The organism is Mycobacterium sp. NGS11, assembly GCF_059813315.1.
Genome location: NZ_JCALEJ010000015.1, coordinates 56802 through 108641, shown reverse-complemented (window position 1 = coordinate 108641; position 51840 = coordinate 56802). Strand labels below are relative to the sequence as shown.

Here is a 51840-nt window from a genome sequence, read left to right as displayed (position 1 = left end):
CTGCATTCCAGACGGTCGCGACGAACGCTATGATTATCGGCCATGAGATTAGAATCTATTCGCCGTTCGGGCGTTGTAGTGCTTGTCTTGGGCACGGCGTCGGTAGCAATGATCGTCGAGGCGTTGGGGTGGCGCCGTTACCTTGTCCTGGGCACGGCCACACTAGCGCTTGTCGTCAAGGCGGCGGGGGGGCGGCGTCGCCTCGGCGTCCGATGCAGTCTGGGAAGAAATGGCAAACGCACTAGCGAACCTCAGTCGCTAGAACGTTGAGAGTTGTCTTGAGTTTTCCGGCGGCGTTCGGCAGGAGGCATGCTTGGGCGATGGTTTCGTTGATGTGAATGTCGATGGTATGCAACGCTTTTCGTAACGGTGGTGGAGCGGGGGGCCTGGTCGGCTGCAAGAAGGGGCGCAACAGGCGGTCGTGGACCCTGGTGTAGGACTACGAATCACTACGAATCACTACCCCTCGCTGGTGCCGTGCGCGTTGACGTGGTCGATGTCGTGACGCGGTAGCGATTCTTACCGGTGATGCTGGTGATGAGCCCGTTTGACGCGCAGTCGGGTCAGGTGGTAACTGGCCTGGTTGGTGGTGTAGTTGACACCGCCGAGCAGTCTAGTCATCAAGGCGCGCAGGCTCTTGTTGGTGATGCCGGTTGTGGCGAGCACGCTGGTGGCTAGGGCGCCCGCCAGGGCTTGGACCTGAGGGTACCGTAAGGTCGGGGCCATGCAGCGCTGCTCGGTGAGAGTGGGCCGGGCGACCCGCTCAAAGGCTGGACTGGCTAGGACGCAGCCCTGGCTGGCACGTTCAGTATCGAGCAGGGGTGGTGTGGACCGCGCGCGGGTCTGCAGCTCGTCGAGATGCATCGGGCGGCGCAGCCAACTCAGGTCGCCGGGGTCGTTGATCACGGTTTCGATCCGCAGTGCGCACCCACCTTTCAAGTACTGCTTGGTGGGGAGTGCCGGTAGAAATCGTGACATTGACCTCGGTGCCGTAGGTAAAAACCTTGGTCTTGAATTGACCGGCCGCCGGGCGTCCTCGACGTTGCCCGCGGCGAAAGATCAGCTCGATTAACTCCGAGCGGCCGATGTCGAGGTTGTCGGCCACCAGCGCTTCAAGAAGCGGCGGGCGTGTCGCGGTGCGTCGAAGACCAGAGTGCGCGACGTCTCCGCGCATCGACAACTCCCACCAGTAACTGCCCTCCCGATCGTGTCCAGACAGGTGCAGTGACAGAACCGACCACCAACGCTCGGCGACCACCATGACCGTCCCGGGCCCCAGCCGATCGCAGATCGCTTGCAATGCAGCAGGATAGGTAGGCCGGGTGGCGAAACCGCTCAACAGCTCGGTGAACCCGATACCAGCCTTGGTGGCTTGGCGTTTGGCTTACTCGTGTTCCGTTGGCCCAGATTTTCATCGGATACGGGAATAGGCACATACCTTGACAAACGGATGTGGTTCCTTCACCAAAGCCCAGCGGCAGGCCACCTGCTACTACTTTTACCCCTGGGACGATGATTTCGGGCCGACCCCGTTGTGTCCCCGGTGCGCTTGGTCGCCAGAAACACCGGCGCGAATTCTTGAGCCACTCCAATCGCTGTCGGCGACGCATGAAAACTGACCCCGTGTCGACGGGTGAGAGCCGTGGGTGCAGCGACGACATTGAGCACCTGCACACTGGTGTCACAGCCATGACTGGGTGCTGAAGCTGCGCCGTGAAGACTGGTCCGAAACGCGGAAAGCTTGCGCCGCGGCCGCGAAGCGAATGCTCGTGCGGGTGGCCGCCACTCCCCACGGACCCACGCATCTTGCGACGCCGCAAACGAATCCCCCAGTACTTTTAGTGTCGCTACGCTACTGTTCGTACCATAGGTCATGATGCAGTTGGAATGTCACTTGACGAAGGTGATGGCATGCCGTCAGCAAACGTCCGCTCATTACGGGACCGACGCCGCGCCGAGTTGATCTCGCAGATCCAGAACACCGCACACCAGCTTTTCGCCGAACGCGGATTCGCTGCCGTGACAACCGAGGACATCGCAGTCGCGGCCGGAATCTCCATCAGTACCTATTTCCGTTACGCACCCACCAAGGAAGACCTGCTTGTCGCACCGGTCCGGCAAACGGTCGCCCAACTCGTTAGTGCCTACGCCGCCCAGCCGTCGGACCAATCAGCAGTCCAGGCTCTGATTGAGTTGTTTGTCGAAACCGCTTGGAACAAAACAAATCAGGACCTGCACTACTGGCGACAAGCCATCCGCACCGCCCCCCACCTACTGCGCGAATCGGCGCTGATCAGCGAGAACGATAACCACCGGTTCATCGAACTGGTGGCTGCACGTATGGACGTCGACGCGGGAACCGACATCCGCCCCTCGCTGCTGGTCCACACAGGTTTGGCCACTGCACAATTCATACTCCGGCGCTGGCTTAGCACGGACACCAAAACGAGTCCATCACTTCACATTCAACTGGAACAAGCCTTGACAATCACACTAGCCGGATTCGACTGATCGCGGACCGCGATGAATCACGTCAACGTGGACGTACTCACCTCGAAAAAAATGTGCCGCAAGCCGACTGATCCTCGAGCGACCAAACGCCAAGGCCCTGCCGGCCGCGGTGCGCGACGTATTCTGCGACAAGGCCCTGAGCCAGCGCTGCACCTGCGCAGGCATTGCATACCGCCAAGCACACCCGTCACCCGGCCGAGTTGCGCTATACGGCAGCGAACGCGGCCGCGGTCACTACTCTCCGGCTCGCCTTCCAAGGGTCCTACTACCGCGATGCCCTGAATGCCTATCGTCGGCGTTCAAGTCGCGGCCGCGTCGAATGACTTGGAGGCAGACGACCCGCTGGCGACGCACCGGCCCTGGAGGTTGCGTTGGGGCACCGTTCACCGCGCGCCGTCCACACCGTGCGCCGCACGGTCGGCAGCGCCTAGCATCCGGCCGCGCCACCGACAGCGCGGATGCCACCCTCAACACCGCATGTAACGCGCTGACTTTGGCGCGCCGGCAGTTCAGCGACCGTCGTAGCGTTTCACTCCGGCTCTGCATCTGAGCTGGCGCCGCGACAGTTTGTTGGTGTTCGTGACGACGCTGCTCGGCCAGGTGAGAGATCTCGAAGAATACCGTTCTGCTCCCGCCCGTCGATAGCTGGCCCGCCGCCCAAGTCGGACTGACCGGACCCCGTGAAATGATCCATGGATCAACAGATCGGAGTCAGGCCGAGACCACAACGGACGCTGGGGCATCCACAATTTTGAAAGTTCACGCTCAACACTGCACCTTGTCGCCTTTGGTGCTGTGTCTCGCGAATGTACGTGCCAGATTCAGCTTTCGGGTTGATGTTCACTATCACCGAACTATACGAGGCAACTGACGATTTCCTCTACCACTTTGTCCAACACCACCCCGCGTCTACATTTGTCGTCACCGCCGGCTTCCCAGTTCTCCTGATCGACAACGTAATTCGTCATACCCACCCGCGCCATTGACCATGTCCGCCAGCACCAACACTTCTCAACCACGCCACGCACCACACACCTCTTGCATTAAGGTCACAGTTTCCTAAGAACCGCCCGATCTTTGTAGGACAAATCGGCGGTGTCGTCTCTAACGTGCGCCTCGAAAGGGATTGCACTGCAGTGACGATGACCACCCACAAGCTTACCGCCGGCGACGGTTACCAGTACCTGATCCGGCAAGTCGCTGCTGTCGACACCACCGCGCGTGGCCGGGCCCCGCTGATCGACTACTACTCGGCCAAAGGCGAATCTCCGGGCCGATGGGTGGGATCGGGTCTGGCATCGCTGTCTTCGACACGGGCTCGCTCGGTGCCCCCCGAAGACTTGGCGAAAGTGTGGGCCGTACCGGTTGATTCGCCGGTCACCGAGGCCCAAATGAAGGCTCTGTTCGGGGAAGGTTTGCACCCCAACGCCGATGAGATCACCAAGTATGTCGCCGAACGTGGCGTGCACGGCCTCGCGGCCGCCGAAGCCGCCAAACTGGGCCGCAAGTTCCATATCCGCGACGGCGAAACCACCTTCGCCCGCGCCCTGGCAGTGGCCTACCGCGACCACAACGAAGAAGCCGGCCTGCACCGGAACGCGCCCATCGACGCGCCGACGCGCGCCGCGATCCGCACCGCGCTCGCGCGCAGAATGTTCGCCGAGCAGTACGGCCGCGCGCCCGCCGACGACCGCGAACTCAGCGGATTCATCGCGCGCGAAACCCGCGCACGCACCACCGCGGTCGCCGGCTACGACTTGACGTTCTCGCCCGTGAAATCGGTGTCGACGCTGTGGGCGATCGCACCGCTCGCCGTCGCAAAAGTGGTGGAGGAATGTCACGACGCAGCGGTCGGTGATGCGCTCGCGTGGCTAGAAACTCACGCCGCGTTCACCCGTTCAGGTAAGGATGGTGTCGCCCAGGTCGACACCACCGGTCTACTCGGGGCGGCGTTCACCCACCGTGATTCACGCGCCGGCGATCCTGATCTGCACACCCATGTCGCGATCTCCAACAAGGTCGCCACTGTAGGAGCCGACGGTGTGCTGCGTTGGCTGGCCGTTGACGGGCAGCCTGTGCACCAGTTCACCGTGGCCGCCTCCGAGCTCTACAACACACGCCTGGAAGCCCACCTTGGACAGCGACTGCAGCTGCGGTTCGCTGATGTTGTCGGCGAGGGCCGCGGCAAGAGGCCAGTGCGCGAAATCGTGGGAATCTCAGTCGAGCTGATGTCCGCGTGGTCGTCGCGGCGGCTGGCGATCGAAGCCCGCACCGCCGATCTGGCCAAGCAGTTTCAAGCCACCCACGGCCGCGAACCGACCCACGTGGAAACCATCGCGTTGGCTCAACAAGCGACCCTGGAGACCCGCGAAGCCAAACACGAACCCCGATCATTAGCCGAGCAGCGCCAGACCTGGCGCGGCCAAGCGATCGAGGTGCTCGGCGGTGTGCGGGAGCTGACCGCGATGCTGGGCACGGTCTTATCCGCGTCCGCGCCGGCGCCCCAGATCGATGCCGTTGATGACGACTGGATCGCCTCACACGCTGCCCAAGCCATCACCACGGTGGCTCACTCGCGGGCAACTTGGCAACGCCACCACGTGTTAGCCCAAGCGCAGCGCCTCGTTCGTGGCAGCGGGCATGCCGCCGACGAGACGCTGGCCGACAAGATCACCGAGGCTGCCTTAGCCGAGCCGCTGTCGGTGGCCCACATCGACATCGACGACGGCGAAATGGGAGAACCTGCACAGCTGCGCCGCCGCGATGGAACCAGCGTCCACAGCCGCCACGGCAGCGCAACCTATACCTCTCACGAGCTGCTGGCCGCTGAGCGACGCATCCTTGCTGCTGCCCTCCAACGCGGCGGGCGCACGGTCGAGGACATCGATATCGAGCTGGCGCTGGCCGACTCGGCCGCACGCGGTAAACAACTCAACGAGGGCCAGGTCGCCCTGGTCCGCGAAATGGCAAGCGGTGGGCGCCGAGTGGCGTTAGCGCTGGCCCCTGCCGGCACCGGCAAGACAACGGCGATGGCCGCGCTGTCGCATGCATGGCGCTCCTCGGGAGGGACCATCATCGGTTTAGCCCCCACCGCGGCGGCAGCCATCGAACTGGGCGAGGATCTGTCGGCCCCGACCGACACCGTCGCCAAATACGTGTGGTCGGCCGACCCGGCAAGCGCGTCGAGTCGCTCTGCCCCACCGCCATGGTTCACCACGGTCGGACCCGACACGCTGATCATCATCGACGAGGCAGGCAAAGCCGGAACGCTCGAACTTGATGCGGTGATCACCCACGCCCTAGCCCGCGGCGCCAGCATCCGGCTGGTCGGCGATGACTGCCAACTCGCGTCGATCTCCGCCGGCGGTGTGCTACGCGACATCGCCCACGAGACCGATTCCCTGACGCTGTCTCAGCTGGTTCGCTTTGGCTCCACCGCCGAAAGCGCAGCCACCCTGGCAATCCGCAGAGGAGACCCCTCTGGACTCGGGTTCTACATCGACCACCAGCGTGTGCACGTCGGTGCCGATCAGACCGCAGCCGACATGGCCTACACCGCATGGGCCGCCGACCTCGACGCCGGCCGCGATGCCATCCTGTTAGCCCCCACCAACGACATCGTCGATACCCTCAACGCCCGCGCCCGCCTCGATCGCCTCGCCGCGGCCGACCCGAAAACCCTCCGCGGCCACGAAATCACCCTTTCCGACCGGCTCACCGCCTCCCCCGGCGACCTTATTCGTACCCGCCGCAATGCGCGCTGGCTCCGCCTAAGCCCCACCGATTACGTGCGAAACGGCTACCGCTTCCAAATCCTGGAAACGCACCAAAACGGCAGCATCAAAGCCCGCCACCTTGGCAGCGGTCAAACAATGCGCCTACCCACCCACTACGTCAAAAAACACGTCACCCTCGGCTATGCAGCCACCATTGACTCCGCACAAGGACTCACCGCCGGACACGCCTGCCACATCGTGGGCGCCGGCAATCTCACCCGCCAACTGCTGTACGTCGCATTAACTCGCGGCCGGATCGAAAACCACATCTATCTATCCACCGCGGAATCCGACCCGCACCGGGTGTTGTCCCCCAAAGCAACTCACCCCGAAACGGCCGTCGATGTCCTGACCAAAACACTGGCCCGCGACGGCGCACAAGTCTCGGCCACCAGCGCCGCACGCCAAGCCCGCGACCCCTTCCTGCGGTTGGGCGCGGCCGCGGCGATGTACTACAACGCGTTGGGCGAGGCAGCCCAAGCCCTGGCTTCCCCGGCCCTGCTGGCCCAACTGCACATCACCGCCGATCAGCTCTACCCAGGTTTGACCCGCGCCGAAGCATGGCCAGTGCTCTGCAAACACTTGGCCCTCATCGCGGCCGACGGGCGCGACCCGATCGCCACACTGACCGAGGCCGCCAACATAGGCGAGCTTTTCAGCGCCCACGATCCCGCCGCCGTGATCGACTGGCGCATCGACCCCACCGGCGGACACTCAGCCGGTATCGGGCCGCTGCGCTGGCTGCCCGCCACCCCCACATTGCTGGCCAACGACCCGGCATGGGAGAACTGCCTGACCGGCCGCGCCGCGCTGGTTGTCGAGCTTGCCGAGCAGATCCGCGAAACCGTCACCCACCAATGGACACCGGCCACGGCACCGGCCTGGGCCAAACCCGTGCTGGCCGCTAACCCCGAACTCGCCGCCGAAATCGCGGTCTTCCGCGCCGCCCACAACGTGGTTCCCGAAGACACCACCCTGCTCGGCCCACCCCAATACGCCGTGCGCGCCCGCACCATCCAAAAACTGCTCGAAAACCGTGCCCAAGCGGTGGTGCGCACCCAGAACCCCCGCAGCCGCCGCTTTGAGCAGCTGATCGACTCCATCGATCCCCGCATCCGCGCCGACGGCTACTGGCCACAACTAGCCGCCCAGCTCGCCCAAGCCGCCACCAGCCGACCCGACCTGCCTGCCCTCGTTCGCGCGGCCGCCACCGAACGTCCGCTACCCGACGAGCTGCCCGCCGCCGCGCTGTGGTGGCGTCTTGCCGCCGAACTCACCCCCACGGCCACCGTCGACACCCCCCATACCGGCCTGCGCCCGGCCTGGATCACTGACTTGCACAACGTCTTTGGGTCAGCAGCCGCTGAATCCATCGTCGCCGATCCCGCCTGGCCCGGCCTCGTCTCGGCAGTCAACGCCACCGACCCCACCCGCTGGACCCCGGCCGACCTGCTTCACGTCGCCGCCGAACACCTTGCCGACCTCGACCCCGATCACACCATCCCCGCCTACCAATACGCCCGCGCCATCACCTACACCGTCGACCTGATCGGCGGCCACCACGACCACGCCGACCACCCACTACCCGAACAACCCCCACTGCACCCCGAGGAAGAAGAACAGCTTCCACCCGACCCCCACACGCCCAGGATCGACATGCCCGCCACCGAAACATCCACGCAACCGTGGCACCCCGAACTCGTTGAGCCCGACCCGATCAACACCCCGCTCGAGACCGCCGACGAACTCGCCGGCCTCGAATTCGCCGACCTCCCCCGGCGCCGCGCAGCACCCCCGCCACTGCCAGCCGCCCTCCTCGACCTCACCACCTTGCGCACCCAATACCAGCAGGCGCTGGCCGACCATCAGGCCCTGCATGCCCGCGCCGCAATTGGTGATGGACCCGCAATGCGCCAAGCCACCCCGCACATCCGCGAACTACGCCAGCGCGCTGACGCCGACCGCCCCTACTTGATCGCCGTCCACGACGTCACCGCCGAATGGGCCTACGCCGAAGCCGAATACGAGGCAGCGCTCAGCGATGTCGACTGGGCACGTGACCAGCTCAACGAGCTGCAGTCACAAGCCGACGTCGACCCACTCGACATCGCCTCAGCCAAACTCGATGTCCAACTGCGTCTCATGGCACTACCCGACACCGCGCCCGCTGAGCGCTATCAGGCCGCGCTTCACGAAGCACTCGCGGCGCGTGCACAAGCCGCCGGCGGTGCAGACCGCATCATCAGCGGTGACGACGTCGACAACATCATCGCCGAAGCACGATCCGAAGACGATCGCGCCGACCTCGTGGCCCGCCGCCACTGCAGCCAGCTCCGCCGAGACCTCGACCGCGCAGAACTAGCCGCCGCCGCCGCGTTCGCGGCCGCCGAAACCCGTTCAGCCGAGCACATCACCGCCCAACTCGACCAACTGGCCACCGAGCTACGCGTGCTCGAAGCCGCCAGCCGCTTCCAACCGCACCGCCCCTTCAGCCTTGCCACCAGCGCCGCCGCCGACCTCTCCCCCGCCGCAGCCGCCGCCATCACCAGCACCGCAAGGCTGCCCTTTGCCGTCACGGTCGTGCACGCCCAACCCTCCGCCGAGCGCCGGGCCGCCCTACACACTCTGCACAGCGCGGCCGCAGCCTCCGAACGAAAGATCCTGTGGTGCAGCCCCACCCGCGAACAATCCGAGAGCGCCGTCGCCGACGAGCTCGCCGACACCGCTGCCACCATCACCGAAGCCCACGCCACCATCACCAGCAAGCAGTCGCAATCGCAGTTACCCCCTGGCGGCCTCATCATCATCGACGACGCCGCCAACGCAGACCCCGCAATAATCGCCGACCTCGCCGAACACGCCGCGGGCAGCCAGTCCGGCCTCATCCTGCTCGACACCACCGGCCAAACGTGGCCACCCAAGCCTGCCCAGCGGCTCCTGCAGATCCTCGGCACCGAATTACCCTGGACCACAACCATCAACGCACCCCCAACATCGGCTGTCATCAATCGCGTAACCCCCGACCTCGACCCGGCGCTCACCCAGGCGCGGCGCCTGCACCCAGCCGTGCTCGGTGAACAGCTGCGCGACAGCCTCAAACGCGCAGACCAGCTCCAGACCACCATCCATGCCGCTTACCAACGCCACCTCGAGGCCACCTGGCTCCGCGAGCGCGGCCACCGCGCAGAGCAACGAACCCCAGAAGTCGGGCTCACGGATCCCGACTAGAACTAACGACGACTTGTCGGTATGGGAACGTATGTTCGATCAGTGCCATCTTCACTCCTGGACGGTCCTCGGGCGAGGCTCTCAAAGATGTCCAGGAGTGAGGCTATGATGATCAGCGATCAGCGAGAGGAGCGCCACATGCGAGCCGAATGGCGCGCGGGGAATTGCGTCTACCTCGACTACAACGCGACGGCCCCCTTGCGTCCGGCGGCGCTTGAAGCGATGCTGCCGCATCTGCACGGGGTGGGCAACGCTTCTAGCGTGCATGCGTATGGCCGGTCCGCTTCGGATGCAGTCCGTACGGCGCGCCAACGCATCGCACACCTAATTGGTTGTTCGCCAGGTGAGGTCGTGTTCACGTCGGGCGCGACCGAAGCTAACAACTTGGCGTTGGGGGCTGCAGCATCTCGCCGCGGCACCACGGTGACGACGCCTGTGGAACATCCCTCCGTGCTTGTGGCTTCACGCGCCTTCGCCGACATATCCGGTGGGACAGTCACCATGCTGATTGTGAACCGAGAAGGCCTGACTGACCCCGATGAACTTAGCGCCATCCTATCGAGGCGGGATGTCAACATCGTGTCAGTCATGGCAGCAAACAACGAGACCGGGGTCCTGAGCGACCTTGCTGGCTTCGCCGAGGTTTGCCGCGGCGAGGGGGTACTTCTGCATACTGACGCAACCCAGATGGTCGGCCGGTTGCCAATCAATGTCACCGACCTCGATGTCGACTTGTTGTCCTTGTCGGCGCACAAGTTCGGTGGCCCTCAGGGAGTTGGCGCATTGTTCATTCGACGTGACGCCGATATTCCGTTTCGCCCTGCCGTCTTCGGTGGCGGTCAAGAAGGCGGTTGGCGCGCGGGAACTTTGAATGTGGCCGGCATCGTCGGTGCTGGGGCCGCCGCCGCCGCGACTGGTGCTGCGATGACAGAGGAAGCTCGCCGGGTCAAGCGCCTGCGCGACCGGTTTGAGGCAGCCGTCCTCGACTCTGTGGCCGGCGTCGAGGTCAACGGGCACCCGACCAAGCGGCTGCCAGGGGTCAGCAACCTGATGTTTCCCGGTCTGCCAGCGGACGCGATGCTCTCCGCGATGACATCGATCGCGGCGTCGGATGGCAGTGCCTGCTCCGCAGGTGCGCAGGGGCCGAGTCACGTCTTGACCGCCATGGGCCGCACGCGCGACGAAGCAGATTGCTCAATCAGATTCTCACTTGGATACGCCACCACAGAACAAGAGATCGAGATCGCCATCGCCGCAGTATCGTCCGCCGCGCGCCAAATACGCATTGCGCTGCGCGGCGAATCTCCTAACCGCTCTCGTCTACTCGCAAACCACCGGACGACAAGCACTTTCGTGAGCTCGGGGGGCACTCCTTGATCGAAATTCAACTTAGGGACGTGGCCAACCCTCGGTTCGCCCGCCATGAAACATTCGCGCCCCGTTTCGGCTGGCTGCACAAGGGTTTCCGCGCCGTCACCACGGACTCAGAGGTCTTCCTCCGGGAGGATGCTCCCGTTGTTCTCGGCGTCGGCAAGAACATGGTCAGTGCGATTCGATACTGGTCTAACGCTTTCAAGCTGACCGTCGAGCGTCCCAAAGGGGGGAGTTCACGTGCAAATGTCTCGCTACCAACCTGGCGGGCAGTGTGGTTGCTCGACGAGAACGGCGCGGACCCGTACCTAGAAGACCCCGCTAGCCTCTGGCTGCTGCATTGGTGGCTGTTGTCGGTGCAGGAGGGAACGCGCTGTGAAGCACCAACCTGGTGGGTTGCTTTTCACGGACTCTCGACTTCTCGCTTCACCGAGGAGCAGCTGGCCGACCACGTCCTTCGACACGTCGGACGATGCGGATGGGAACCTCCGGTACAAGCGTCAGTCGCTCGAGACGTCGACTGCGTTACCAAAATGTACGCACCACGCAAAGCCGCCACCGGGTCGCCAGGGAGTTTCGAGGATCTCCTGGACTGCCCGTTCCGTGAACTGGGTCTCTTGGAATCGGTAGCCGACTCGTCGCAGAAAACCCGTATCTGGCGGTTCACCGACGTAGCCCGCACCAGCCTGCCGCCACGCGTGATCGCCTACACCTGTTTGGACTACGCGGCGACAGCTGCAGAAGGCGCCGGATCCGTCTCCCTGGCTCGTTTGGCAAATGAGCCAGGAAGCCCTGGTCGCGGTTTTCACCTGCGAGAGGCGGATCTGTCGGTCGCACTAGCTGAGGTCTGCGACGCGCACCCCGGACTTCAGATGACCGAGGCAGCAGGCCACCGAAGCCTCGTGTTCAGAGAGGACCCTGCCACGATCGGTTGGGACGTCCTCGACGGCCACTACCACACCGGCCGCACCCCTTGGCGCACGACAAAGACGGCGTGGGGCAACGCGTACGAGATCCGCGGCGCTGAGCCGGTTTACGCGGAACCAACCAGCAAAACGTGGGCCGTAGGTGCGTCTGCATGAGCCCCCAGCAGGCAACACGACGTACCACATCTCCAACCGAGAAGATCACCGTGACCGCCTCGTCGTTGCGGTCGACGAACCTCGAACGCGATATCAACAACGACCCACTCCCGCCCCTGATGTTCGGACGCAGAGCACACGAAACCCTGCAGCGCATCGGCCGCGCACTCACCGACCAGACGCGGACCCGGGCATGGTCAGTGACCGGACCGTATGGTTCCGGCAAGTCGACTCTTGCGCTCCTGCTCGAAGCGCTCCTTGGGCCCGATGGCAACCGCCGCGCACAGGCGCTGCAATATGTTTCGGCCACCGACCGTGAACTCGCCGAGCAGTTCAGCAGAGCATCGTCGGATGCGACACCCGACGGCTTCCTCAGCGCGGTGGCGACGGCTCGGCGCGAACCCCTCGGCGCAACGATCGGCCGCGCCTTATCCAACGCCGCAACCAGACGGTGGGCTCGTCAGGCTCCAAAGAATGTCCGCGACGTTCTCGCACCGATCGAAGCCGGGGCCGCCTCGAACAGCCAAACACTCAAGGCTATCCGCACGCTGTGCACGTATTCGCCGATCCTCCTCGTCATCGACGAATTCGGAAAGACCCTCGAATACTTGGGCGGACAACGTACCTCGCCAGCCTACAGCGATGACGATCTGTTCCTGCTGCAGGAACTCGCCGAAGCAAGCGCCGGCACCAACGGCCTGCCGGTTTTTCTCCTGACATTGCAACACATGTCATTCCTGGACTACGCCGCACATTCGACGCAGTTGCAGCGCCGTGAATGGGTAAAGATTCAAGGCCGTTTCGACGACATCACGATGACCACTGACGTGGACGACGCCGTTCGGCTCATCGCTCGGTCGATTGACCAAACCAAGGTGTCTCGAACCCACCGCCGCCGGATTGCTTCCTACGCCGACACCATGGCCCGCAACTGGACGGAACACGGGCTCAACTGCGTGCTGACTAGCGACTCCCCTCTCTTCGCCGCGCTTTATCCATTGCATCCGCTGGTCGCGGTCTCGGCACCGCTGCTCGCCGCCCAGATCGGCCAGAATGACAGAACTCTCGTCGGCTTTCTCGCGAGCGACGAACCGCACACCATCCACAGCTTCCTCGCAACGCCTCCGGCCGACGAGCCATCCAGCCAGATGCCGGCAGTCCGCCTACCCCAACTCTACGATTATTTCCTGAAGTCCAGCAGGACAATGGTTTTCGCCTCATCATCGGCCAGTCGATGGATCGAGATAGACACCCGCATCGGGGAAGCACACGGGCTGCCCGACAGTGATCTCGACATCATCAAGACGATCGGTCTCCTCAACTTGATCGACTCGGCAGGTGTACTTCGCGCCAGCCTCGACCTTATCCACTTCGCGCTCTCCGATGGTCCCGGGGCAGCGGCACGAGATCACCTTCGAAGCCAGCTCGACTCGCTCATCGAGCGCGGATTCCTCGTCTACCGCGACTTCAACGACGAGTACCGAGTCTGGTGGGGCAGTGATACCGACATCCGCGCCCAAATCGATAACATCCGTCTGCGGTGCGACGATTCCGGAGTCATTGAGCTAGTGCGGAACCACCTGCCTCCCGCCATCGTCGCTGGCCAACATAGTCAGCTGACCGGTATGCTGCGGCATTTCGTAACCGCGGTCTCCGCGACCGGCGATGAAATCGTCGGTCCTGACATCGACTCCGGCACCGACGGTTTGCTGCTCTTCCACGTCGGTCCGTGCTCTCAGCTTCCGGTCGTCCAAACAAAGCTACCGGTTGCCGTCGGCACATCGGATGCCTCCGCCGCGGTACTCGATGCCGGGCGGGAAGTGTACGCACTCAGTGAATTGAGCCGTGATCACGCGATGGACTCCGTCGCGCGTCGCGAAGTCGTCGAACGTCTGAGCCAAGCAACCAGCAAGCTCGCGGCGACGCTTGCAGACGTGTTCCGGCCAGCACGCGTGGGCACCGAATGGCGCCTCATTGCCGCCGAACAAGATCACGCCGACGGCTGGCGATCCAGATTGTTGGATGCTCGCAGCATGGCCGGTGTCGTATCCGAGGCCTGTCGGCTGACGTTCAGGCACACCCCCCAGATCCGGAACGAAATGCTTGGTCGCCACCAACTCACCAGTCAGGGCGCCAAGGCACGTCGTGAGCTGATGACCCGCATGGTTGAACAGGCCAGCGACGAGCATCTCGGCATTTGCGGATTCGGGCCCGACCGCGCAATGTACGGCGGCGTCCTCGAATACCTCGGTCTGCACCGCGGCCCAACCGAAGCCGGTATCTACGAACTCGCAGCGCCTTCCGAACAGAGCTCGCTCCACCCGGCATGGCATGCACTTACCGAACAATTGCACTGTGCCGAGCAGCAGATGCCGCTCACAGACGTGTTCGCTAAGCTCGTCGCGCCCCCCTACGGCGTCAAGATGGGCGTCGCGCCCGTAATCGTGCTGGCCGCACTCATTGTGTACTGCGATGAGATCGCATTGTTCGAAGAAGGTACCTATCAACCGCGACTCACCGCCGACGTCGTCGAACGCCTGACAAAGAGCCCGCAGCGATTCACAGTCAAGTCGGTCGGTGCGTTCAACGGACAACGTCGCAAGGTTCTCGAACTGCTCGCCAAACAGTTCACCGACCCGGGCATTCCACCGAGGGCCATCCGGAATCGAAATGGCCTGCTGCTCCGCGTCGCAGAGGCGCTACTCGACCGCGTCCGCACTCTGAATCGCCACGCGCGGCAAACTACTCACCTCAGCCGTGATTCGATCGCCGTCCGCACGGCTCTGCTGAATGCGCGAGATCCTGCTGACCTCATATTTCGCGAACTGCCACACGCACTAGGTATCAAGGGTGTATCGCGGTCTAAAACGATCGACGCGGCGGCGGCACGGGACTACGCGGCACGCCTTGCCAAAGCAGTCGAGGAAATCATCAGCGCCGAGTCGCGTCTCAGAATCGACACCATCAACCACATCGCCGCTGCGTTCCGGCTTCCGCCAGATCTTGCAGACCTCCGCAGAGACCTCGCTGCTCGATGCCGTGGCTTCGCAGGCGCCTTACTCGAACCCCGAATCAAAGGCCTGGTTTCACTTGCATTCAATGATCAACTGTCGGACGACGAATGGCTTGACCCGTTCGTGATTCGAATCGCCGGTGCCGCAATGAGCGACTGGAACGACGCCGCCGCTGAGGACTTCCCCCGGCAGTTGATAGAGACGTCGCGGGCCCTCGACCGAATCAGCTACCTATACCAATCGGCACAGCTCGACGCCGACGCACAGCCCTTCACCGCGGAACTACTCACCTTGACGACGCCTGATGGTCAAGAGGAGCGAACAATGATCTACACACCCTTGGATGCGCATCGAGCTGCATCGGATCTCGCGAAAACTGCACTCGCTGACGCCGAAACCAAGCTCGGGCCAGACGGGGCACGCATCCTGCTCTCGGCGATCACACGCGAGCTACTGGGGCGCCCCGAAATCCCGACCACTGCAAGCAATTCCGTGGCCAATGATGTGCTGGAGGCAGTGACATGACCGATCCGTCTGCGAATGATCCCGCGGGCGACACGCGACACGTTCTCGGTATCTCCGGGGGAAAAGACTCATCGGCACTGGCGATCTACATGCGAGACCGGGTTGCGGAAATGGAGTACTTCTTCTGCGACACCGGCGCCGAGTTGCCGGAGACCTACGAGTACCTCAATAAGCTGGAAGCCGCCCTCGGCAAGCCAATTGCCCGGCTCAACGCCGACCGCGACTTCGACCATTGGCTGCAGATCTACCAGGGCACCCTCCCCAGCCCTAACATGCGCTGGTGCACGAAAAACCTCAAAATCAAGCCCCTCGAAGACTGGCTTGGCGACGATCGTGCCATCTCGTACGTTGCTATCCGCGCCGACGAGAACCGACTCGGATACATCAGCACCAAGCCCAACATTTCTGCCGTCTTTCCCTTCCGGGACGAGGGCATCGACAAGGCCGGTGTCATGAGGATCCTCGACGAGGCGGGCATCGGGCTGCCTGCCTACTACGAATGGCGGACGCGTTCCGGGTGCTACTTCTGCTTCTTCCAGCGAAAGAACGAATGGGTCGGTCTAGCTGATCGGCATCCGGAGCTGTTCGACCGCGCGATCGCGTACGAGGACAAAGTCAAGTATGAATCGACCGCCATGCAAGAGCGCGGATACACCTGGTCGCAAAACGAATCACTGCGAGAACTCTTGGCGCGGCGGGCAGACATCGAAGAAAAACACCGGATCGCACTCCAAAGGGCTGCGCGGCGGGTCAAACCGAACCAGCCGCTCATCGAGGTGCTATCGAACGCCCTCGATGACGACGACGACGAAGCCGGCTGCAGCATCTGCCACCTGTGACGTGCTCGACATTCGTCTACGCCTGGCGGTGTTCGGGCCCCAACCTGATCTCCCATGCCCCCACAGCAACAGAATGCACCTGTTCGAAATGCTCAAGCCAGCTAGCGAGATTCTGGGCTACTCGGGACGCGCGATCGTCTGCTAAGCCATGGTTTTGGGCGATGTGGCGCTGGAGTTCAACGCTACCCAACCTTCCCTGACTAAAGAGCGACTCAAGCATTGGCGTCGAGCGAAGTTGCTGTCTCACTGCGGAATTGAAGTCCGTCTCATCTAATCCCAGCGGGATGTCGAGCGTCGATAGGTCCGTCACAAGTCCCGCAGCGACATCGCTTGGATATTTTGACATCTGGCCTCGATAGGCTCCGTAGAGAAGCTTTGGTGATCGTGTCACGGGCAGGAATGGGGGATGGTGATCAGTGGACACCGCGAGCTGCTTGACGAAGTCCGGCGCTGTCGCGCAGAGCATGTTCGCTTGCTCACGGATCTGCTCAGCGAGTTCGTTGGTTGCCGGAACGGCGTGACTCACGCGATGAAGCAAACGTGTGATTTCCTCGTTGGATGAAGAAATCTCTACCAGTATCTCAAGGTTCTCAGGCTGAACCAGGCCGGTTGCACGGCCGGTGAGATTCGCCGACCCAACCAGCGAAACATCGTCTACGAGAATCAGTTTCGCATGGAGCGCGTGATAGATGCTAACAGTGCATCGACCACCATCTCGGTCGGCGGCTTGGACTATTTCCGGATCAGAAACTCCCGCCGCGACTTCGGCAACTGACCAGCGGGTCACGCATGATACATCGCGGACCGAGTCGGGGATGGCCCCCAAAGCCGCCGCGAACACATCGAGCTTAATGAACGGCGCGATGAGCACCACTCGACTGCGAGCACCGGATAACAAGGCCTGTATCTGGCTCCACACATGCGCGGATGCGTCGTTCACTAATCGGCCTCGGTGTCGAGGAAGTCACGGGCGTAGCGGCCCCAATCCTGGCGCGCCTCAACAATCCGCTGGCGCAGCCTGTCCGATGGTGATTCGTCTTCGTAACGCGCCCACGAGAACAGCAGCAGTCTGAATGTGTTCGCAGCCCGGCGCAGCCGCTCTCGCAGCTCATCGGCGTCGGCAGCCTCAGGTACGTCATCGATCACCGCCATGAGCTCGTTATGCACCGGATGATTCATGTTGAAGTTCACCTGGAGCATCCCGGCCATGAGATCGATGCTGAAGAAGGCAGGGCTGTCGGAGTGGGCAGAGAGCCAGCGAACCTTCCAATTGTGCTCGATCGCTTCGTCGACGAGCGACCGCGCATCCTCCCGTTCGACCTGGTGTTCCTCGACGAGGTTGTCGATCTCCTCCTGGCGCCGTTCCTCTGGCGTCGTTTGTTCACCGAGCTTGTCCGTGGTCCCTGTGTGACCCTCCTCTCGACGCCGGTCCACCACATTGCTTGCCTGCTCGGTCGCATCGTCACCCTCGTGGCGCTTGTTGCCCTTCCGTGAACCCTCTCGCTGCGCCGCAAGCCGACGCCGCATCTTGCTCCGAATCGTCTTGAGATAGTCGGCCAACTCAAGTAACGCCAAGCGCGGGTCCCCGTCAGCTGCCATCCGGTCCTTCATCGCCTTGGGGGTTTCGCCGTCGATTGTCTCGGCGTCCATGTCGAGTCGTGCCAATTGCGAGAAGATCATGGCGTTTTGCTTGTTGTTCGTCACCCCAAAGACATGGTCCAGATCAGAGGTGAAGGCGACCTCGATACCCCACCAGCGTTCGACTGGGTCATAGCCGATGGCCCATGTCGAGTCGAGATCGAGTTCGCGTCCCTCACGAACCAGCGATATGCCGACGTTGCGTGCCGCATGCTTTCCCCACTTCTGATGACCCGGCTCGACCGTGGGCCGAGCATCATCAGGCCATGGATGCCCCTCGATGTCCCAACGCCGCGCTTCTGGCCGGGCGATGGAAGCCCGGATGGTCACCTCGTGTGTCATGCCATCAATTTTGATCGGATACCGGAGTTCCCCGGGTGGGCCAGCCTCCCCAAGGGGGTATGGCTGGAACATTGGGGTGTTGGCGAAAGGATCAGGTGTCTGCGACGGTGCCATCAAGTAGAGGGGGTCGTTCGGGCGGGTGTCACGAACCCCCTCCAACGTGGCGCCGTCGCGCACTGGCACGAGACGAATACTTACCTTGCCCGACGCGATCCAGTGGCGGTAGATGCGGCCGATCAGCTCCTCGGTATTGCGAAGGGTTGCGGCCGCCCCGAACCATTGCACTCGGTCAAGCTGCGTCCACACAACCAGAGTGCCTGTGTCAGATACAGCCTCACTGAGGTCCATCCACTGCCCGGGTACCGGAGCATGCTTCGGTTCAGGCACTTCGGTGAGTCCGTCATGGATCTCGTCAAGGGAGAGATAGGTATGAAGCGCATTCGCTGGACCAGCCGTCCATGACCACACTTCGACCTTTCGACACTGCGACAGACTGGAATTCGGGAGCCCAATGCCGAACCTTCCCATTCGTCGTGGCTGAACCCCTTTTCCATCGCCGAAACGCAACGCCCGTCGTAAGAGGTCAGCGTCCATCCCTGTGCCGTTGTCCAACACCGCGATCGTGTCAACCCGAGCGCGCACCTGAGCACCCCGGTCCGTCTTCGACTCGCAGGCAAAGACCTCAACTTCTCGTGCGTTGGCGTCGATGCTGTTGTCGATCAGTTCGGCAAGCGCGTACGCGGTATTTTTGTACCCGCTGTCGCGCATTGCTTTTACAGTGAGCTCGGGGCTCACGATCTGGTAGCTCTGGATCAACGGCTCTTCCATACGTCCTCCCAGTTAGTGAATGCCTCTGCAACGTCGCCGAAACCGGGCAACGCCGTATTGACGACGGTGACGATCTCGCAGGTGGCAGTTCCCCCGGCTTTGGGCCCCCGCAAAACCCGACCAACCATCTGGCTATACAGCACGAGCGATGCAGTCGGCCGCGCGATGACGGCCGCACTGGCAGCAGGTGCGTCGAATCCGGTGGTAAGGACTCCGTAATTGAACAACACCATCGGTCGCTGGGACACGCTGCTGAAGCGCCCTATTGCACGAGAACGCCGTCGTAAAGGCGACATCCCCGTGACGTAGTCTGCGTCAACTCCGAATGCCGACACGATCGACGCCAGCAACCGGCAATGCTCGACGGTTGCCGCGAAGACAAGAATTCGCCGATGCGACTTGGCGAGATCGAGCACGGTGTGCACGATTTGCAGATTCCATTGTTCGTCGCCGGCAAGCTCGGCGAGAATGTGTGCAGGAATGTCAAACGAATCCGACAGTGCAGCGCGATCTATCTCGGTCAGCTCGATACCGTGCTCCGCTGTGACAGTGCGAAATTCGGGGCGCGCAAGGTAGCCTTGCTCGATCAGGGCTGTGACGGGATTGTCGTATCCCTCGATCTCGAGAGTCACCTTCTGCCGTGCAAAATAATCGGCTAAGTGACCATCAGCGTCAATATCCGCCCACGTCCGACCAGGAGTGGCAGTCAAACCAAGCAGCCGCGCCTCGTGATGGACGGTCAGGTCATCGACCACGCGCTGGTATGTTCCGGCGATTGCATGGTGTGCCTCATCGAAAACGACATACCTCGTGTTGATCGCGAGGCGCGTCAGAAAGTCGGACGACGTTCGTAGCGTTGATGCCGCCTTTTCGAGACCAAGAAAAACTATCCCGTCTGCCAAGTTGACACTGTCGGCGGAAGCCGTTCCCCACATCCTTATGACCTCAACACGCCGATTGCCAAGTTGCCCCCATGCTTGGTCGAACTCGGATGCGGCCTGTTCCAGTAACTCTCGACCACGCGCAAGCCAAACAACAACTGTTGGTTCGGTGAGTCGGAGATAGTCGCAAACGAGGTTCATGGCCGTCCGGGTCTTCCCAACGCCCGTCGGCAGATGCAAGATCGCCCTCCTTGGCCCTTCCTCCATTAGGTGTCGGATCTGGTTCGCCGCGCGTCGCTGATGCGGGAAGAGGCCGTACTGGCCATCGACGCCGCGATGTTCGGGCGGTGGCGCTGGCGCTGGGTCGTCAATCACGCCGAAGAATTCACCTGCAACGCGACGCCGAGGGCTCGTCCACGCCAGCTGAAGCAATGCAGTGGTCGGGTCATCGGATTCTGGAAGGCCGAGACGGTCGGCTAGCTCGGACCGTTTTGCAACAGGTAGGTAGCCGAACAATCGCTCTCGATTCTCTGCCACGCAGAGAAGAGGCTCGACGTCAACAACAGCAGCGGCCACGGACCGTATGCGATCGTCTTCGGCTGGACCGTCAGCGAGCAGATCAAGCAGCCGGCACAGGCGGACGCCCAGCAGGTCGCGGGCATACTCGACAGGGGCATTCGAAAGGATGCTGGCGAACGGAAATCCTGGTGACCACACCATCATGCGGCCTTCGAGCAGAAGCTGATTGCCGCTACACGGGCGGCCCCTTGGGGACCTGCTTTCATCTGTGTGAGGCGTTCGTCGCTTCGATGTGGCCGCCGAACATTGTTCATGCGAGCCATCGATTCAGGTCCGACTGGCCGGATATGGTGTGAGCTGCCTCGGAAACTGTGCCTCTGTGTTCGCTGTCAGCTTCATGTACGGCAGCGCCGGCCTCGACCTCCCGGACGCCGCCGCCAGTCAGGGCATTCTGCATGATCAGGGCGGCGATGGTGCCGATGGAGACCGGGGCGAGAACCCAGGCGTCGACGCCGACATGGATCGACTTGGCGCGGAGTCGGATTGAATCGCGGGTGTGCCCATGCAATAGCCAGGCTCCCATGTCCGGCAGGCGCCACTGGTCGAAACTATTGTCGGATTCGACGTGATGGCCAAGTCCAGCATGCACGTAGGGGAAGTGTGACAGCAGCAGCGTGTGGCCGGCTAGCTTGCGCCTCGCGGACTGCTGCACGGAAGCGAACACCTCCAAGTAGGTCGGCAGCAGTTTGTGGGAGTCGGCATGCATGGGATGCATGCCGTCGTGATTACCGGCGATCAGATACTTCACCTCGTAGTTATCCGCGGCACCAAGACCCTGCTGCCCAGCGACCAAGCGATGCCCGATATGCAGGTCTGAGGTGTACCAGACCTGCACCCGGCGATGCTGTTGAGTCACATGCGCACCATTGTGCTGTAGCCCCTCATTCCGCAACCTTGACAACGCCGAAGCGTCTTCGCAATGGACTCGAGCACTTCGCCGGCTTGTGCGCCGTTCTTGGGCTCGTTTGCTGCTCCCGGAGATCATGCTGCCTTAGTTGATGGGAGAGTAGCCACCGCCATGTTCCGGTACTGCGACGAGCTCAGCGATGTTACGGAACGCTGACATCATCCCCGGGATTCATTTATCGCTGGGTCGGCGTGAATATGTCCATGTTTCTGCTGGTCAGAGCGTCGTTGCGATTGATAAAACGTGGCCGGCGTCAATCATGTGGGCGCTGATCGAGAACGGCTGCGTTCCCACCAATCGCACTCAGCGGCAATGTTTACCAGGTGAGCGGGATGAGTTTCTTGGTCCGGCGACTGTAGTCGCCGTATTCCGGTAAGGCTCGTTGTAGCAGGTTTTCTTCGGCGGTATGCGTCATTGTGGCCTACCACGATTCGTATTTTAGTGCGCACGGTGGTGGTTCAAGGAGCGACGAGCTCAAGGGCCGTCAGCACATCGGTGAGGGCAGCGTCCATATCTGCCAGAGTGATCGTGCTAATGCTGCTCAAGTCGGCCGTGAGCAAGTCCACCGCCGGATCCGCCGCGATGCGGGCCTTGGCTTTGCGGAGGGCTTGTTCAATGACGGTCCGGGCGAACCGGCCGTTAGCGGCGACATCGATGAGCATGTGTGGCCCACCGGGGCGTGTACTTGGCGTATTGCACAACCACTCGGCCGTGCTGGTGAAACGCGAAAGAGCGGAAGGTTCGACGGCCACATGAAACCGTGCTGCGAATAGCTCAGCGATCTTGACCAGGTCCTCTGTATCGCAGGAGGTGAATTCGAGCTGGAACGGGAATCGTGACCGCATACCCGGGTTAGCGCTCTTAAGCTGATTCATTGGCCGGGCGTAGCCGGCCATGGCGATCATGGTGTCGTGGCGATGGTCCTCGGCGAACTTCATGATGACGTCGAGAGCGATGCGGCCGAAATCCCGCTCGTTGTCGGCTACGTAGAGTTCGGGGGCCTCGTCGATGAACAGTGCACAGCCTCTTGCAGATTCCAGGACCCCCGATGTCTTCATTTCGGTGCCGCCAATGTGCTCGTGGACAAGATCCTTGCGGGAGACTTCGATGAATTCCGGTGACTCGAGGATGCCCAGTCCGAAATACATTTCGCAAATCAGCCGTGCTATAGAAGTTTTCGCGGTTCCTGGTGGGCCGACCAGTGTCATGTGCAAGGTATCGCGTTCACCGACCTGGACGCCGCGCTCGGCCATTTTCTGGTCGTACACCTTGACGAACTTGAGTTCCTTGACGTGCTCTTTGACGCGGCGAAGGCCGATGAATTCGTCGAGTTCGCGTTCGGCGCGCTCCAGCACACGTACAGCTTCTTTGCGCTGTTGGGCCTTGCGCAGGTCGGCCACGCTGGGTCCAGAGTCCGGGTCCCACCGATTGGACCGGGCTGCAATCACGTCCGCGGTGGTGACGGTGAGGCCGTAGCCCGGGTCATCGAGCGCGGCCGCGGCGTCTGGGCGCAGTTGACCGTCTACGCTGGCAGCGCTGAATTCTTTGCGGCCGGCGGCTTCGTCCCCCAAGGCGCGATGGCACAAACCGCGGTAGAGGGCCGCCTCGGCTAGTAGGTGCGAGGTATCGATGCCGCTTTGGTCGAGCTTGGCTTGTTCGACTTGTGTTGCGACGGAAGTCAAGGTGGCCAGCGCGGCGTCGAACTGTCCCAGCCCTGCTTGGGCGATGCCTTTGAGTAACCGTGTGGCGCACTCCACGATTCCACCGCTGCTCGATGAGGCCTGCGACGTCCAGGTCAACAAGTCGGGCCAGCGGCGAGTCAGGAAAAACATTGTGGCCCCGACGAATCGGTGTATCGGTGCTTGGCCGGGCTCAACCGTGAGGTCAACTTCGTCGAGAATTTTCTCCGCCGCGTCGTAGTCGCCTTGGCCAATGAGCGTCGCCGCGTAGGCGATGGTGATCCCGGTCGGAGTGTGTGGATATAGATCAATGAGAAATGGCGTAGACACCGTTGGCGCTAACGCCGAATCTGCCAGGCCAATCCGACGTGTTTCGCGGTGCAACGTCGAGAGCGCGTCATATGCGCCGCGCAAGGTGTTAAGGCTGGCATCGCCGGCGACCGCCAGCCCCATCCATGCATCACACATGCCCGGATCCATGTCGGTGGCCTGGGTGAACGCCTCTCGCGCTCCCGCGTGATCGGCCGCGGCCCCACCCGAGCCCAAGCGGTTAACTCCCATGTCGAAGTAGTCACGGGCACTCACTGGCGATCATCCCTTGCTCGTGGTCGAGGCGGTGACCGAAATTCTACGGCCGCACCTGACGGCTCGATCGGTCGCTGCTGCTCAGATGATGTATCTACCCGCAGGTCGGGATCGTCATCAGGGGTTGCCGCCGGGGGCGCTTGGTGTCGGCCCGCGCCCTGGGTGGGGCGGCGCGGATGGCTCGGTAGCGCCGGCAACCCATCTGAGGGTGCCATCGGCGACGAGTCGCCTTGATCTGGTGCCCCTGACTGGCCGTTGCTGTCCGCGTTGGATGCAGGGTGTTGGATGTTTTTGGTGCTGGGCCCGCCTTGCTGGAACGTGGGGTCTGAGCCGTCGCGCTGGTGGTGGTGGCGGAGGTACTGGACGGTCTTTTCCGCGACGACAGCGGGAATCATCAACTCTGGCGCGGCAGCTGCGGCAGCGCCTTCTGCCGCCGTGGCGCCAGCACCCTCTGCTGCCGCGGCCGCTGCATGTTCACCCACGGTCGCCGCGGCCTCATCTGCCCCTGACTTTCCTGCTGCCGCCCGCGTCGTCGTCCCCGCGCGGGTCGCCGTCGTCTCCTCCTCGCCCCGCACCCGGCTGGGCCGAGGCTTGAGCGCATCAAAACCCGGAGTCGAGGTGTCGGCGTTGTCATCGGAACCATCGTCGTCGCCGGTTCCATCGTCATCGCCGCCGCGACGCGTTGCCCGGCGAAACAGCCCGCGCGCTTTGCGTCCGGTCTCGGCGTAATCGTTGTACTCATCGCGCACCGCACCGCTTGTGGAGCGCCACGCCCCACTGATGTGGTGGGCGATCGTGCCCAAACTGTCTGTGTAGAAATGCTTGTCGATGTAATGGAACAAAAAGATGCCGACGAACGAACCCAAGCCCACGAGAAACAGTCGCGGTAGCACGGTGGCGCCGCCATGTCCCAGTTGTGGAGTGGTGAGTACCCACCCCATTCCGACCGCGCTGAGCGCCAAAAATACGGTGAAGATCATCATCTCGACGCCATGCAACAACACCTGCGAGACGCAGCGCATCGCATATTTCTTGCCGCGCGTCCAACCGGTCATGCCAACCATCGCCGCGGGCACCACAACGATGCAGTAGTAGGTGGCTTTGGTGCCGACCAGCAATGTACTCACGCCGACGTACCAGATGAAAAGGCCGATCCAGAACGCCGCGAACAAGAACGCCAGCCCCAGCACGAAGTCGTTGGCGCCCAATTGTTGGGCGTGGGCCAAAGCTTGGGGTGCGCCGCACCCGGCCATCGCGTGCGCCGGTCCAGGTCCTTGGCTGTGCGCGGCCAGCATGGCCTGCGTCCAGGCTTGGCGGCAGGTGCCCACGTCGTCGACGACCATGCCGAAGTTTTGTAGTTGTAGAGCGGGGCGCGCCGTCGATGACACCAGCTGTGCCAGCAGTGCGTCGAGCTGGGTATCCAGCGACTGGCCAGGAGCATACGAACTCTGTCGGGCGTCCTGGGCGATCTGAAAGCCGGTGGCTCGACCCATCCCCAAAAGGCCGTGGTCGCTGACGAGGTCGTCGATGGGGTCACGAAAGACGGTCCACACCAAGGCGGATAGCACCGCGGCGGTGCCCAGCAGGTTGCGGGCCTGGGCCGGCCGACCTTGCTGGTGGTGATACCCCGCTAACACGACACATAGCGCGATGGCCAACGGCCCGAGCCACATCTCGTTGATGAGCGTGTTGACCGCAGCGAAAACGGGACGTCCGATTTGGACAAGAGCAAGCAGCCACGAGCTTGACATTGCAAATCGCAACAGCCACAAGGCCATCCCGATAGCGAACACCACAAGTGCGGCTTCGTTGGTCAACCACCAGGCTGCGGTGCTATGTGAGATCGCGGTTTGGGTGGCATTGGCGATCCAGGCTCCCCACGATCCGGGGTCGATCGCGCTGACATGCTGGCCGTTGTTCAATGTGGCTTCAGTGGTGTCGACCATCGAGAGGAAGTAGTCAGCGATCGGCACGTTATCCATGTCATGTAGGCCCGTCCAGCCCAGCGCGGCAGCACCCACGGCCGCCGAGGCTTTGGGTGCGGCCACTACCGCCCACAAACACAGCACGTAGACACCTGTCATCGCGCCGATCACCCGGCGCAACCGCGGGTGCTCAAGCACCCAGACTGCGAGGGAATCGCTGGCGGTCATGCGATGCCCGCCGCGGTGCTGTCGAATGCATGTGCCTGTTCTTCGGTCGGTGCGCCGAAGAATTGAACGCGAGCCGGCCGTCCTAGCTCGTCGACCAAAAAGCCTTCCCCGAGTCGGGCCCGATCGACCGCCCCGGCCTCGGTCACGTAGCCGCCCCACTCCCCGCGATCAGAGAACACGTCCTCATCGGCGGTGGAGCCAGGACTGGTGTCCTCGCTTAACGCGCTGACAAGCTCGGGATACATTTCTGGATCGATGCGGGCCCACTTGAGCGTTGCGTAGGCGAGTTCAGGGTCTTGGACGCGAAAGATCCATTTTTGCGTAATAAATTCGTCCCCCATACGGGCAAGGTCCCTGAAATCCTGTGTGATGAGCCAGATCCCACTTGCGTGCTTGCGGCCACGGCGAGTGAACTTGTGCGCAATGCGCGCCGTCGTGGGGAACGCGAGAAGTTCGGCGCACTCCTCGAAGATCATGACGTCGAATACGTCCAGGCGATCGAACATGTATCGCTGCTCGAGTTCAATGAGCAGGCCATAGATTGCCATGCCGGCGCGCTGGGTTCCCGAGAGCTGTGCGTAGAGATCGGCTTTGGTGAGATCCTCGGTCCCGGGCAAGCCCAGATTGCCTGTGAGGTAGACCGTCGCCGGGGAGTCTTCGGGCCGGTACGATGGCAAGTGGTCGTCGAAAAGCCCGGGGAAATCCTCTTGGGCGGTTTCGAGGCGTAACAGCAGCTCGTCGTTGTCGGCGTCTGGCTGTGAGCGCAGATAGTCCAGCAGCGCGCGGTGGCTCGTAATCCCCTTGCTGGCCCTGTTTTCCGGCCGCAGCAAGCGTCGGTAGCGCTTAGCGAGGATGCTGTCGTAGGACAGCCCAATCCAGGGAAGGATATGGGCGGCCGCGATACGCCCTGCCAGGTGAGCCGGGAAGATCACCAGCGGGTCATACAGGTACTGCGGCGTGGTCGGGTCGATGAATCGCACACCCTCGATTGGTGTGAGGGCCCGTTTCCATTCAGCGATCGTGTCGGGTTCGAATATGACAGCCCGGCCGCCGCGCAGGATCAGTTCATACGCAGAGAGTTTGGTGCGGTTGGACTTTCCGCCGCCGGGATCCCCGATCACGGCCAACCCGGTGTTCTTGTTTCGGCGCGCAGTTCCCTCAGGGTCGTGCAGAATGACCGCCGGTCGCATCGTGGTTTGGTCGATGGCCAACGCACTGCCCCTGACATTGCCCACCCGCCCAGAAACCAGCGGCAAAAACAGCGACCACTTATGTGCGCTGGTGGGATTGCGAAATTCATCGAGCGGGCACGCGTTTTCACTTCCGGTATTGAATGCCTTCCACAGCAACGCCTGGGCGCCGCGGTGGCGTTTGACAGCGATACCGACTGTGTCGAGCTCCTGACGGACCTGTTTGACAGCATCGTCGATGACCTGCGGTGAGTCAGCCCCGACCGCAATCACCACCGTGTGGTCGAGCTCGCGCTCGGCGGGATTGCCGTTCAGATGAGATGTGTAGGCCCGCGTCCGTGCCAGTTTCCTTGGCAGTTCGTCATTTTCAGCGCCGCGATGACCGCGCTGACGCATCTGGTCCTTGATGTTTTTGGTGTAGCGGAAATTACGGGCTTGCGCATCTTCAGGCGTCCGAATGTAGATGTGCTGGGTCCACTCGATACTGGCTTGGGTGTTCACATTGAGCAGCGCATTCAAATACGACGCCCGCGGAAACGCCAACCCGGTCTCGGGGAAGTGCTCGACGGTCAAAAACGTCTGATAGCTCGATGTGTAAGCGGGGTCGTCGGGATCATAGACACGAACCAAAGCCTTGAGACTGGGCCGCCACCATGGCCGCTGGGCGTTGTTACCCTCGTCGAAAGCGACGCTCGGGAAATCGCCGCCACTGAGTGAGGACGGTCCGGTGTTGCTGGGTGGCATCGGCTCGTGGATGACACCGAGCATGGCGCGATGGCGTCGGTACCAATGGATTTGCGCGGGGCTGGCCGCGCGAACGTGGAATTCATCCGGTAAGGCGGCGCAGATCGCGCGAGCGACACCGGCGTAGTGATGGATCGATGCGCTCGAGTCTTTGTCGCGTCCGCTGACCCAATCCCATGCACGTCTGCCCTGTCCGAGCGGTGTGCGTCCCGCGGTGCCGGCATCGACAGGCACGGAGAGCCAAAACCGTGGGCGCACGGGCCCGCGGTATCCCGTGGGGACCCATTTGTTGGCTTTGGCGATAATCGGCACCCAATGCTTGCACTGGCCAATCCAGGCCGGGTTTGTAGTGTGCGCACCCACCATGGCCCGCATAATGGCGTTTTGGTCCTCAGCGACCAGCAGCCCGCGCACTTGCGAGCCTGAGGGCAAGTAGCGCCCCAAGTTGCGGGTCAGTCTGGCGGCTCGCCGGTGGACGTCCAGAGAGCGCATATTGACCGACAAGCCATCGATCAAGAATTCGGCATGGACTCCGCCAGCGGTGAAGACCAGATTTCCCTCGACACGGTCGGGCGGGTCAAAACTGGAATCGACACGGAGCTGCTTGTACGAGCGCCGATGCTGCGACGTGATCAGGTGAGGCGGGCGAATAGTGTTGCGGAAAAACACGGCCCGTGCCGATAGCGACGGCCGACCTTTGGGCAAAAGTAATCGCATCAACCCAACGGTCACCACACACAGCACCAGTCCGGCGGCGAGGACAGGAAGAGTGGTTCCGGAGGGCTGGCTGTCGACCCACCACAGGGTGGGTCCTGCTATTGCGGCAATGGCCACCCATTCGATCCCCCGGTAGGGGCCTCCGGGCCATTCCTGGCCGGGAGCGGCCTCCCCCATCTGGATGTCGATGTCACGGATGCCCGACCACGTTTCGGCCTTTTCGACGGGCCGTGGTGGGGCAACCGGGGCTGCGGTCACCATCCGCGGGTATTGGAGTGCCCGACGCTGCCGGGTAGGTGCTCAAATTCCTGATTGCCGCGCTGATAGAGACCCACGATGTGGGCCACGACAACCGCAAGAGCCACGCCGCCAGCGATTGCTGACAATCCCGCGCCTGTGCCGCGCTTCCAATGGTCTCTCATGCCGCGCACGATGCCGCTGCCCAGGAAGTATGTGCCGCCGACTGCGACGATGATGTAGAGCACCTCGTGGCTCATGTTGATCACGCCGGTCCCGGCAGCCACGTTCGTGCTATGGGTAGCCAGCGCCTGTAACGATGACTGTCCAATCATGGTCAATCCCTCTTTCTCTCAACGGAAGTGACGGTTAGTGGGGTGCTACCGCCGTCGTGGGAACCGGTGTCGGTGTCGCGTCGGCCAACACTGGGATTGCGTCGATCTGGGCGACGAACCAGGTGCCCCCCACCGAACGCAGCGTCAGGGAATACGACAGCGATACCAGGGTGTAATCGGTCCTGCGGACCGAAACATCGATATGCGTGGCTATTTCGCTGTCATCGGTGGGCGCGTCGGGCGGATTGTTGTCGGCCTGCGCGGCGGTCACCGTGGCCGACGAGTAGGACCCTACGGGCGTGATGCCCGAGTCCGTGGTGATAAACCGCTCCAGCCCACCCGAGGCGGTTAAAAACGACGTCGCGAATCCAGACAGCATCGTAAACAGTGGGCTGTTCGCCACGATGGGCGCTGAGTACCCCAGGGGCACATAGGCGCCCGGAGGGGGCGTATCAACCCTGCCGATCCGGTCGAGAGCCTGAATACCTTTGTCCTTATATACCGCCACCGGTAGCTGGTAGAAGGCCGTCGTCGGCGGCGCTGACGGGTAGGGCTGCTCGTCGATTTGCACCTTCACGCTGTAGAGCACGATGTCGTTCGATAAGGTCTTGCGCTTAGAGGCCCACGCCACTGGGTTCGACGCCGTCATCGACGACGTTGTGGGCAATTCGTACTTTTGTCCACCGGGAAAACAGCGCGTCAAATTCGCAGCGCCCGACGCAGTTCCGGTGAGTAAGCCTTTCACGCAGTTCACGGCGAACGCCTTCACCGGATCGGTCTCGTTGATCACATCGCGGGCTAGCGCCGCCACCGGCGGCGGTTCGGGGGGAAAGATGAACCGCCACAGCAAGGCGATACCGTTGATGGAGGAGCTGGCCACAAGAATCACCAAAGCCACCCGGCCGGCGCCGTGACCTAGCACCGTGAGGCGCTTCATCCATACATTGCTGATTCGCACCACGTCGTCCCTTATGTCGCTTTGTGCCCAATGACTTTGATGCTCGACACCGCGAACGTTCCGTCGCTGGGATCGGTGTCGTGTCCTGACCCAAAGCCGCTCGGGTCAGGGCCGCTGGTCGGTTGCGGGCCGGTGGCCGGGGAGGGCCCGCCCAGGATCCCGCCGAACGGTCCGCCATCTGGAGCCGATGCGCTGGGCGGGAGGGCGGCCACCGGACGGCTGGTTTGACGAATAATTACAGTGATTTTCGACGCGCTGATCCCCGGAATCGGTTTGACGGCTTCGCCGTGAACGTTGCCCGTGTCCTGGTCGACGATCGTATGTGCAGTGTCATTGAACTGCCATTGCAGCAACGTGACGACGCGATGCTGTAGCCACGGATCACCGCCGGCCCCTTGGGCCGCAGCGGTATCCCCAGGCACGATACTGACCGCCGTGATCACATATGCGTGTTCGATTCCAGCGGGCCCGAGTGTGATATAGAGCGGTTGTCCATCGGTGTGACGCACACAGATCCACGGCGTTGGCTTGTCGGGATCGGCAATGGATTTCGCCGATGTTGAGGCGCCCGCCGGGCAGTCGGCTGATGCGGCAAACGGCAGCGGGTGATCACCGCCCTCAGCAGGCGGCGGAACTGGTGCTGCTGCCAGCGTCGGTGCGACGCTTGATTTATCGTGATGCTCGTGGGGGCTAAGCGCGGCGTTATCGGGGCCTGACATTGTGACGCAGAGCGTGGTGATGACCGTGGCCAACACCACGACGGCAGCGAACGCACCAAGCACCCACGGTGTGTATCTGCGGGTTCGCTGTTGGGTCTCTTGGTCCAAATCAGCGTGCGCACGGGGGCTTTCGCCCTCTGCCGATGTGATGTGGTCACCGCCGGCGTCGACGAACAGATCAGAAGAATCGTCGGCACTGTGATCGTCGCTGACGGGTCCGACGGCGTTGTCGCTGCCCGGGCTCTCGTCATCGGGATCTTCGCCGGCTGACTCGTCGGCCGAGGTGCTGTCGCGGTCCTCGAGGGCGTCGTTGTCGTGTTCTGCATCGGCGTCCAGATCCACCCCGATCTGACGCAGCCATTGCTGATCAGAAACCGAGCTCACGGCCGCCGCCGCCCCGAACGGTGCTCCGTAGCCCGGCGCGGGGTGAATTTGCGCCGGTAATGATAGGTGGCCGGCAAGCGGTGCACGCGCGGCAATGCCGACGCCGAAACATTGACATAGCCGTCATCACGGTCAGAGACCAAGCCGGTGTCCTCACCGCGCACCACATACATGCGTTCGCGATGACCAATCACCGGCGGCAGCAGTGTCGATGGCGCCACCTGTGGTACCGCTTGGAGAGCGGGCCTGCTCCACGCCTGCGCGAGACGCTGTTCGTCGGCGGCCTGGCGATCGCGGTGTGCGCGGATCAGCTTGACCGCGACCCATACGCATCCCGCCGCTACCAGCAGTGGCGCGAGTTTGATGAGCAGTTCGACGATCGCCAACATGATCGCAGCGATGACGGTCATCAGCACTGCGATCGTCGCCACAAGCCCCTTCATCGCGCTGTCCCTTCGTTCTCGGCGCCGCTGGATTGGATGAGCGCCTATGCACGCAACCGTAAGCGGCAATAGGCGATTATGTCCACACTGTTAGACGATAATGGTTGCTTTTAGGTAGTTTCATGGTCGTGAACGCATCCAATGATGGCCCAGCGCGGCTCGACTACTTCGTCTCCGAACGGCTGGCGGTCCTGCACATCTCCCGTGTCGAACTGGCCCGCCGCGGCGGACCCAACCGCTCGACACTGCACAAATCCAGCAACGGTTCGCGCACCATGTCGCTGGCCACGCTGATGCGCCTCGACGAAGCCCTGGGCTGGGCCCCCGGCTCATCGAAGGCGATCCTTGACGGCGGGGTCCCAGCCACACCGCCACCCCAAGACACCCACGTACGCACCGTTTTGCATGCCGTCGAAGGCCTTGTCGAGCAATGCCATTCGATTTTGGCCGACGCCCGCCAGCTGCTCACCGAACTCCTGGCAAGTCGAGAACCAGCCGAGCATGCCCGCTAAGATCTTCGACGACCAACGCCGGGCCTGGATCGCTGCACACGCGGGCATATTCGTCTTCCAGAAGCGCCGCGCCGAACTGCTCGCCAAGAAAATTCGCGCCCACACACGCAGCCACGTCGGCGCCCGACCCGACCCGCACGACGACGACGTCGCCCTGCCGCTTCCGATGCGCTCGGCCACCTCGGCCAGCGGATCAATCGAAGCCGCACTTGTTTTAACCTGCGCGGCCATCGCTCCAATCGGCTGGCCCGCGGGCAAAATCGCCTACCGACTCATCGTCACGCTCATCCCCGAACGGCTTCGCGCCTACCCGATACCGGCACTGCTGTGCGGCGGCGCGCTAGCAGAACTGCCTCTGCCCTTCTATGACCAATCCCCAGGGCTCTGGGGCGAGCTGATCATTCCGTGGCTCCTTGCACAACTACCTGCAACCCTGCTCACTGCGGCCGTCTACGGTGTCCTCGAAGGCTGGCTGGCCGTCGAAGGATCCAGCGACTGGTGGCCACTGACACCGGAAGCTGTCGAAGTTGACGACAACCTCATTCTCGGGCCGACACTGCCCATGACCACCGTCTTAGACCCGCTACCTGAACCTGGCCCCGCCCGGCGCATACCGCCATCCCTGCATGCGCGTCGCAGAACACCACCACCTATCCACTGGGCGCCCATCCTTGCCGGGACCGCGGCCGCCACAACCATCGCAATCTGGTGTTTAATCAGCGCAATCACCTCACTGCTCGGCCCCACCAACCAACACCTCGATCCGGTCAGCTCAGAGGCGCTCCCGATACACCAGACGGTTGATTGACGGCTCACCGGCAAAACCACGGGGAGTACGCCACGACCATCCGATAAGAAATAGCACGTAAGCAACAAGGACTGGAGAGTCGAAGGACGGCCGAGAGGTTCGGCCCTGCTTGTCGTGAAGCGCGGCCCCAACGCCGGTTCCCGGTTCCTGCTGGATCAGCCCGTCACATCCGCCGGCCGGCGCCGACAACGACATCGTCCTCGACGACATCACCGTCAGCGAGCACCACGCCGAGTTCCGGCGCGAGAACAGAAAATTCCAGGTCGTCGATGTCGACAGCTTCCTGACCACGTCCACAACGGCCTGATACCGCGCGGGCCAGGGTCGCTACGGCCACGGGGCGCACGCCAATCGATTGCGGCGCAAAGGCGCTGTCCTTGCTTAATATTGGTTATGCCGAAGTGCACAGCACCGGTTAAGGGTCACCACAGCGCCGCCGCCAGAGCAGACTGTCCCGCGTGTGGTGCACACGTGCGGTCGATTCACGCTCAGTCACCAACGTATGCCTCCGCCCTCGCGCATCGCGCGGCACGACCCAGCCGGGGGCCAGCCGCTACAGACCCTCGACGGCGGCTGCCCGAAGCGCGCGCCAAACAGGCTCAGCGGCCGGGGCGGACTTCATTGTTTGGATACTGTTGGCGCACATAGTCCGCGACCACTTCTGGCTGATGCTCCTGGGGGCGATCGCCATCGGCTTGCCGGCCGCGCTCGCCGCACATTGGACTTATCAATGTTCACCATGGATCAACGACGGCACTGCCCGTTGCCGGCGTCCACGCGCAGGATTCATACGGCGCTGCCACGACCACAGCCGGGTGATGATCACGAAATACGACGTCGCGGCCGGCGCGGCCGCAGTCATCGCCGTCATCAACGCGCTCATCCTCATAACTGTCTTTACTGGGCCTTCTTGATTCGGCGCTGTACCGCTTCGTCGAATAGCGGCAAGAATTCTGTCCAGTCCGGGATATGGACTCGCTCGCCGGCGGTGCCGCGTTGCAAAAGCTGTGCTTCTTCGCGGTTTTGGGGAAGCAGTTCCTGCCAACCGATCGCCTGGCCAAATTGCGAGGATTGGCCACGGCTCCCACCTGTGGGCTCGTAGGCTTCGGTGCGCCGGGTTGTCTCTCCCAGCCAATGTGAGGCCTGTTCGAGCAGATGGCGCTCATGAGCTCCGTACATGATCAGCGTGCCTGGGAACATATCTCGCAGGGCATCAGCATATTTGGGTCCGAACACGACGTCGAAGTGTGACGATGCTTGCACGGTCGCCAAGATGTTGACACCCAGTCCCGCTGACTCCCCCACGTAGGTCAGCAGATCCGGCAACGGGCAGGAGTTACATACTTCGTCGAGTTCGAGCAGCAGCCGATGAGTCAGGTCGTGGTTCGCTGTTTTGCGGCGGAAATGCCGGACGATCGAGTCGATCAGAGCTACCGCGGCGCCGGCGACCGAGCCGGTGTTGGGGGCGATCACAAAAAGTGTGGCGTCGGGCTCATCAAGCATGCGGACGTCAAATGACTCCACCCTGATGCGATCGACCGCGCTCAAGCGGGGTGCTCCCTCGTCGGCGCTCAAACCCAACCGCAGCCAAGGTGTTACGGCCTTGGAGACGGTGATCTTGATGCTGTCACGCAGTCGCGAGTCCATTCCGGCGATCACGGCGTACAGCGGCGCCGCAAGTTTCGGTTGCTCGCAAAGCCCGTAGGCGGTCAGCCACGACGGACGACCCAGCCCGGGGATAGGTTGGTCACCCTTGCTCTCCTCTGAGTTGCCGTCGATACCGAAATCTTGCACGGCATCAAGTACCCAGGGCATTCCCAAGCTGTTGCCCAATGGGCTGGCCGCGTAAAGCAGACATGCCAACGGTGGCGCAGCTTGGGATTCCCAAAGTCCGCCCGCGGCAACAGCGTTACCACCAGCTCCACTAAAGCCCACGCCCGAGGTCGCCAGCATGGTCTCAGCCACCGTCAATGCTTCATGGGCGCTCGTGATCGTGCGGGTGGGGTCAGTGACCATACGCCTAACCCCCGCGGGCCAGACCTCGGTGTGCTCAGGACGCAGATCGAGCACGCCGGTGATCCCCAGGTTACGCCGCGTCAAAACAAGCTCTGCCAGGTCGGGTTTCGACGACACCAAGACTTCGGGCCCTGGATGCACGAGCGCCGCCGGGGCTAAAATCCTGCGTGTCTTGCCCGTACGTGTCGGCGCGCTCACCAGGATGTGCGGTGGTGTCGCCGCGCGCACGGCAACGTTGTCGCGATTGTAGGTGAGTCCGCAGTACGGGCTGTACGGTTCGTTGGCCACCACGCCATCATCGACGTGAGCGGAATCTAACGTCTACCAGAGCAGCAACATTCGCTATCACCAGAGCCGCAACCCACTGGATCAGACCGCTGCTGAGTGCAGCCCCGTCGCTAGGATCCGATTCACCGTCGTGTGGTGCAGCTTGAGTTCCTCGGAGATTTCGCCCGGCCGTTGTCCGTCAGCGTAACGGCGCAGCACATCATCGATGACCTCTGGGGGCTGCTTGGTTCTTTTGGACGCCATGACCGTGCGCACGGCGTGGTCATGACGCTCGCGCGTGGGCGCAGCAGAGTCCGATCTGGGAACCGATGACAGCGATTGTGCAGCCGCGGTCGGCCGCGGGGCGCTATCACGCTCGCCCGCTGAGGCCTCACTACGTGGCAGCGCTACCTGCTCGTCGTCGTCGCAGGCCGCCGCCTGCGGGCGGCTGTGGAGGAGACGGGCCAGGACGACCAGCGCGACGGTGGCCTGGGCGATGGTGACATCAATAATCAGTGGCCACAACCATGCCAGGCTCGGACGGATATCGCACCGAATAGCCAAGCTGCACAACGCATCGAACGACAGGCGAAATGCGCCCGCGCCCAGTAGCAGTGTCATGATGAGCACCAACCAGAAGGTCGGCGTCGAGCGACGGTGCACCTTGATGAGCAGCGACAGGCCCTCCGTGGAAGCAAGCAACACCAGAGGTGGGGCCGTTGCTACCGCGGCCGCCAGTGCAGGCGCGATGTGGTCGGCCTGCACGATCGCGTGCAACGCGTTGCCGGCGATCGAGGCCGCGCTTGCACCTATCAACACCACCCAAAAGAAGCGCACTGCACGACGATGGATTCGCAGCTCGGTGTCGGTAAGAATGTCACCAGCGCTCTGGAAAGCCATACACGCAATCGTGCACTGCCGCCACGGTATTCGTCTACCAAGACCAGCCACATTGCGGTGATCGACTACCGCAGATAGGCATCTTCGTTGCGGAATGTCACGGGCCTCAGTGTGGTACGAAAGCGCTGGGTTTTCAGGCTGATTCGCTCGCCACGCTGTTCGATACGGATATCGGGGGCAGCACTGGCGGGCACATCGCCGACGGTGATCGATGTGCGCGCCGGCGGATAGTTGTTCACGCGGCCGTTGTGTACCACCATCGTTGGAGGCCGAGGTGGTTGGGCTGTCATGTCGCGCGTCGTCCAGATCCGCGGGGACGCCGACGTCATTGTCCAACGCCCCGTGGGGTCGTACACGGCGACCTGTTCGCCTGCTGCGGCGGCCCGCCGTATCAGCCGTTTGATCGTCTGGTCATCATCGGCTTGCACAACGATTCGGGTGGGGGCCGCGGGATCTGACATCGGCATCAGCAGCATAGCGTCACGCAATTCACCCAGCAGTACACCCGATGCGCCCGCGACGACTGCCGTGTTGAGCTCAGCAGTCACCGGTGTCGATGGCAAGCTCAGTCGCCGACGCCCAGGCAGAGTCAACGCCAACGCTTCCCACTGTCTGCCCGCCATCGAATTCAGCACCAGCCGTGGCGAGCTGGCAAGCGGCTGCACGGTGGCCAGCCGAACCAGCGCTGACGCCCGCACACCGGTAGGGTCGCTACGCAACGCGATCACCAACGTTGTGTGATCGCTCTGGTACGCCCAGACGTCGTCGAGTTCGGCAGAGCGCACATCTTCAGCGCTGAAGAAATACGCCGTGACACAAGCTTTCCCGCCACGCTGCAGATTCGTCCAGCGGTCCTGGTAAGAAGCTGTCACGTTCTCGGGCCCACCGAGGCTGGCCGCAACCGCCTCGTTCATCTGTTCTGCGGTCAAAAGCCGTGCACGACAATTCGCTTGGCACAGCGCTCTGGTGATGCGCTGGGAAGCAGCCACCGCCGCCCCGATCGTGTCACGCCGCCACAACAGTGCAGGCAGCACCCGGTCACTGCGCGTATCGAAGCGGACAACCAGCGTCACGCTGCGCTGCCCAGCCGCCGGCAAACCCCGCAGCGCCGCCTCATACAGCTCGGCATAGTTGTCTCTGGCCGTGCGGCTGCCCTCGCAGACGATGTCGACATCAACGCTCAATCCGCAGCGCTGCATCTCTTGTGCAATCACGCTGATCGGCACCGTATTAAGCGTTTTGGTGTGATCGGCATGCAACAGCGTGGGGATGTAGGGCTTGCCCAGCACCGAGATCATCGTGCACACGGTGTGCCCGTCGATCACCACCCCTGCCTTGTGCTCGCCGACCGTGTGTTCGTTGAGTGTGACGTCGACAGGTTGAAGCGGCCGCAGCTTACGCACCCGACGACGCGTCCAGGACATGACCCGCCACACCCACTGCCACACCGTGCGCCCACGGAAGGTCACCACACAGATCAACAACGCCAGTGCGGCCCCGGCGGCCACCGCGACCGGCCACGAATCCAGCGTGGTGCTCAGCGCCAGCGCAACCACACCAGCGACCACTTCGCCAGTAACCACGGTGCGAGGCGCGACACGGGCCGAAACAAACCGCTGCCTCATAGCTGCTCCCTACGCCGCGAGATCGTCAGGCCCACAGCCAGTCCCATGACACTGACGACGGCCACACCAGTGATGGCCATCGCGACCCAGCCCGGACGTGCATCGCGTGGCGGGGGCGGGGCCGGCACCTTCAACTGGCCGCGCTGGATCCCGGGGGCAAACGTGTCTCCCGGCGGCACATCCCAGGTCAGCGCCGCAACCGGATCCACTGTCCCATAACCGACCACGTTGTCACGTCCACCGGCGGGAGGGTGCGCGGTGGCCTCTAACCGGTGGATCACTTGATGCGCAGTCAGGTTGGGAAACTTGGCGCGCACCAACGCCGCCACTCCCCCAACGAACGCCGAGCTAAACGAGCTACCAGCAATCGGGTGCAGCTTGTCCTCATCGACTGAACCGTTGATCACCTGCCCGCTCGTCGACAGCCCCACGATGTCGGCTCCCGGTGCGGCCAGTCCCACCCACGGGCCGTGCAACGAGGCGGCGTCGCCGCTGGCGGGAACGCCGGTCGAATCGGTGGCCGACACCGCCAACACGTAGTCGCTAAACCATGCCGGTGTGGCGATGGTTTTTACCGCCGCCCATCCTCGAGTGGGGTCCCCCGGTAGTGCGTCCGGGTTTTGCCCATTGCAGCCCTGGGCATGAACATTGCCCGCCGCGGTCACGATGACCACGTCGCGGTCCACCGCGGCATAACGCACCGCGTCGGCCAAAGCGCTTTGGTCCTGCGGCTTGGTTGTCGAAATACACGACACCACACTGATATTGATCACTTTGACGCCCAGATTGGCCGCGTGCACGATCGCGCGTGCCAACGAATTGATGTCACCGGCGCGGCGAACATCCTCAGGATTGTCGGACACGCCGGGATCAACCAGGCCGAAGGTTTGTGCGGTCTGGCGTATCGACAGCAGCACCGCATCCGGGGCGATACCAATCAGGCCGTCTGGACCACCGCCAGGCGGGGGTTCTAGCGGCACCGGCCCGCCCCCAGCCCCGAAGGTGGCCGGAGGCGGCCGCATACCCGCCCAGGACGGCTGGTCAGGCGGAGGCGGTGGCGGTGGTGGCGGGGCTACCGTTTGGGTCACCGTGACCGTGGGCGGCGGAGCTGGCGGTGGAATCGGGCGGGGCGGCGGAGCTCCGGCAGGCGGGGCCGCAGGCGCCGCCCAAGCCGGCTTGGGGACCAGGGCGGGCCCGGAGGGCGCCGCCCCAATCAGTGAGGCCACCACTGTGCCGTGCCCGTCACAATCGGCCAAACCATCCCCGAACGGGCCCATCACATAGTCCCCGCCAGATACCAAGTGCGGCAACCGAGGTTGTGCGGCCACACCGGTATCGATTACCCCGACAACCACGCCAACGCCGGTGGATTCCTTCCAGGCCTCTGGCATGTTCATCAGCTGTAGCGCTGCCGGCAACTCGCGCAAATCGCTGCCGGGCAGCACGCCGGTTGTTGTGCACGCCGCAATCTGGCGCATCGGCTGATCCGGCCCCGGAGCAGGATCGGGCGGGGGCGGCCCAGGGGGCACTACCGGGGGATCAATCGCGCCAGCCACGCCCCCAGATACGGCGACCAGTGCAGCGGCGAGCCCAATAGCGCCCAGCGTGCTCACGGCTTTGATCATGACCCGTGCACCGCGTTTCGCACCACCCACAGCAGGTTCAGCAACCAAATCGCCCATGGCACAACGAAAATCAGCAGAATGTACTCGCTGACCTCGACCGCGCGGTTTACCGGTGCACTGATGCGCGCTTTCGGTACTACCAGCGCCCCAAACAGTCCCAGTGTTCCCAATATCAGCGCTGCAGCAACGCATACCAGCGTGACAGCAGGCGACGCCGGGTTGGGTGCGCTTGCGTATCGACCGATCACAACCGCGACCGCAACGACTGCGCCCACGGCCAGTGTCACCGATTGAGTGCGATCGACAAACGAGCGGGCCCGCAGCAGAAAGATTGCGCAAATCCCCAAAGTAAATGCCAAAAACCGCCACCCGCCACCAGTTTCGGGCATCACCGCATAGCGTGCGGCCACAACTAACACCACAGCCCCGCCGGCCAACAGCCCCGTCACGATGGCGGTGCCGCGCCGGGCCCACGTCGCGATCTGCTCAACGGTTTCCTCGCCCGGGCGCTCCACCGGCGACACAGTGTTGAGGGCAGCACCTTCTCGAGTCTCAAACACCCCACGGTTGGTGACCGAAGGAAACCATGGTCCGGGCACTCCGGCCCCCAAGATGCCGATGCTGGTAGCAAACGTCACGAGCACCAGATCCACCACCAAAAAGACCACCGCCAGATGCGCTGGCAGCACTTGCCAACCGCTGGCGTGGATCACGGCCACCGCGCCCCCAGACAACCCGAGCACAGCCATGCCCGCGAACACGCCCAGATAGCGGCCCGTCAGCATCGTCAATGCCGCCACCCCGGCTAACACCGTGGACGTCGCAGCCACCACATGCCAACCTCCAGGCGGTCCCGGCACCGACATCGCCGCGCCTGCACCGGCACAAATCAGCGCCGACCACACCAGGAAGTCCGCTGATCGGCGTCGCTGCTCATCACGCGCCCGCGTCGCGGCCCTCGCCGAAACCAAGAACACGGCCGCTAATCCCCACGACACCGCCGCGGGCAGCCACCCATGCTGCCGCCACCACAGCTGCGCCAACATCACCTCGGCCCACGCCACCAGCGCCGCAAACAGCCCCCCAGCTACGCGACGTGCGACCGACAGATCGACCGTGGCGAACTGTTGGCGCGCTGAACGAGCCAGCGCCGTCGACACCTCCTCGATCACAGGTGCGAACCGTTCGGTGGCGTCAGTTGGCAACAAGCACAACAAATCCCCGTCATAGACCCTGCTGTCATCCAGGGACCGCTGCGAATCGAGTGGGGTCGCATCTGCGCGGCACAGTTGATAAGTCAACGTGTCATCAAGAAGTGGGCGCCCTCGATCTTTGAGAATCGCGTTGACCCTCGGGATGAGGTCCTCGATCACCGCAATCAACGCCACGCCTGCGGGCAGTACGTAGTCGATGAGCGTGTCATCACCGACAAGCAAATGAACCTTGCACAGCCGAGGAACTTCCGGTGCCTGTTGTGCGGAATTGGCCGCGGTCATCGGGCATCGGCCGTCGTAGAAAATCCGCCCGCCAACGCGGCGGCGGTTTCAAGCACCGCGCGCGCTGTCTTAGGGCTGACCTTTCGAAGGTCTAACTCGCCCGCCTCGGCGATGTGAGCATCAAACGGCACCTCAATAATGCGGTGCGTTTTGACCCACCCCGCGAAATGCTCCCTCAGTGTGGCGACCAGCTTCGCCGACTCCTTGCGATCCTTGCGATTGCGCGCCGGACGAATGTGGTTGATCACCAACACCGTTCGCGAGATCAGCTGGTGATAGCCTTCGTCGCGCAGCCACTCAAAATTAGTGCTCGCCCCTTCGGCGCCGTCGGGAACCGCCGAAGCCACCATCAACACCGCATCGGCGCGCTCGAACACCCCCGTCATCACCGCATGGTCGAGATCGACCCCACAATCAACGAAAAGCACACTGTAGAAGCGTTGTAGGCGCGTGTGACCCTTGATGAATTCCTCAGCGCTCAACACCTCCCCACGTGCGCCTCCATGACGCGGGGAAGCCACCACATCCAAACCAATGTTGTTGTGCCCGGCCAAAGCACCCACATCGGCGTAGCGATGAAGGTTCAGGTCGTCGTTGATGGCGCGCAGCGACGACGCGTTGGGATCCACACGGGACGCCAAATTCGCCGCCTGTGCCGGATCAGCATCGACGGCGACCACTTGGTCATTGCGGACGCGAGCAAACTCACTGGCGCTCACGACGGTCATCGCGGTCTTGCCCGAGCCGCCTTTGCCACCCAGCACCACGACGGTGTACGTGCCACGCAGATTGGCCCCGATCGCAGTCTCGAACTCACGCACTGTGCGTTCGTCGCTGGACTCACCGACGTTGATGAGCCCCCCCGAAGCCTTCAGCAACGCCTTGCGCCACCCCCTTTTTGGCTCCTCTTTGTGGGGCGTGATCAAGTCGGAGGCGCGTAGATGCTCGCGCAGCGCATCTGAGGACCGGGGTGTGCCCCCGGCGCGTGGCGACGGTTGCGCTGGCGGTCCGCGCCAGCCACGTTCTTCTCCCAGCGGGCGCGGAGGTGCCGCCTGGCCGGGATCTAGTTGACCGGCCGGCTGCGGTGCACCGTGACGCCCACCCAGCGCCGCCTCTGCGTCCCCCTGTGGTGGGCGGCCGAATTGAGTTGGGGCGCCGTAGTTTTGACCGGGTATCCCGGGCTGCTGATCGAGGCGGGGCTGTGGGGCCCATGGTGCCTGTGGCGGCGCGGTCTCTTCGTTGTGAGGCGCCAAGGTCCCCTCAGGTGGGGCAAACCGCGGCGGTTGCCAAGCCGGGCCCTGTTGGGGTGGCGGCGCGTCCTGCGTGGAGGGTCCGAGGATGCCCTCAGGTGGGGCAAACCCTGGTCGCTCATCATCCCTGGTTGGCTCGTCGATGTCGCTGGGACGGCTGGGCTCAGCAGCACTTGTCGCGGGTTGCGTCTCTGACGGCGGAGTTGTCGCCAGGTCGTTGAAAAAGTCGCGTTCCTCACGCTCATGTGGGCTTGTCATCCCGTGTCCCCTCGTCGCCAGACCGTATCCGAATTTCCCTTAGCGCCACACAAATTGGCCACAGCGCGACACTAACAACCACGGTTTTCATCCGTCTACAACGGATGCCGTAATCGCGTGTATCGAAATTTTATGTCCGCTGATGAGTCGCCCAGCCTCGTCCTGAGGGCAACGTTTCGAGCAGCTCGAGCACGGCTGTGTGGATCGCGTGATCAGCGCCGGGCAGCAGCGTGGTCCATTGCCTGCCGTCAGGACCAACGCTGTTGCTGACCACGACACGGCCGACCAGGGTGTCGGCCACGGTCACCGCCATCGGTGCACGCGCTGGCCCACTAATAGAAAATTCCGCCGCGCCGATGACCGCGCGGGTCGTCCCCCGGTCGGCGACCGCCTCAACCAGCCGCGCCTGAGGAACTGAAAGGCCTACCTCTACCAGGCCGGCGATGAGGTCAATCGCGGGGTTGGCCTGCCAGGTCGCCAAAACTGTATTGAGTACCGCTGCTTCGCTATTGATGCCATGAAATTGGGCCGGATCAGCCGGCCCCAGCGTCTCAACAACAGCGTCGGCGATCTCGATCTGTCCCAGCGGGCTGACCACGACTTCATCGCTGGTCTCTTGGCCCGGGCGCCATAGCCGCGCGGCGGCCACCCACGCGTTGTCGCGCCGACACAACGTGATCACACGTTGCGGAGGCCGGTGGGCATACCAGTGCGCCAGCGCCTCGGCAGCCTCAATAGGGTCCTCCGGTGCAGTGAAAACCTCAGGGGGCCCTTCAAGTCGGTCAAGGCGGGTCTCGGGGCGGGTAATCGTCAGATCGATTTCGACGTCGGGACGCCCTAATGCCCTCACCCAGGACGCCACGCGCGGGTCAACCTCGCCGCCCCGATGTATTCCCGCGCTTGCGAGAAACTCCATGCCGGGGTGATCGGCGATGGTGGCTTGCACCGCACCAACCGGCCGGATCTTGAGGGCGGGTGGCAATTGGGCTACACCGCAAAGCGCGGCTGTCAACCACAAGCCTTCCGACGTGGTCGACAGCCGCGCTGTAACTGCGGTGCCGGTCTCGCTCACAAGCCCCGGAAACCGGCCTGGACACCGAGGTCGGTGCCCAGCGCGTTACTCGACGCGTTCCCGACGGCCTGTCCATGGCGCTCGATGGTGTGAAACACCGCCTGGAACGCCTGATCGATTTCGTGCATGGCGACCTGGGCAGCATCAGAACCGTGCTGCGTCCAGATCGTGGCGACCTGGTTGATTGCACCCATGGCTCGCGTACGCAGGTCGTTCATGTGGGCGACCAGCTGCGCTTGGGCCGAGACGTGATCGGCCATCATGCCGTGGTCGTAACGCATTGAATCCATAGCGATTCTCCTCTGAAAGTCGTTGTCGGTAGGTGGGCGCGCTAGGTCGAGACGACGTTGCCGAAACTCGCCCGGTTTTGTGCGTTGGTTTCTTGGTACTGGTGCGCCGAGCGCTTCATCATGTCGATGACGCTCTGGAACCGCTGGTTGACCTGTTGGCCGGTCCGGTTGATGTCTTCGGTGGTGGCCATCGAGGCCAGCGCCGCATCACCGCTAAACCCAGTACCGGTCAGGTTCTGGTTCATGGTGACATAACGGCCCAACGCCGACAGCACCTCTTGTTGAATGTTCGACAATTGACTTGCGCCCGAAAGCATCTGGGCGACATCGGCGTTCAACGCCATGATGGTGTATCTCCTTCACTAGCAAAGTGGTTACCGCTGGTTCGATCAGTTCAGCAATGACCCGGTCCCCTGCCGGGATTTACCCTCCCTGCCCGACGTGGACCACGCCCTCGGAAGTGAGCACCGGCGCCGCATGCGCAGAGGCCGGTAGCGTGATCGTCTTTTCCTGCTCGCCGACAGCGGCATATTCACTGCCGCGTCCCGAGCGCGTCGAGGCAGCCATGGGTCCATACATTCCCGGTGCCATGGCTCCTCTGCCCCCTGCCGCGCCGCTTTGCAGTCCTGCGGCCGGTTGGTCGCCGGCCTCAGCGCCGTCAGGCACGTTGGCCCACCAGCCGCCCGGCACGCCCACAGGCCCGCCCAGTCCGCCAGCAGAGGGCTTCGTCAGCGCCGCGGCGACCGCTGATCCGCCCCCGGCGAAGCCGCCATTGGCGCCACTAAGCCCTGACCACGGGGCACTGGCTGCGCTCAGTCCCGGTGCTCCCCCGCCCGGAGGGCCGCCCAAACCGCCGGCCATTCCTCCGGTCAGCGCTGACAACGGGCCCATCAGGCCGCTGAGTTGGCCGGCGGCACTCGACGGGAGTTGCCCGACAGATTCCAGTGGTGAGCTAAGTGAACTCATCATTTCGGTTGGCGCTTGGGTGAGTTGGCCCAGCAAGGACTGTCCGGACTCTTCCAGGGGTGGCTGCCCACCCTGACCCGCTTGCAACGGCGGAGCCTTGCCCTGTGGGGCATTGCTCGTGATGCCTTGGCCGGTGCCTGTTGTCGCGGGCACGCCCTGCCCCGCGGTCGTGCCCGTGGTAGCTGGTTGCGGGGCTGGAGATGACCCACCAGTGCTCGAACCTGCGGCCTGCACGCCTGCTCCCGTGCCGTTGAACACACCGCTCGAGACCCCGGTGGCCACGCCTGTGCCAATCCCGCTGCCCGCCGACACAACTCCCCCACCAGCGGTGAGGCCCGATCCCAAGGCCTGCACGCCGGCCCCAACGCCGTCGCCGACCAACCCCGTCAAACCGGCCGTCGCGCCCAGCGGATTACTCATATCAGGCAACGTCGGCAACGGAACGGTCAGCGCGCTCACGACGGGTGCCATAGCGCCCAGGTAGCCGACCATGGCCCCAGCGTTCTGCGACCAATACTCGCCGTATTCGGCGTTCGCTTCGGCGATTGCTGGGGTGTTGATCCCCATGAAATTCGTTGCTTCCAAGGTCGCTTCGCGGACCCGGTTGGCCACCACCACTTCATGGGGAATGGTCGCCGACACGGCCGCGCTGTAAGCGGTCAACCCGGTCTGGATGGTGGCCGCCGCACTCTCTGCATGCAGCCCGGCGGTCTGCTGCCACACCGCCATCGGCGTGGCGCTCTCGAGCATCCCCATTCCGCCAGAGCCCTGGAAAACCGGCGCAGTTGCCGTTGCGGTCACCGACTGCTGCATCCCTTGCTCAAAGTGCGTTGCCGCAGCAGCAGTGTAAGCAGTGATCTGCGGGACGTGCGCCGTTGGACCTGCGCCCATCCTGGTCAAACGAAATGCGTTAATCTCCGGAGGGATACCCCAATACATGACTGCACCGCCGCGCTACAGCGTCAGCAGCGCCTTGCCGACGGCATCCATCGCGGTGTAGGTGGCCGCCGACGTAGCCACGGTGGCGGCGAACGCCTCCCGCTGAGCCACACCTACCGCACCTGCCGCCAAGAACTGCGCGCCATGCGCGGCGATGGCTTGGGCGAACATGGCCGACACTTCTTCGCCGCCCATCGGCAGCACCGCACCCATCGCTGGTGCCCCAGCGGCAAGAGTGGCCGCCGTCGTCGCCCCGCCTGCGCCCTCCGATGCTGCCTGCGCCGCCAGCGCAGGCGCCTCAACAAACATCATTGCAATCCCACCCCTGTCCACATACTCTATTTGCCCCACGAGCAACAAAGCCGTTTGATGCGACGATAACCGCCCCTATGGACACCGGCAACCAAACCTCCGACATTCCACACAAGGCAACAGCAACTGTTTCCCGCGATCTCCTACGACGCCGCTCCCCCGGCGAAATCTCGTCTCGCATCAGCATTCTGGAAAAGTCCATGCCGACGCATGAATCGGTCCAGATCGACCGCTTAATCAGCTACTGAACCGCCCAGCACGAACTGCGCAGCCGCCCGGGCACGCTCCTCGATGGTTTTAAGCCGAAGAATCGACTGCTCGGCAGCACCCGCAGCCGAACGCGCCTCCTCGGCGATTTCCGTGAGCCGCTGCGCGACGAGCTGGGCCGAGCGCGTCGCCGACGCGCGTGGACCCGGCAGGGGTTGTCCGGCCAACAAGGCCGCGCACGTCCCGGCCTCCCAGCCCAGCGCCGCGCCGATCCTATCCAGGGTGGCCGCACGAGACGGCACCATGCCGTGGTTGATCAACCGCGAGATCGTAGGCCGCGCCACCCGGGCCAAGCGCGCCAGATCATGTTTGGACAACCCCTGTTCCAAGCGGGCGTGCTCCACCGCGTGCACGAACAGCCACGCGGGGTCATCCATGCTCAATGCGTGCTCTCGGGGAACGCGATTTGCACCGGCGCCACCACCCGGTCAGTGACGTACAGGCCACGGCCAGGATCAGCCGGCATGGCTTTCGTCTTGCCGACAATGAATCCTTCATCCGGGTCCCCGTCCATCACCACGACGGGTGCTTTGGCCTTGAGCAGCTCCCCGATGATCGGATTGGTCAGCGTGCGGCCCCACTGAGCGATCCGCCGCGACACGACCAGGTGCAGGCCGACCTCCTTACCGCGCGCGATGAACCGCGCCAACGGGCCCAACGGGTATCCAGTTCCCACTACGAATCCACCAGTGTCCCAACTGGCGAGGGTCTCTTCACGGTCGATGAAGACAAAGATCTCCGGCCCGCTCCAGCGCCGCGTCCCCGCTGCCATGTCTTCCTGACTTAGGTCCGTCATCGGCAGACGTTCAGTCAGGATCGCCCCCAGGCTCTCCCCCAAGGCGCGCACCTGGTCCTCCCGGAAAACGTAGGCGCCCAAATGGGCACCTTCGACCACGCGCAGCAGCTCATTATGAGGGTCCACAACATAGATCTGCGCCTGCTCGGGCCCGTACACCCGCATCACGGCTTGGGCCACCGTGGCCAACCCGCTCGACAAGCCACATTCAGGTCGACCAGTAAGCACCAGATGCGGTGTTGCGCCGAAGTTCGCGACCGCCGGCTGCAAACCGATTTCGGAAATCCCGAACGGCACGACACCGCTGCCGTTGACGCCGCCTGGCCCGTGCTCACGCTGCTCCCATTGTGCGAAAACCTCATCGATGCCAACCAATTTGGGCAATATCCGTACCCGCGCGGCTGCGCTATCGGGTCCAGCGAGCTCCGCAATCATCTCAACGGCCGCGGCCACGTCAGTACGCGTCCCTTGCACGGTCACCTGCGGTAAACCGGCCTGAAAGTGGAAACCGTCCATCGTCGTGCCGCGTCCCCTGATCTTAACCACTTCAACCTGCTCGACCTCGCCGCCGGCGTCGTCGTCTTCGTCCAGGAAAATCTTCTGCTCCCCGAAGGGAACATCTCGCGCGACTTTCACACTGTTGACGTTCATGTCATCGTTGTCACCCAGCTTGAGCTCCACGTTGCTGGTAAACAGCTTCGTCATTCCTGACGGGAACTTGTTCGCTATCCAGCCGCTCGTCGACACGATGGCATGCACCCCAACGTCGGGTCCTTTGGCCAAGATTCGTTCCACATCAGCGACGAGCAGCTGCTCCCAGTTCTTCCAAAACGTCGGCCAACCATCGATCACCAAAAACACATCGCCGAATGGATCGGCGGGCACCTCGCCGGGCGTGCTACCGAATTTGCGTTCGCGCAGCTTCGTTAACGTCAACTCAAGTTTGGTGAATGCCTGCTCGCGCTGATCGATCAGCGCCAGCATCTCGGCGATAATTCGTTTGACCTGCTCGGGGTCCACCTCGCGGGCGAAACCACCGACATGCGGTAAACCTGCTACCACGTTGAGGTCGGGTCCACTGAGTGCGATGACATAAAACTGGATCCGCCGGGGGTGATACAGCAGCGCGGCACCCGAGATCATCGTGGCGAGGGCCACCGTCTTACCTGATTGGCCCATACCAATGACCGCGCAGTTGCCTTCGGCCAGATTGGGTGCATAGACAAGCTGGCGGTGATCGCGCGGTCTGTCTTCTATCCCGACCGGAAACATCAACCTCGACAGCTCGTTTCCCGCTGAGCCGTAATCGACGTCCCAGGCTTGGCCCCGCAGCCGACTCACCAGCTCATCAGCAGGCAACGGCTGCAACGGCAGCAGCCACATCGGTTGCAGTGCAGGACGGTTCAGCCGGTTCAGGCAATTCACCGTGGCCTGGACCTGTTTGACGGTCCGGCCATCGGCGCCGACGATGGCTCGCGGCTCGGGAACTTTGGCCTGCTCACCGTCCCCGTTTTGGACCATCGGCAGCGCAGGCATCCCGACCGCCTGGAACTCTTGTGGCTCAAGGTAACCGGCTTCCTGCCTGGCCGCGGCAGCCGCCGCTCGCTGCGGCGGCACATAGCTTTTGAGCACGAATGCCGTCTGAAACCGCGTCAGGTTCTTACTTGCTCCGACCTTCAAAAGCCCCGCGCCAGCGGGCTTTTTGGGCAAATGATTGGCCTCATCGGTGCCCAACACCTCGTGGGAATCGGTGTCGCCGACAGTGCGCAGCGCCACCCGCACCGGGATGTTACTCATGATGCCGCCCTGCATCTGGTGGCCCAGCCGTTGCGACCCCATGACGAGGCGAAGCCCCTGGGAGCGTCCCTGGCGACCGACCTCGTCCATGACCGCTTTAGCGCCGTCATGCTCGGCGAACATCTGGGTGAACTCATCGACAACCAGCAGCAGGTGCGGCATTGGCCGCAGTTTCTCCTTCTTGTGGATGCGCAAATATTCGTACTCAGCGATGTCACTGACCCCAGCCCGGTCAAGCCATGCCTTGCGGCGCTCCATCTCGCCGTAGAGAACGTCTTCCATCCGCACGATCCAGAGGCGGTCGTTGCGCAGGTTGCTCATCGCCGCCACGGTGTGGGGGAACCCGGCTACCAAATGGGCCAACGCGCTGCCCTTGAAGTCAAACACTGCGACTTTCAACGAATCTGGGGAATGTGTCAGGCAGGCCGAGGTGATCAATGCTGTCAAGAATACCGACTTACCACTCCCAGTCGTGCCGACGACAACGACGTGATGGCCCATCCCGTCGAACTCGTGTGTCTCCTTCAAATCAAGGGCCACGGGTTGGCCGTTGCGGGGATCAATCCCGATGGGGAATCGCATCCACTCGCGACCCCACTGCAACTCGCCCTCGTCATCTTGCAGCGGTGGCCCCAGCCGGGTGGCCGCCCATGCCTCCTCCACATCGATATTGCCCGGATCACGATGGCCCAAGATCTCATAGAGATCAACGACCTTCGACGCGGCCGCGTTCGCGCTGTGCATCACCCGCGAATCAGCATGGTATCGGGCCATTTTGCGCGCAAACGCGACCGCAGACGCTGTGTCCAGCGTGTCGGGGAGCGCGAAAAATCCTTCCCCGTCATATGCACCGTCGCGCTTGACGTGCAATGTGAACTCAGCTGTCATCCGTGGTGCCCTCCTTGACCACTACGCGCACAAAGGTCACACCCGCGACCCCCCCAACGCCCCTGCGATTCAACGTATCCCATTCACTATCCACTCGTTGCTGGTCGTTGATCACAAGCCAATGCGGACGAACTTCACCGGCGCCGAGATCACCGTAATTCTTGCGCGCACTGTGTAATTCGGGACCCACCGCCGCATCCATCGCCGTCGGCGAAGTCCACACCATTCGCAGCGGCCCACCACTGTCGAAGAGCTTGTCGTGCTGGCAATGCGGCAGCCACTTCAGCCAATCCCATCGCGCAGGTTCGTCGGTGACAACCATGACTTTCAAATCCTGGGGTGAATGAAAGCAGGCCGCCTGGCAAATCATCGCGCGCACTACACCATGGACTGTGTCCGGGCCGTCCTCACCCACCAACGTCATCAGCGGAATTGCCTTGAGCGACAGCGGCTTAGCGATCCCACTGATCTTGGATTGCTCCAGCAAAAACTTGCGCAGCGCGTCGTAGCACACAGGCTCATAATCTGCTGACTCCCCCAACCGGGGCTTAGCCAGCTTCTTGGCCAGATCCGAAGTGCCGGTTCCGAAACGGACAAAACCGAAGTGCATCGAAATGTCCTCAGCAGAACCGGACCGCTCCCACATCCGCGGCGAACCGACCAACCCACGCAGCATCGCCGGTTCGGGATGCAGGAACTGGTAATTGGCGAACTGCCGCTCGGCATCGCTTTGAATCACATCACGCGTCTGGTCGAGCTCGTCCATGTAGGCACGACGCTCTTCTTCCAAAGCTTGCGGCGACAACGCCTTATCGCCGCCACCAAAACGGCCCTGCATAAACACCCCGGCGAACGACACAATCATCATCACCGGCACAAACAATGAGAACAAACTCATCGGACCCGAGCGCAGCCCGGGCTGGGTCAAGATCATGGCCATCATGCCCAAAAACGCCGCTCCCATGACAGCAGGCAAAATGATCTGCGCCTTAGTCAGCGGCAACCGGCGCGGCGCGATCGGAGAATCACGCACCGACTGCACGCCGCCATCAACTTTGGGCGCCCTCAGCCGCCGAGTTGGGCTGAAACGAATCGTCGACAAGCTTCTCCCCCTCTTATCCGCCGGCCCGTACGTTGGTCTTCGTCGGCAACACGGCCACCGCATCCGACGGGCTATGCACCGTCAACGCCGCTGCCCGCGACAGCTCCGGCCCCGCAGGCCACACCTGCAGCATCGACCACGGTGCCGGACGAACCTGAGATAGCACCAGGCCCAACGCCTGAACGCTGTTGTCATCAAAGGGCACACCGTAGCGCGACCCGGTCGAGCTGATCAGCCACATCGTCTCGCGCGCAGGCGAATCCAGCGCCTGACCCGTGGTGCTAACAAACGTCGACGCACTGTCACCGACCAAGACCTGATTAGCTTGCACCCCGCCATTACCGCCACCCACCAACGGCACCAACTTCGCCCGCTCATCGGAGCGCATGGGCAACCCCCGGCCTGAAATCACCGCGAGCCGCGCCTGGCGTTCGCTCACACTCCACTGCCATGCCACACACGACACCGGCCGAATGCCCGCATCCACCAAGCGCACCGGCGAACGCGGATAGTAGTCCACGTCAAGAACATGACGCAGCGGAATATGAGCCAAATGATCCGGCGATACCTGCGGCGGCGTAGCCAAACCAAACGAATCATGCTGGCGCAGCATCGAAGCCACCACGGGCGAGACCTCTTGCACCCCATCCGCCAGGACCACATAAAAGCGGTCCGACTGTGCAGCTACATCCCTGCTCGCCACCACCGCGCCGACAACGACCCCGGCACCTAAATCCACCTGACCGGGCTCGCCGGCGCCCGGCACCACAGGAACCACCAGCGGTCCCCCCGCGGGCAACGCGTCAAAAAGGGCCCGCGACATCCCCGTCACCTGCGCCCCGGGTGTAATCCCCAGCGGCCCGGCAATCGCGGGCTGAGACAGATCAATCGGCATCCGAACACCGTTGGTCACCAGGTATACCTGCGGCCCATAAGACAACAACAAGGCCTCGCCGCCGGCAAGCTCCCCCACCGACTCACCCAGCAGC

Annotated in this window: 38 protein-coding genes and 1 pseudogene (1 of these 39 cut by a window edge); 10 read left to right on the top strand and 29 right to left on the bottom strand. The window is 63.0% G+C overall.

Features of this window, described 5'->3' with window-relative positions; all coding sequences use genetic code 11:
- Positions 1–519: 519 nt before the first annotated feature.
- Positions 520–726, bottom strand: coding sequence for a hypothetical protein (locus AC5Y4T_RS17660; RefSeq protein ID WP_218832334.1), 207 nt, complete (start codon positions 724–726; stop codon positions 520–522).
- 79 nt (positions 727–805) lie between these two features.
- Positions 806–1300, bottom strand: coding sequence for a hypothetical protein (locus AC5Y4T_RS17655; RefSeq protein WP_499954548.1), 495 nt, complete (start codon positions 1298–1300; stop codon positions 806–808).
- A 611-nt stretch (positions 1301–1911) separates the two neighbouring features.
- On the opposite strand from AC5Y4T_RS17655, the gene AC5Y4T_RS17650 reads away from it, so the two are divergent.
- The 6 genes from AC5Y4T_RS17650 (at position 1912) to AC5Y4T_RS17625 (ending at position 16346) form a co-directional block, all read left to right on the top strand.
- On the top strand, positions 1912–2511 hold the full coding sequence (locus AC5Y4T_RS17650; RefSeq protein ID WP_069953645.1) for a TetR family transcriptional regulator: 600 nt from the start codon (positions 1912–1914) through the stop codon (positions 2509–2511).
- A 1142-nt stretch (positions 2512–3653) separates the two neighbouring features.
- Complete coding sequence (mobF, locus tag AC5Y4T_RS17645) at positions 3654–9515, top strand: MobF family relaxase (protein ID WP_499954546.1); 5862 nt, start codon at positions 3654–3656, stop codon at positions 9513–9515.
- A gap of 105 nt (positions 9516–9620) precedes the next feature.
- Positions 9621–10892 carry a cysteine desulfurase family protein gene (locus tag AC5Y4T_RS17640; protein WP_198419695.1) on the top strand — a complete coding sequence of 424 codons (1272 nt, stop codon included), beginning with the start codon at positions 9621–9623 and terminating at the stop codon, positions 10890–10892.
- Positions 10889–11968, top strand: a complete 1080-nt coding sequence (locus tag AC5Y4T_RS17635) for a DUF4007 family protein (RefSeq protein ID WP_083533344.1) — start codon at positions 10889–10891, stop codon at positions 11966–11968. Before AC5Y4T_RS17640 ends, AC5Y4T_RS17635 begins: the two co-directional genes overlap by 4 nt.
- The gene (locus AC5Y4T_RS17630) at positions 11965–15507 is read left to right on the top strand and encodes an ATP-binding protein (RefSeq protein ID WP_145929514.1); all 3543 of its coding nucleotides are present in this window, start codon (positions 11965–11967) and stop codon (positions 15505–15507) included. Before AC5Y4T_RS17635 ends, AC5Y4T_RS17630 begins: the two co-directional genes overlap by 4 nt.
- Complete coding sequence (locus AC5Y4T_RS17625) at positions 15504–16346, top strand: phosphoadenosine phosphosulfate reductase domain-containing protein (protein WP_072501177.1); 843 nt, start codon at positions 15504–15506, stop codon at positions 16344–16346. Before AC5Y4T_RS17630 ends, AC5Y4T_RS17625 begins: the two co-directional genes overlap by 4 nt.
- Positions 16347–16362: 16 nt before the next feature.
- Here the strand turns inward: AC5Y4T_RS17625 and AC5Y4T_RS17620 are convergent, their stop codons facing one another.
- The 3 genes from AC5Y4T_RS17620 to AC5Y4T_RS17610 are packed head-to-tail and all read right to left on the bottom strand — an operon-like array spanning position 16363 to position 20302.
- On the bottom strand, positions 16363–17265 hold the full coding sequence (locus AC5Y4T_RS17620) for a phospholipase D family protein (protein WP_499954553.1): 903 nt from the start codon (positions 17263–17265) through the stop codon (positions 16363–16365).
- A 20-nt stretch (positions 17266–17285) separates the two neighbouring features.
- Entirely contained in the window at positions 17286–19154 is a 1869-nt protein-coding gene (locus AC5Y4T_RS17615) for an ATP-binding protein (RefSeq protein WP_069953641.1), read from the bottom strand.
- The gene (locus tag AC5Y4T_RS17610; RefSeq protein ID WP_232526949.1) at positions 19139–20302 is read right to left on the bottom strand and encodes a DEAD/DEAH box helicase; all 1164 of its coding nucleotides are present in this window, start codon (positions 20300–20302) and stop codon (positions 19139–19141) included. The genes AC5Y4T_RS17615 and AC5Y4T_RS17610 overlap by 16 nt, the downstream gene beginning before the upstream one ends.
- Before the next feature lie 3 nt (positions 20303–20305).
- On the opposite strand from AC5Y4T_RS17610, the gene AC5Y4T_RS17605 reads away from it, so the two are divergent.
- Positions 20306–20515 (top strand): hypothetical protein, encoded by a 210-nt coding sequence (locus AC5Y4T_RS17605; RefSeq protein ID WP_069953639.1) that lies wholly within the window; start codon positions 20306–20308, stop codon positions 20513–20515.
- A gap of 349 nt (positions 20516–20864) precedes the next feature.
- Here the strand turns inward: AC5Y4T_RS17605 and AC5Y4T_RS17600 are convergent, their stop codons facing one another.
- From AC5Y4T_RS17600 to AC5Y4T_RS17565, 8 genes are all read right to left on the bottom strand, one after another.
- Positions 20865–21449: a metallophosphoesterase family protein gene (locus tag AC5Y4T_RS17600; RefSeq protein WP_069953637.1), complete on the bottom strand. Its 585-nt coding sequence runs from the start codon at positions 21447–21449 to the stop codon at positions 20865–20867.
- A gap of 530 nt (positions 21450–21979) precedes the next feature.
- Positions 21980–23785: an AAA family ATPase gene (locus tag AC5Y4T_RS17595; protein ID WP_069953636.1), complete on the bottom strand. Its 1806-nt coding sequence runs from the start codon at positions 23783–23785 to the stop codon at positions 21980–21982.
- A complete protein-coding gene (locus AC5Y4T_RS17590) occupies positions 23782–25938 on the bottom strand; it encodes a hypothetical protein (protein WP_072501175.1) in 2157 nt (718 codons plus the stop codon). Before AC5Y4T_RS17590 ends, AC5Y4T_RS17595 begins: the two co-directional genes overlap by 4 nt.
- Positions 25935–28850, bottom strand: coding sequence for an ATP-binding protein (locus tag AC5Y4T_RS17585; protein ID WP_499954542.1), 2916 nt, complete (start codon positions 28848–28850; stop codon positions 25935–25937). The genes AC5Y4T_RS17590 and AC5Y4T_RS17585 overlap by 4 nt, the downstream gene beginning before the upstream one ends.
- A complete protein-coding gene (locus AC5Y4T_RS17580) occupies positions 28844–29161 on the bottom strand; it encodes a hypothetical protein (protein ID WP_232526901.1) in 318 nt (105 codons plus the stop codon). Before AC5Y4T_RS17580 ends, AC5Y4T_RS17585 begins: the two co-directional genes overlap by 7 nt.
- Before the next feature lie 34 nt (positions 29162–29195).
- On the bottom strand, positions 29196–30122 hold the full coding sequence (locus AC5Y4T_RS17575) for a conjugal transfer protein (protein WP_083533341.1): 927 nt from the start codon (positions 30120–30122) through the stop codon (positions 29196–29198).
- Between the two features lie 8 nt (positions 30123–30130).
- Positions 30131–31180, bottom strand: coding sequence for a hypothetical protein (locus AC5Y4T_RS17570; RefSeq protein WP_499954539.1), 1050 nt, complete (start codon positions 31178–31180; stop codon positions 30131–30133).
- Positions 31181–31218: 38 nt separating this feature from the next.
- Entirely contained in the window at positions 31219–31665 is a 447-nt protein-coding gene (locus AC5Y4T_RS17565) for a hypothetical protein (RefSeq protein ID WP_499954537.1), read from the bottom strand.
- Between the two features lie 128 nt (positions 31666–31793).
- On the opposite strand from AC5Y4T_RS17565, the gene AC5Y4T_RS17560 reads away from it, so the two are divergent.
- The 3 genes and pseudogenes from AC5Y4T_RS17560 to AC5Y4T_RS17550 form a co-directional block, all read left to right on the top strand.
- Entirely contained in the window at positions 31794–32177 is a 384-nt protein-coding gene (locus tag AC5Y4T_RS17560; protein WP_072501481.1) for a helix-turn-helix domain-containing protein, read from the top strand.
- On the top strand, positions 32167–32985 hold the full coding sequence (locus AC5Y4T_RS17555; RefSeq protein WP_069953629.1) for a hypothetical protein: 819 nt from the start codon (positions 32167–32169) through the stop codon (positions 32983–32985). The genes AC5Y4T_RS17560 and AC5Y4T_RS17555 overlap by 11 nt, the downstream gene beginning before the upstream one ends.
- A 78-nt stretch (positions 32986–33063) precedes the next feature.
- Positions 33064–33265: pseudogene (locus AC5Y4T_RS17550) on the top strand (FHA domain-containing protein); the annotation flags it as partial.
- A gap of 447 nt (positions 33266–33712) precedes the next feature.
- On the opposite strand, the gene AC5Y4T_RS17545 reads toward AC5Y4T_RS17550, so the two are convergent.
- The 16 genes from AC5Y4T_RS17545 to eccB form a co-directional block, all read right to left on the bottom strand.
- Entirely contained in the window at positions 33713–33868 is a 156-nt protein-coding gene (locus tag AC5Y4T_RS17545) for a hypothetical protein (RefSeq protein ID WP_158514582.1), read from the bottom strand.
- 14 nt (positions 33869–33882) lie between these two features.
- Entirely contained in the window at positions 33883–35289 is a 1407-nt protein-coding gene (locus tag AC5Y4T_RS17540) for a type IV secretory system conjugative DNA transfer family protein (protein WP_232526900.1), read from the bottom strand.
- 81 nt (positions 35290–35370) lie between these two features.
- Positions 35371–36168, bottom strand: coding sequence for a DUF2637 domain-containing protein (locus AC5Y4T_RS17535; protein ID WP_083533339.1), 798 nt, complete (start codon positions 36166–36168; stop codon positions 35371–35373).
- Between the two features lie 65 nt (positions 36169–36233).
- On the bottom strand, positions 36234–37793 hold the full coding sequence (eccE, locus tag AC5Y4T_RS17530; RefSeq protein WP_072501174.1) for a type VII secretion protein EccE: 1560 nt from the start codon (positions 37791–37793) through the stop codon (positions 36234–36236).
- Complete coding sequence (locus tag AC5Y4T_RS17525) at positions 37790–39418, bottom strand: S8 family serine peptidase (protein ID WP_499954533.1); 1629 nt, start codon at positions 39416–39418, stop codon at positions 37790–37792. The genes eccE and AC5Y4T_RS17525 overlap by 4 nt, the downstream gene beginning before the upstream one ends.
- The gene (gene eccD / locus AC5Y4T_RS17520) at positions 39415–40914 is read right to left on the bottom strand and encodes a type VII secretion integral membrane protein EccD (protein WP_069953625.1); all 1500 of its coding nucleotides are present in this window, start codon (positions 40912–40914) and stop codon (positions 39415–39417) included. The genes AC5Y4T_RS17525 and eccD overlap by 4 nt, the downstream gene beginning before the upstream one ends.
- Positions 40911–41840, bottom strand: a complete 930-nt coding sequence (locus AC5Y4T_RS17515) for a MinD/ParA family ATP-binding protein (RefSeq protein WP_072501173.1) — start codon at positions 41838–41840, stop codon at positions 40911–40913. Before AC5Y4T_RS17515 ends, eccD begins: the two co-directional genes overlap by 4 nt.
- Before the next feature lie 712 nt (positions 41841–42552).
- On the bottom strand, positions 42553–43494 hold the full coding sequence (locus AC5Y4T_RS17510) for an ESX secretion-associated protein EspG (RefSeq protein ID WP_072501172.1): 942 nt from the start codon (positions 43492–43494) through the stop codon (positions 42553–42555).
- Positions 43491–43784 carry a WXG100 family type VII secretion target gene (locus tag AC5Y4T_RS17505; protein ID WP_069953623.1) on the bottom strand — a complete coding sequence of 98 codons (294 nt, stop codon included), beginning with the start codon at positions 43782–43784 and terminating at the stop codon, positions 43491–43493. Before AC5Y4T_RS17505 ends, AC5Y4T_RS17510 begins: the two co-directional genes overlap by 4 nt.
- 41 nt (positions 43785–43825) lie before the next feature.
- The gene (locus AC5Y4T_RS17500; protein WP_069953622.1) at positions 43826–44128 is read right to left on the bottom strand and encodes a WXG100 family type VII secretion target; all 303 of its coding nucleotides are present in this window, start codon (positions 44126–44128) and stop codon (positions 43826–43828) included.
- A gap of 79 nt (positions 44129–44207) precedes the next feature.
- Entirely contained in the window at positions 44208–45689 is a 1482-nt protein-coding gene (locus AC5Y4T_RS17495) for a PPE family protein (RefSeq protein WP_072501171.1), read from the bottom strand.
- A gap of 15 nt (positions 45690–45704) precedes the next feature.
- Positions 45705–46001 carry a PE domain-containing protein gene (locus tag AC5Y4T_RS17490; protein WP_069953923.1) on the bottom strand — a complete coding sequence of 99 codons (297 nt, stop codon included), beginning with the start codon at positions 45999–46001 and terminating at the stop codon, positions 45705–45707.
- Positions 46002–46234: 233 nt separating this feature from the next.
- Positions 46235–46645: a helix-turn-helix domain-containing protein gene (locus AC5Y4T_RS17485; protein WP_069953620.1), complete on the bottom strand. Its 411-nt coding sequence runs from the start codon at positions 46643–46645 to the stop codon at positions 46235–46237.
- A 2-nt stretch (positions 46646–46647) separates the two neighbouring features.
- On the bottom strand, positions 46648–49749 hold the full coding sequence (eccCb, locus tag AC5Y4T_RS17480) for a type VII secretion protein EccCb (protein ID WP_499954528.1): 3102 nt from the start codon (positions 49747–49749) through the stop codon (positions 46648–46650).
- Entirely contained in the window at positions 49739–50851 is a 1113-nt protein-coding gene (locus tag AC5Y4T_RS17475) for a hypothetical protein (protein ID WP_145929511.1), read from the bottom strand. Before AC5Y4T_RS17475 ends, eccCb begins: the two co-directional genes overlap by 11 nt.
- Before the next feature lie 13 nt (positions 50852–50864).
- A protein-coding gene (gene eccB, locus AC5Y4T_RS17470) for a type VII secretion protein EccB (RefSeq protein ID WP_069953617.1) crosses the window boundary here: on the bottom strand, positions 50865–51840 show its 3' portion. It continues 515 nt past the right edge of the window; the window shows 976 of its 1491 coding nt (coding positions 516–1491); the start codon falls outside the window, past its right edge; it ends in the stop codon at positions 50865–50867.

What these genes read in the sequence shown, in the direction of transcription:
- AC5Y4T_RS17660 (WP_218832334.1), bottom strand. Translation starts at nt 726, where the DNA reads ATGGCCCCGACCTTACGGTACCCTCAGGTCCAAGCCCTGGCGGGCGCC.
- AC5Y4T_RS17650 (WP_069953645.1), top strand. Translation starts at nt 1,912, where the DNA reads ATGCCGTCAGCAAACGTCCGCTCATTACGGGACCGACGCCGCGCCGAG.
- mobF (WP_499954546.1), top strand. Translation starts at nt 3,654, where the DNA reads ATGACCACCCACAAGCTTACCGCCGGCGACGGTTACCAGTACCTGATC.
- AC5Y4T_RS17640 (WP_198419695.1), top strand. Translation starts at nt 9,621, where the DNA reads ATGATGATCAGCGATCAGCGAGAGGAGCGCCACATGCGAGCCGAATGG.
- AC5Y4T_RS17630 (WP_145929514.1), top strand. Translation starts at nt 11,965, where the DNA reads ATGAGCCCCCAGCAGGCAACACGACGTACCACATCTCCAACCGAGAAG.
- AC5Y4T_RS17625 (WP_072501177.1), top strand. Translation starts at nt 15,504, where the DNA reads ATGACCGATCCGTCTGCGAATGATCCCGCGGGCGACACGCGACACGTT.
- AC5Y4T_RS17615 (WP_069953641.1), bottom strand. Translation starts at nt 19,154, where the DNA reads ATGGAAGAGCCGTTGATCCAGAGCTACCAGATCGTGAGCCCCGAGCTC.
- AC5Y4T_RS17610 (WP_232526949.1), bottom strand. Translation starts at nt 20,302, where the DNA reads ATGGAGGAAGGGCCAAGGAGGGCGATCTTGCATCTGCCGACGGGCGTT.
- AC5Y4T_RS17590 (WP_072501175.1), bottom strand. Translation starts at nt 25,938, where the DNA reads ATGACCGCCAGCGATTCCCTCGCAGTCTGGGTGCTTGAGCACCCGCGG.
- AC5Y4T_RS17585 (WP_499954542.1), bottom strand. Translation starts at nt 28,850, where the DNA reads ATGGTGACCGCAGCCCCGGTTGCCCCACCACGGCCCGTCGAAAAGGCC.
- AC5Y4T_RS17580 (WP_232526901.1), bottom strand. Translation starts at nt 29,161, where the DNA reads ATGATTGGACAGTCATCGTTACAGGCGCTGGCTACCCATAGCACGAAC.
- AC5Y4T_RS17565 (WP_499954537.1), bottom strand. Translation starts at nt 31,665, where the DNA reads ATGAAGGGGCTTGTGGCGACGATCGCAGTGCTGATGACCGTCATCGCT.
- AC5Y4T_RS17555 (WP_069953629.1), top strand. Translation starts at nt 32,167, where the DNA reads ATGCCCGCTAAGATCTTCGACGACCAACGCCGGGCCTGGATCGCTGCA.
- AC5Y4T_RS17545 (WP_158514582.1), bottom strand. Translation starts at nt 33,868, where the DNA reads ATGAGCGCGTTGATGACGGCGATGACTGCGGCCGCGCCGGCCGCGACG.
- AC5Y4T_RS17535 (WP_083533339.1), bottom strand. Translation starts at nt 36,168, where the DNA reads ATGGCTTTCCAGAGCGCTGGTGACATTCTTACCGACACCGAGCTGCGA.
- eccE (WP_072501174.1), bottom strand. Translation starts at nt 37,793, where the DNA reads ATGAGGCAGCGGTTTGTTTCGGCCCGTGTCGCGCCTCGCACCGTGGTT.
- AC5Y4T_RS17525 (WP_499954533.1), bottom strand. Translation starts at nt 39,418, where the DNA reads ATGATCAAAGCCGTGAGCACGCTGGGCGCTATTGGGCTCGCCGCTGCA.
- eccD (WP_069953625.1), bottom strand. Translation starts at nt 40,914, where the DNA reads ATGACCGCGGCCAATTCCGCACAACAGGCACCGGAAGTTCCTCGGCTG.
- AC5Y4T_RS17505 (WP_069953623.1), bottom strand. Translation starts at nt 43,784, where the DNA reads ATGGATTCAATGCGTTACGACCACGGCATGATGGCCGATCACGTCTCG.
- AC5Y4T_RS17500 (WP_069953622.1), bottom strand. Translation starts at nt 44,128, where the DNA reads ATGGCGTTGAACGCCGATGTCGCCCAGATGCTTTCGGGCGCAAGTCAA.
- AC5Y4T_RS17495 (WP_072501171.1), bottom strand. Translation starts at nt 45,689, where the DNA reads ATGTATTGGGGTATCCCTCCGGAGATTAACGCATTTCGTTTGACCAGG.
- AC5Y4T_RS17490 (WP_069953923.1), bottom strand. Translation starts at nt 46,001, where the DNA reads ATGATGTTTGTTGAGGCGCCTGCGCTGGCGGCGCAGGCAGCATCGGAG.
- AC5Y4T_RS17485 (WP_069953620.1), bottom strand. Translation starts at nt 46,645, where the DNA reads ATGGATGACCCCGCGTGGCTGTTCGTGCACGCGGTGGAGCACGCCCGC.
- eccCb (WP_499954528.1), bottom strand. Translation starts at nt 49,749, where the DNA reads ATGACAGCTGAGTTCACATTGCACGTCAAGCGCGACGGTGCATATGAC.